Consider the following 57,671-nt stretch of genomic DNA (forward strand, 5'->3'; position numbering starts at 1 on the left):
AGATCCGCGACCTCGTCGATGGTGAGACCGATCCCGTCGTCCCGCAGCACGAACTCGCCGGAGGCGTCGGTGAGCGGGGTGATCCGGATGTGACCGCCCGCACCGTCGACCTCTCGGCGCGCCGTGACGGCATCCCGCGCGTTCTGCAGGAGCTCGCGCAGATAGACGCGTGGGCTCGAGTAGATGTGCCGGCTCAGAAGGTCGACGACCCCGCGCAGGTCCACCTGGAACTGCTGCACGTCAGCACTCACCGCATCGCCTCCTGTCGCGTCCGCTCGCCGAGCCTAACAACAACGGCACGTCGGGGTCCGGTTCGGTCGCGGCCGAAGGATGCCGTATGCTTGACGAGCAGTTGTTGTCTGCATTCTTTCGCCGTGCCCGGTCCTCCGGTCAGGTCAAGGATGGCAGGATGAAGATGACACCCCGAGACCATCCGGTCTCTAGGGCGGTAGCTCAATTGGCAGAGCAGCGGTCTCCAAAACCGCAGGTTGCAGGTTCGATTCCTGTCCGCCCTGCGCGTCAGCACACGCTGACACACGAAAGGTACATTCAGGATGGATCAGGACGAACCGCGCGGCGAGGTCGTCGCGTCCGGCGCCACCCGCGAGAAGAAGCGTGGACTCGTGGGCTTCTTCGCGGGCATCGCCCTGTTCTTCCGTCAGGTCATCGCCGAACTGCGCAAGGTCGTCACCCCGACCCGCAAGGAACTGGTCAAGTTCACCGCAGTGGTGCTCGTCTTCGTCTTGATCGTCATGGGCATCGTCTACGGACTCGACACCCTGTTCGCCTGGGTGACGCACGTGGTGTTCGGGGTTCCGGGCGCCTGACGCCCTCGCGGCCCTGGCCGCAGTGATTGGAAAGAAACAACGTGGCTGAACGATATTCCGACGACGCCGACTGGGCGACCGCTGCCGAGCAGTCCAGCGAGGAGGACGAGGCCCAGGAGGGCAACGTCCTCGCCGCTGAGGAGAACTCGGTCACCCCGGCCGAGCACGTCGCACTGCACGTCGAGGACGTCGACGCCGAGCCCGAGACGCAGGACGACACCGATATCGAAATCGACGACCCGGAGGCTGACGCCATCGTGAACGACGCTCTCAATCTCGACGAGGCGGCAGAGGCTGAGGCCGCCGCCGAGGTCCTGAACGAATCCGTGGCGGACGAGACCGCCGAGCACGAGGCCGCCGAGGCCGACGAGGTCACCCCCTACGACGGTCCCGACGTGAACGGCGAGGACGACCGTCCCCAGGCCGACACGGACGAGGATGACGACGACGCCGAGGGCGAGGGTGACGACGCCGAGGAGGACCCGTACGAGGCGTTCCGTCTCGACCTGCGGATGCTGCCGGGCAAGTGGTACGTCATCCACTCGTACGCCGGATTCGAGCGCAAGGTCAAGGCGAACATCGAGCAGCGCAAGTCGACGCTCGAGGTCGAGGACGAGATCTACCAGATCGAGGTCCCGATGGAGGACGTCGTCGAGATCAAGAACGGCCAGCGCAAGATGGTCACCCGCGTGCGCATCCCGGGCTACGTGCTCGTGCGCATGGAGCTCACGGAAGACACCTGGTCCGTCGTCCGTCACACGCCTGGCGTCACCGGCTTCGTGGGCAACGCCCACAACCCGACTCCGCTGCGCTTCGAAGAGGCCTTCAACATGCTGAAGTCTCTCGTCGAGGTCAAGGACGTCCCGACCGCCAAGAACATCGCGTCGAAGGGCGGCGTCGCCGTCGCTCGTCCGCTGCCCGCCGAGGTCGATTTCGAGGTCGGCGAGACCATCACGATCAAGGAGGGCTCGTTCGCGGGTCTGCCCGGTTCGATCAGCGAGATCAAGCCCGAGAGCGGAAAGCTCACCGTGCTCGTGTCGCTCTTCGAGCGTGAGACCCCGGTCGAGCTGTCGTTCGACCAGGTCACGAAGATGATCTGACACACGTCGCACGAGAACGGCCGTCCCGCTTCGGGGCGGCCGTTCTCGCATCCGGGGTCAGTTCTGCATCCGTGATTCCGGGGCGGGGTCAGTTCCGCATCCGGGATTCTGTGCGGGGTCAGTTCTGCATCCGGAACGGGCTGTTCCGCTGCGTTATCGACCCCGCTCGGCATCCGGCACGTCGGCGAGGCGGCGTCCCGCGGACAGAGTCCATCCGGGGTCACTTCTGCATCCGTGATTCGGGCGGGGTCACCTAAGCATCCGTGATTCGGTGCGGGGTCACTTCCGCATCCCGAACCGGCCGTTCCGCTGCGTTATCGACCCCGCTAGGCATCCGGCACATCGATGAGGCGGCGTCCCGCGGGCAGAATCCGTGCGGGGTCAGTTCTGCATCCGTGATTCGGACGGGGTCAGTTCTGCATCCGGAACGGGCTGTTCCGCTGCGTTATCGACCCCGCTAGGCATCCGGCACGTCGATGAGGCGGCGTCCCGCGGGCAGAATCTGTGCGGGGCCAGTTCTGCATCCGTGATTCCGTGCGGGGTCACTTCCGCATCCCGAACCGGCCGTTCCGCTGCGTTATCGACCCCGCTAGGCATCCGGCACATCGATGAGGCGGCATCCCGCGGGCAGAACCCGCGCGGGGGCACTTCCGCATCCGTGATTCTGTGCGGGGTCACTTCCGCATCCCGAACCGGCTGTTCCGCTGCGGTATCGACCCCGCCCGGCGTCCCGTGCCTCCGGACGGCGTGCGTCGTCGGCATGCCCCGGGATCGGGTAGACTTACGTGGTTTGTGTGCCGCTTCGGCGTGCGCGCGAACCCCACCGCTGTCCGGAACCGCCGGATCGCGGGAGAAACGGATGCCGAGGCATCCGATTCGATGAAAGGAAAGAGAATGGCACCGAAGAAGAAGGTGACCGGCCTGATCAAGCTTCAGATCAAGGCCGGCGCTGCCAACCCGGCGCCGCCGATCGGCCCCGCGCTCGGTCAGCATGGCGTCAACATCATGGAGTTCTGCAAGGCGTACAACGCCGCGACCGAGTCGCAGCGCGGCAACGTCATCCCCGTCGAGATCACCGTCTACGAGGACCGCAGCTTCACGTTCATCCTGAAGACCCCGCCGGCGGCGGAGCTCATCAAGAAGGCCGCGGGCGTCCCCAAGGGCTCCGCGACCCCGCACACCGTCAAGGTCGCGAAGATCACCAAGGAGCAGGTCCGCGAGATCGCCGAGACCAAGCAGGCCGATCTGAACGCGAACGACATCGAGGCTGCCTCGAAGATCATCGCCGGCACCGCCCGTTCCATGGGCATCACGGTCGAGGGCTGAGGAGAATAATCATGGCTACCAAGTCCAAGGCTTACAAGGCTGCCGCCGAGAAGATCGAGGCAGACCGTTTCTACACCCCCTCCGAGGCCGTCGCTCTGGCCAAGGAGACCGGCTCGTCGAAGTTCGACTCGACCGTCGAGGTCGCGCTGAAGCTCTCGGTCGACCCCCGCAAGGCGGACCAGATGGTGCGTGGCACCGTCATCCTGCCGCACGGAACCGGTAAGACCGCCCGCGTCATCGTCTTCGCCACCGGCCCCGCGGCCGAGGCAGCGATCGCCGCAGGTGCCGATGAGGTCGGCGGCGCCGAGCTCATCGAGAAGGTCGCCGGCGGATGGACCGCGTTCGACGCGGCCGTCTCCACCCCTGAGCTCATGGGCCAGGTCGGTCGTCTCGGAAAGGTGCTGGGCCCGCGCGGTCTGATGCCGAACCCGAAGACCGGCACCGTGACCCCCAACGCTGCCAAGGCAGTCGAGGAGATCAAGGGCGGAAAGATCGAGTTCCGCGTCGACAAGCATGCCAACGTGCACTTCGTCGTCGGCAAGTCCTCGTTCACCGCCGAGCAGCTCGACGAGAACATCGGCGCAGCGCTCGAGGAGATCGTGCGTCTGAAGCCGTCGAGCTCGAAGGGCCGCTACATCCAGAAGGGCGCCGTGTCGACCACGTTCGGCCCCGGCATCCCGCTGGACGTCAACGCCATCTGAGTGTGACATCGGAAAGGCCCCCGCCGCGTGCGGGGGCCTTTTCGCATTCTCCCGGCGCGACATCCGACGACATCCGATGCGCGATGCGACCCGGATGCCGCGTACTGTGGGGGAGTTCCGCGCCACAGCACCGCGCCTCATCGCACCCCAGGAGGGTACCCATGTCCCGTCGCCTCATCGCCGTCACTGCACTGGTCGTCGCCGCCACCGCACTCACCGCATGCAGCGGCACAGCCTCCCCCGAGAGCACCTCGACATCAGGGGGAGCGGGGTCCGACCTCGGCCTCATCACCGACGGCACCCTCACGGTCGCGACCGAGGGCACGTACCGCCCCTTCAGCTTCCACGACGACGGCGGCACCGGAGACCTCACCGGCTTCGACGTCGAGATCATCCAGGCCGTGGCCGACAAGCTGGGACTCGAAGTCGAGTTCCAGGAGACCCAGTGGGACGCGATCTTCGCGGGCCTCGATGCGGGGCGCTTCGACGTCATCGCGAACCAGGTCACCATCAACGACGACCGCACGGCGAAGTATCTCTTCAGCACTCCCTACACCGTGTCGCCCGGAGTCATCGTCGTCGCGGAGGACGATGACTCGATCTCCTCGTTCGACGACCTCGAGGGCAAGACCACCGCGCAGTCGCTCACCAGCAACTGGAAAGACCTGGCCACCGAGTCCGGTGCCACGGTCGAGGGTGTCGAAGGCTGGGCGCAGGCCGTCGAGCTGCTGCGCCAGGGTCGCGTCGACGCGACCATCAACGACAAGCTCACCTTCCTCGACTACGAGAAGACCACCAGCGACTCGGGTCTGAAGATCGCCGCCGAGACCGACGAGGCCGGCGAGCAGGCGTTCGTGTTCACCAAGGACAAGACCGCGCTCGTCGACGCGATCGACACCGCTCTCGACGAGCTGCGTGCCGACGGAACCCTGGCCGAGATCAGCGACAAGTACTTCGGCGAAGACGTCACCCAGTAACCCATGGACAACCCCTGGCAGCTGTTCCTCGACTCGCTCGGGCCCATCGCCCTCGCGGGTGTGACGGTCACGGTTCCGCTCGCGCTGGTCTCCTTCGCGCTCGGCCTCGTGATCGCGGTCGGCATCGCGCTGATGAGGATCTCGGTGAACCCGGTGCTCTCGGGCATCGCGAGGTTCTACATCTCGGTCATCCGCGGGACGCCGATGATCGTTCAGCTGTTCGTGATCTTCTACGGCCTCGGGTCCATCGGTCTGAAGATCGACCCGTGGCCGAGCGCGATCATCGCTCTGTCGCTCAACGTGGGCGGCTACGGGGCGGAGGTCGTCCGCGCGGCGATCCTCTCGGTCCCCAAGGGGCAGTGGGAAGCCGCGTACACGGTGGGCATGAACCGCACGCGCACGCTGACCCGCGTCATCCTGCCGCAGGCCGCTCGGGTATCGGTGCCGCCGCTGTCGAACACGTTCATCTCGCTGGTCAAGGACACCTCGCTGGCATCTCTGATCCTGGTGACCGAGCTGTTCAAGGTGGCCCAGCAGATCGCCTCGGCGACCCTGGAGTTCATGGTGCTGTACCTCGCCGCGGCGCTGGTGTACTGGGTGCTCTGCCTGATCCTCTCGTTCGGGCAGAGCGCACTGGAGAGGAGACTCGACCGCAATGTCGCTCACTGACCCTCCGCACTCCCCGGATCCGACGCCCGACGATGTGTCCTCCCCGGCGCCGGGGCCGACGGCCGACGCGCTGCTGACGGCTCGAGAGCTGCGCAAGAGCTTCGGCGACAACGAGGTGCTCCGCGGCATCGACCTGACCCTGCACCGCGGCGAGGTCGTGGTGCTGATCGGCCCCAGCGGGTCGGGCAAGACGACCGTGCTGCGTGCGCTGAACGGGCTCGAGACTCCGGACTCCGGCACCATCGTGGTCGCGGGCGGCCCCGACATCGACTTCGCCCCGGCAGCCGCCGTCGCACCGCGAGTGCGGGCACGCAGGCGACTCGCGCTGCGCGACCGGTCGGCGATGGTCTTCCAGCACCACAACCTGTTCCCGCATCTGACGGTGCTCGAGAACGTCATCGAGGGTCCGTGGCGGGTGCAGCGTCGGCCGAAGGCCGAGGCGGTCGCCGACGCGCGTGCACTGCTCGCGAGGGTGGGGCTCGCCGACAAGGAGGATGCGCACCCGCATCAGCTCTCGGGCGGGCAGCAGCAACGTGTCGGTATCGTGCGGGCGCTCGCCCTGCGGCCCGACCTGCTCCTCTTCGATGAGCCCACCAGCGCCCTCGACCCGGAGCTCGTCGGTGAGGTGCTGCTGGTGATCAAGGAGCTCGCCGACGAGGGGTGGAGCATGGTGGTCGTGACCCATGAGCTGAGCTTCGCGCGTGAGGCCGCCGACCGCGTCCTCTTCATGGATGCCGGGGCCGTGGTCGAGTCGGGAACTCCGGCCGAGATCTTCGGCGCACCGCAGCACGAGCGCACCCAGCGCTTCCTCGCGCGCATCCTGCGTCCCCTCGACGGCGCGTGAGGGCGAGGCCGTCGATCAGGCGGCGATGACGGGCAGCACGAGGCTGATCGCGAGTGCGATCATGACGACGGCGATCAGCGCGTCGAGCACCCGCCACGACCGCTCGGTGCGCAGCCATCGGCCGAGATAGCGCGCACCGAAGCCGAGGGCGGTGAACCACAGCACGCTCGCTGCGATCGCCCCTGCGGCGAACAGCCACCGCTGCTCGCCGTGCGTCGCCGCGATGGATCCGAGCATCAGCACCGTGTCGAGATAGACGTGCGGGTTGAGCCAGGTGAGTGCGAGCACGGTGAGGACGACGGATGCGAGTCCTGCGCGCCCGCCGGTGCCGGCATCCGCGGTCCGAGGGCGTGCGCCACCCTCGACCGTGTCGACGCGCAGCTGCCCGCCGCCCCGCCATGCACGGCGCGCGGCGAGCAGGCCGTAGGCCAGCAGGAACAGCGCACCGGCCCATCGGGCGGCGACGATGAGCCAGGGCGCCGACGAGATGAGGAAGCCGAGCCCGGCGACCCCGGCGGCGATCAGCAGGGCGTCGGAGAGCGCGCAGATGACGACCACGGCCGCGACGTGCTCGCCTCGCATGCCCTGTCGCAGCACGAAGACGTTCTGGGCGCCGATGGCGATGATCAGGGACAGGCCGAGGCCGAGACCCGAGAGGACGGAGAGCATGCCTCAAAGGTAAGGACCGCTGCACATGAGCACCAGCGAGGATTCCTACCGAACCATTAGCATCGCTGATGTGAAGATCGATCCCGAACTCGCCGCCACCGTGGCCGCCGTCGCCGACGAGGGCACGCTCGATGCGGCATCCCGCGTGCTGCGGATCACCCCGTCTGCGGTGAGTCAGCGCCTCAAGGCCCTCGAAGAGCAGCTGGGCAGAGTGCTGCTGGTGCGCACCAAGCCCGCCCGCCTCACCGAGGCGGGCGAGGCGGTGGTCCGGCTCGCCCGTCAGATGGCACTTCTCGAGCACGATGCGCTCGCCGGTCTCGGGCTGCAGAGCGAGGATGCGCCCCGCGCGCGCATCCCACTCGCCGTGAACGCCGATTCGCTGGCGACCTGGTTCCTGCCGCCGCTCGCTCGGCTCTCGGCCGTGCACGATCTCGACTTCGACCTGCACCGCGACGATCAGAACTTCACGGCGCGTCTGCTCGAGTCGGGCGCGGTGATGGCCGCTGTCACGAGCGAGGCGACCCCGGTCGCCGGCTGCTCGGTCTCGCCCCTGGGGGTGCTCGAGTATCACGCGATGGCGGAGCCCGCGTTCGTGCGGCGCTGGTTCCCCGACGGGGTGGCCGCGCAGGCTCTCGCGGCGGCCCCGTTCGTCGACTTCGATCGCCGCGACGCGCTGCAGCACGAGTGGCTCGCGGCGCAGGGGGTCGAGCAGCAGGGGGTGCCGCGGCACTATGTGCCCGCATCGCACGACTACGCGCTCGCCGTGCGGCTGGGGCTCGGCTGGGGAATGGTCCCGGTGCTGCAGCAGGGTGACGGCCTCGTTCCCCTCGGCGGCCCCCCGCTGCGGGTCGCGCTGTTCTGGCAGCAGTGGAATCTGCGCTCCTCCCTGCTCGACACGATCGCCGCCGACATCGCCGCGGAGGCGCGGCGCGTGCTGTCGCGCTGAGATCCGATCCGAAGACGACGACGCGCAACCATCCGACCGGTTACTAAGACGTGTAGACGTTTTAATCTCAAAATGGGCACAAGTCGTACAGCTATGCGACTTCAGGGGTTGCTTTCCTGCATTCTGTGGACAAAACTGTCCAGTACCGAACCGCGGATGCGCCCACAGTGGGCATCCCCAGAGCATCCGCGGTTCTCGGTTCCTGAGGGGGAGATACATGGTTCAGAAGGACACGACACGGAAAGTGCGGGCCGTTCTGGCCGGCGGGTTGGTGCTCGGCGTGGGAATCGGGGTGACACTCGCCGCGTGGAACGATTCGGAGTTCGCGTCGGGGACGTTCACCGCCGGATCCTTCAATCTCGAGGGCTCGACGACGAGCGCCACGACTGCGTATGCCAGTCACAACGTGGACAACGGCGACACCGCGGCCTCGCTGGTGTTCCAGCTCCCAGCCGTCGCCTCGTCGATGGCGCCGGGTGACGTGGTCTACGCTCCGTTCTGGGTGCGTCTCGACAGCACGACGACGAACAGCGCGACACTCCTGCCCACGGGGGTCACCGCCGGGGCGGGCGGCAACACCGCGAACCTCGCCTACACCGTGACGGCCATCGCGCCGGGTGCGACCTGCGGGGCGGCGGCGACGGGAACGCTCGTCGCGTCGGGTGCCACTCTCGCCGCACAGACCGGCGCCACCTCGGTGCCGCTGACCAAGGGGTCGGCGGCAGGCACCGCGGGCACTCCGGTGCAGCTGTGCTTCGCCGTCACGGCCGGATCCGGCCTCACCCAGGGCGCCGCGGCGACCGCGACATGGAAGTTCACGGCGACCTCGACCGCCAACTGATCATGGCCGTCACCCGCAGATCCATGCGGGAGGGAAGGCTATCGCGGTCCCGTCGGATCCGGGCCGTCCTCGCGGGCGGGCTGGTGTTCGGCGTCGGCGCGACGATGACCCTCGCGGCATGGAACGACTCCGAATACAGCAGTGCCACCTTCACTGCAGGACGCTTCGACATCGTCGGCGCCGTGGACGGCGCGGCGTTCAGCAGTCATCCGACGAGTACTCCGATCGGTTCAACGGCCGCACTGACCTTCAGCGCCCCCTTCGGCGCGATGGTCCCGGGCACCACGGTCTACGCGCTGTTCAGCGTGAAGACCGCCAATCCGTCGGTGACGGGCTCGCTGCAGCTGAGTGTGGCATCGACGGCGGGCACGGGGCTCGGTCCCTACCTGCGCTATGGGGTGCGCACCATCACGGGAACCACGTGCAATGCCACGACGTATCCGGCCGGCACCGCGGTGGTCGCCGACAACTCGACGATGTCCACCGCGGGCACCGGAACCCAGACGGTCGCCGCCAACGGCGGATCGACGGTCAACTACTGCATCGCGGTGACCCTCCCCTCCGGCGCCGACAACGGAGCGCAGGGGCTCACGGCGATCCAGACCTGGCAGATCCTCGGGACGGCGTCCTGACCGGGCGCCGCAGAAGCGGAGGGATGGCATGAGCGCACCGGCGACGAGACGAGGCCTCCGCGAGCAGGGAGCGGAGCGTTTCGCTGTGCCCGATGCGGCCGGGAGCGAGGCACGGGGTCGGGGTGCGATGTCCCGGGCCGGGCGTCTCGTCGTCGACGTGCTGCTGTGGGCGGCCGCGATCGCCGGGACGATCTGCATGGTGCTCGTGGTCCTCGCACTCACCGCGCAGATCACGCTGATCATGTTCCGCACCGGGTCGATGTCGCCGACCATCCCCGCAGGTTCTGTGGCCGTCGTGCAGCAGGTCCCGGCAGCCGAGATCGCCGTAGGTGACATCGTGACGGTCGATCGCCCCGGTGACCTGCCCGTCACCCACCGGGTCACATCCGTCGCCCCGGGCGGGAGCGGTGAGCAGCGTGTCCTCACGATGCGCGGTGACGCGAACGCGGCCGACGACCCCTACCCCTACACCGTGGAGTCGGTGCGCGTGGTGCTGTTCTCCGTTCCGGGAATCGCCACCGTGATCGTGGCACTCGGCGATCCGGTGGTGCTCGGAGGGCTCACGATCGCGGCGACCGCGCTCGTGGTGTGGGCGTTCTGGCCGCGCCGTGCACGAGGCGCCCCGGGGGCCGACTCATGATCAGCAGGGCGGGAGTCAAGGCTGCCGTCATCGCGAGCGCGGTCGCCGCCGGCGTGGTGCTCGGAGCGCCGACCTCCGCGTGGGCCGTGCCCTCGACCCAGATCGTGCAGGGGGAGGTGCTCACGCTCGTGTCGGTCGCCGACTGGGACGCCGCATCGAGTCTGCGCCCCGGACAGCCCCTCCGGTGGGATGTCACCGTCAGCGCGGACGCCCCGGAGCCCGGAACCGTGCGCGTGGGCATCAGCGCCACCGGCGATGCCGACCTCGTCCTCGACGCCGCCCTGTGCGCGCAGGCCTGGACCGCGGGGGGATGCCCCGACGGAGAGACGGTCGTGCGGGCGGCATGGCCGATCCCCCGAGACGGCTCCGAGATCTCGCTCGTCGAGATGTCCGACGACGATGCGGCGCATCTGCGTCTGTCGATCGCTCTCGCCGATGCGCAGCCCGGCAGCACCGAGGTGCGCGTGCATGCGCAGGGCGCGGGGGAGTCGGCGACCGTGGGGCCCGGCGGCGGGCTGGCGGCCACGGGCCCGTCGCCGGTGGCTCCCTGGGCGGTGGGCGGCGCGCTCGCGCTGCTGACCGCCGGGTGGGCGCTCGCCGCGGCCGCGCATGCGCGTGCGGCCGCCCAGGACGGCGGATCGTGAGCGCGCGCGGGCGGCGACGGATGCTCGGCGGAGTCGCCGGCACCCTGCTGCTGATCGGGGTCGGCCTCACGCCACCCGCACAGGTGACGGACGCGGCCTTCACCGATCGCGAGTACTCCAGCGCGACGTTCGGCGCCTTCACCGTCCCCGTGCCGACCATCACCTCGTGCACCGCGGTCAACAACGGTCTCGGGATCTTCCAGAGCGTGACCCTCGTGTGGACATCCACGTATCCGGCCACCGGTGTGAGTCTGACGCTGACTCAGGGGGCGACGACCGCGACGGTCCCCGCCGCGAACATCACGACCAGCGGCCCGGCGGCCGGCGGCGTCTACACCCACACGGCGGTGCTCACTCAGGGTCTGCTGGCGAGCCTGCTGACGAATCTGCTGGGCAGCACCACGACCATGACGGCGCGCAACCTCCTCGTCGGCACGACCTGGGTATCGGCCGGGGCGACTCGACAGCTCGCGGTCGGTGCGCTGGGCGTCGGCTCCAGCTGCACTTGAGGCGCGGGAGGATGCTCGCGCGCCAGGATGCTCGCGCGGGAGGATGCTCGTGCGCCAGGATGCTCGTGCGCCAGGGGGGTCAGTCGGCGAGCGCCAGTGCGCGGAAGGCGTCGCGCTCGCGCAGGTGCTCACGACGGCTGGCGGCGGCGGCCGCCGCGGCTTCGGCGATCCGGGGCGGCACCTGCATGCCGGTGGTCCGTCGGTAGAGCTCGTCGATGAGGTCGGTGGCGAGACCGACGAGCTTCGCGATCTCGCGGTCGTCGCGGTCGATCCAGACGCACCGCGGCTCGTCGTGGATCGGAGCGAAGTCGACGTGCTCCTCCCAGACGAAGAGCGTGCGCTCGGCGCCGAGCACGTGCTGCTGCCACCAGATCTGGCGCAGGTACGTGCGGGGGATGCCGCGGAAGGCCTTGTTGGTGGTCTTGATCTCGGCGAGCTCGATGCGGCCGTCGGCATCGACGGCGATGCCGTCGGGGGTCGCCAGGTGGCGGTGCTCGACCTCGGCGCGGAACAGGGCCGACGAGGGAAGGATGCCGTGCGTCGCCGCCACCCACGCGGCGATCTCGGGCTCTCGGCGTCGGCCGTGATCGGTGTAGGCGTTGCCGCCGAAGCGGGGACCGCCGCCGAGCTTGGAGTCGGCAGCGCGGGTGATCGAACGCTCGCTGGTGAGTCCTGCGACATCCGTCGCGGTGATGCCGCGCGAGCGGGCCCGCATCCAGGCCACACGGTCACGGGAATCCGCGACGATGCGTGCGCGGAGTTCGGGAGTCACCTCTCGACCCTAACCCCGCCCGGGGACTCTGCGTCCCTTCACACGCCGCTCCGCCGCAGGTGCGGCGGTCAGGCGAGGGTGGGCCAGTCGGCGGGGCCGGACGACCCCGCCGGGTACTCGTCGAGCGGCACCTCGTCGCGCCGCCACGCGTCGAGGATGGGAGCGACGATCCGCCAGCACTCCTCGGCGGCGTCGCCGCGGACGGCGAGCAGCGGGTCGCCGTCGAGCACCCCCGACAGCACCTCGGCATAGGCCTTGAGAGCGCCCTCGCCGAGTTCGGCCGACAGGGCGGCGCGCTCCAGCTCGAACGGGTCGTCCGCGGCGTTGAGATTCAGCTCGAGGGAGATCCGATCGGGGCCGAGCGAGAACCGCAGCACCGCTCCGTCGGACGAACCGGTGAGCCCGGTCGGCAGATGCCGCACGGGCCGGAAGCGCACGACGATCTCGGTCGCCGGCGTGCCGAGCGCCTTGCCGGATCGCAGCCGGAACGGCGTCCCCGCCCAGCGGGCGTTGCGCACCTCGAAGGTCGCCTCCGCCAGAGTCTCCGTGCGGCGGTCGGCATCCACCCCCGGTTCGTCGACGTAGGAGGGCTTCTGCGCACCGCCGACCGATCCCGCGGTGTACCGGGCCCGACGCGAGGAGGCCACCGGGTCGTCGTCCCACACGGTGGTGGCGCGGAGGACGGCGCTCGTCGCGGCGCGGAAGTCGACCTCGTCGAGCGTGGCGGGCTCCTCCATAGCGAGCACCGCGAGCACCTGCAGGAGGTGACTCTGGATCATGTCGACCAGCGCGCCGGCCGCGTCGTAGTAGCCGGCGCGCCCCTCGAGCGCGAGCGCCTCGTCGTACACGATGTCGACGGATACGATGCTGTCGGCCGACCACAGCGGCTCCAGGATGCGGTTCGCGAAGCGCGCACCGAGCAGGTTGAGCGTGGTCGAGCGTCCGAGGAAGTGGTCGACCCGATAGATCTGTCCCTCGGGGACCAGGGCGGTGAGGGTGCGGTTGAGGGCGCGGGCACTCGCCTCATCGGTGCCGAAGGGCTTCTCCATGACGAGCATCGCCCCCTCCGGCAGCATCTCGGAGGTGAGGGCGCCGATGGAGGCCTCGGCCACCGACGGCGGCACGGCGAAGTAGAGGGCGACCTGTCCGGTGCAGCCCTCGAGCAGCGCGCGCAGGTCATCCGCCTCGGTGATGTCGGTGCGTACGTAGGTCACGTCGACGCGGGAAGCGGCGTCTGCGGCATCCATCGAGGCGAAGGCCTTCTTCACCACCGTCTCGAGGTCGGCGTCGGTCCAGTCCGCGCGGTCGGCCCCCACGATGCGCACCGCACGGGACGGCTCCCGCGTCAGCAGTTGCCCCAGTGCGGGAAGGAGGAGCCGGGAGGTGAGGTCGCCCCCGGCACCGAAGATCACGAGCGTCGTCGCAGCGGCCATGGTCCCACCGTAACGGTCCGACCCACAGACTGTCGTGCCAGAATCGGGCGATGCCCGCTCCCATCGAGGACTATGCCCTGCTCAGCGACTGCCGCACCGGCGCGCTCGTCTCGCGCGAGGGCAGCATCGACTGGCTCTGTCTGCCCCGGTTCGACGCCCCCTCGCTGTTCGGGGCGCTGCTGGGCGAGCCGCGCAACGGATGCTGGGGCCTGCGCCCCACCGAGGCGACAGCCATCTCGCAGCGTCACTACGTGTCGGACACATTCCTCCTCGTGACCCGGTGGGAGACGGCCGACGGCGTCGCCGAGGTGCAGGAGTTCATGCCCCTGCATCCGACGCGCAGCGACGTGGTGCGACGGATCGTCGGTATCTCGGGGCGGGTCGAGTTCGCCACCGAGCTCCGGCTGCACTTCGACTACTCACGCCGCCTGCCGTGGGTGCGACAGGTGGGCACCCACGATCAGCCCGCGCTCCACGCGACCGCGGGACCGGAGGCGGTGATCGTCCGCGGGGTGCGTCTCGTCGCCGAGGATCATGTGCACAGGGCGACGTTCACGGTCGCGGCCGACGAGGTCGTCGACCTCACGCTCAGCTGGTTCCCCTCGCACGAGCATCCGCCGAAGCCGCTCGACGTCGACGAGGCGATCGCCGCCACGCGGTCCTGGTGGCAGGGGTGGGCGAGCGGCATCGAGCACGAGGGTCCGTATCGCGCCGAGGTCGTCCGCTCGCTGCTCGTGCTGCGGGCGCTGACGAACAAGGACACCGGCGGCATCGTCGCCGCGGCCACCACCTCGCTTCCCGAGCAGTTCGGCGGCGCGCGCAACTGGGACTACCGCTTCGTCTGGCTGCGGGATGCCGCGCTGACGCTCGAGGCCCTCATCGCGCACGGGTTCCTCACCGAGGCGCACCACTGGCGGCGATGGCTGTTGCGCGCTGTCGCGGGGGAGCCGAGCGAGGTGCAGATCATGTACGGGATCGCCGGGGAGAGGGACCTCGTCGAGCGCGAGCTGTCGAGCCTGCCCGGATACGACGGCGCGGCGCCGGTGCGCATCGGCAACGGCGCGGTCGACCAGTACCAGGGCGATGTGATCGGCGAAGTGCTGGTCGCGCTCGAGTGCGCGCGGATCGCGGGTCTCGAGGAGGGCGACTTCTCGTGGCCGCTGCAGCGCGCCCTCATCGAGCAGGTGATCGCCTCGATCTCGCGCCGCGACAACGGCATCTGGGAGATCCGCGGCGAACCGCAGTGGTTCACCCATTCCCGGGTCATGATGTGGGCGGCTCTCGACCGCGGCGTCCGCGCCGTGCAGGAGCAGGGCCTCGCCGGTGATGCCGGTCGGTGGGCCGAGGTGCGCGACGGCCTGCGTCGCGAGATCGACGAGCGCGGAGTGGATGCCGAGCACGGGTACTTCACGCAGCACTACGGGTCCACCGAGGTCGACGCGTCCCTGCTCGTGCTCCCGCAGGTCGGGTACTGCGCGCCGGACGACCCGCGGATGCTGCGCACCGTGGAGCAGATCGAGCGCACGCTGCTCACCGACGGGTTCGTCCGCCGCTACCGCACCGAATCGGGTGTCGACGGGCTGGAGGGGGGAGAGCATCCCTTCATCGCCTGCAGCTTCTGGCTGGTCGAGCAGTACGCGAGCAGCGATCGTCTCGACGATGCCCGTGACCTCATGGAGCGGCTGATCGCGATGACCAACGATCTCGGTCTGCTGTCGGAGGAGTACGACGTCGCGACCGCGCGGCAGGCGGGCAACACCCCACAGGCGCTGTCCCACCTCAGTCTCATCCGAGCGGCGGACGCCCTCGCCGGGCACGCAGGGCGTTCCGCCCATCGACGCTGATCCTCCTGATTTGGGGAGGCGGCGGGGGTGGGGTACAGTGGGATCAACCGAAGACCGCTGGTCATCGTCGAGCGTGTGAACGCGAGTCGATCGAAGCTCTGCTCAGCAGGGGCCCGCGCAGGACACGAACTTCTCAAAGCTCCGTGCGCTTGCGCCGGAGCTTTTCTGTTGCATGCGGTCGGAGTCGGCGCCCCACCACCGTGCGGCGCCTCGTACACACCAAGGAGTGACCATGGCGCAGAAGGATGCATCGGTCGCCGAGCTCACGAAGTCATTCGAGAACTCGTCCGCCGTTCTGCTGACCGAGTACCGCGGTCTGACGGTTGCCCAGCTCAAGGAGCTGCGCAACAGCATCCGTCAGGACGCTGAGTACGCCGTGGTGAAGAACACGCTGACCAAGATCGCCGCCAACAAGGCTGGCATCACCGCGCTGGACGACGACCTCAAGGGTCCGTCGGCCGTCGCGTTCGTGCACGGTGACTTCGTCGCCACTGCCAAGGCTCTTCGTGACTTCGCCAAGGCCAACCCGCTTCTCGTGATCAAGGCCGGCATCTTCGAGGGCAACGCCCTCTCTGCCGACGAGGTCAACAAGTACGCCGCGCTCGAGAGCCGTGAGGCTCTGCTGGCGAAGGCTGCGGGCATGATGAAGGCGACGATGGGCAAGGCTGCCGCGACCATCGACGCGCTTCGCGAAAAGCTGGAGACCGCAGAGGCCGCGTAAGCGTCCGGCGATCTCGTCTACAAACCCCATCTATCTAGGAGATACATCATGGCTAAGCTCACCACTGAGGAGCTGCTCGAGCAGTTCGCCGGCCTGACCCTCGTCGAGCTCAACGACTTCGTGAAGGCGTTCGAGGAGAAGTTCGAGGTCACCGCTGCTGCACCCGTCGCCGTTGCCGGCGCTGGTGGAGGGGCCGCAGAAGAGGTCGAGGAGAAGGATTCCTTCGACGTCATCCTCGAGTCTGCCGGCGACAAGAAGATCCAGGTCATCAAGACCGTCCGCGAGCTCACCTCGCTCGGTCTCGGCGAGGCCAAGGCCGTCGTCGACGGTGCTCCCAAGGCCGTGCTCGAGGGCGCGAACAAGGAAGCAGCCGAGAAGGCCAAGGAGGCCCTCGAGGCCGCCGGCGCCACCGTCACCCTCAAGTAATCCGCTCCGGGTCGCGGCTTCTGCGCCGCGACCCGGATGGACGCTTCACGAAAGCCCCGGGTCGCCCCGGGGCTTTCGTGCGTCCGGGGCGTGCGCCTCAGCGTCGGCTGGCGGTGGAGCTGCGCACGACCAGGGCGGATGCCGTCACGGTGCGTTCCCGGGGCGCATCCGGATGATCGATCTGCCTCTGCAGCAGCCGCACCGCCTCGTGCCCCTGCTCGCGGGGGGACTGCTTGATGGTGGTGAGCGCGAACATCTCGGCGTGCTGGTGGTCGTCGACGCCGACGATGCTGAGCTCTGTGGGTACCGCGATCCCCAGGCGCCGCGCGGCGATCATGGCGCCGATCGCGGTCTCGTCGCACACCCCCACGATCGCGGTCGGGCGTCCGCGGCGATCGCCGAGCAGCTCGACGGCGGCCGCGTACCCGCCGGGCATGGTCGGCGGTGAATCCGTGATCCGCGCGATCGACTCGAGGCCGGCGGCGGCCAGGGCCTCGAGATACCCCTCGACGCGCTGGGCGTCGCCGAAGCTCAGGTCGTCGGATTCGCTCGCGCCGCCGACGAAGGCGATGTCGGAGTGTCCCAGCTCGATCAGGTGCTCGGTGGCGATGCGTGCCGCGCCCACATCGTCGATCGACACGGCACTGGACCCCTCGCTGTAGGGGCCGACGCTGACGAGCGGGCGGTCCGATCGGCGCAGGCGGTCGAGTTCATGGGCGCTCGGCTGGATGCCGACAGCGATGATGCCGTCGAAGCGGCGCCCCGGCAGCACGGAGTCGAAGAGCCGCTCCCTGGTCGCGGTGCCCTCCGGCATCCCGTACAGGGCGAGCTCGTAGTCGAGCGCGAACAGCGACTCCTGGATGCCGGCGAGCAGCTCGGAGAAGAACCAGCGATCGACCGGCGGGGTGATCACGCCCACGGTCTGCGTGCGCCCGGTGGCGAGGCTGGTCGCCGAGGGGTGCGCGACGTAGGCGAGTGCGGCGGCGGCCTCGGCGACCCGGCGGCGCGTGTCGTCCGACACGTAGCCGCGGCCGCTGAGCGCGCGACTGGCCGTCGCCTTCGATACGCCCGCACGCGCCGCGACGTCCGCGATCGTGCTCATGTGGTCCTCCTCGACCATGCGGCGGCCATCGGCCCCTCCGCCGCCGTTGTCAGCGTAACGGCTGACCTCATAAAAGGGAACCGGTTCCAGCTCGCTGTGGAGGGAGCGCTCCCACGCAAGGCCCCGCGCGCGGGTGAAAGGTTGCGAGCTTGTGATGTTCTCGTGTTGTGTCCGGTTGTCGCGCCCCGGTAGGTTGGCCTGGAATCGGTTCCCGATTCCGCGCCAGGGGCGGCGCGGAATCAGCTCGGGACCGTGAAACTCGAAGAGGAGAATTCACATGGGTCTGTCACAGCGTTCTCGGCGTTACGCGCCAATCGCTCTGCTCGGAGTCGCAGGCATCGCGCTCGCCGGTTGTGGTGCTCCCGGCGGTGCGGCCGGCGGTGGCGGAGGGGGCGGCGGCGACAACACCGTCACCATCTACGGAACGATCGTCGAGGGTGAGGCGGAACTCCTCGCGCAGTCGTGGGCGGACTTCGAGAAGGAGAACGACATCACGATCAAGTACGAGGGAAGCCAGGACTTCGAGACGCAGCTCGGCACCCGCGCACAGGGCGGGAACCCGCCGGACATCGCGATCTTCCCGCAGCCGGGTCTGTTCGCGGACTACGCGTCGCGCGACCTGCTGAAGCCGGCTCCGGATGCCGTCAAGAAGAACGCCGAAGAGGGGTGGACCCAGGGCTGGATCGACTTCGGCACCTACGACGGTACCTTCTACGGCGCTCCGCTGATGGCGAGCGTCAAGGGATGGATCTGGTACTCGCCCACCAAGTTCGCCGAGTGGGGCGTCGAAGAGCCCACGACCTGGGACGAGCTGATGACGCTCACCCAGACGATCAAGGAGAAGAGCGGCGGGGCACCGTGGTGCGCCGGCTTCGAGTCGGGCGTCGCGACCGGCTGGCCTGGCACCGACTGGATCGAAGACCTCGTGCTCCGCAACGCGGGCCCCGACGTCTACGACCAGTGGGTCAAGAACGAGATCCCGTTCACCGACCCGCAGATCAAGGACGCCTTCGACACGGCCGGCGAGATCCTGCTCAACCCGGAGTACGTCAACGCCAGCTTCGGTGACGTGCGTTCGATCAACTCGACCGCCTTCGGCGACGTGGCGGGCAAGGTCGCCAGCGGCGAGTGTGCGCTGACCCACCAGGCGTCGTTCCTCTCGGGCTTCTTCCCCGAGGGCACCAACTTCGCCGAGGACGGCGACGTCTGGGCGTTCCTGACGCCGAGCTCGAGCCCGGACGAGACGCTCATCACCGGTGGTGGCGAGATCGTCGGCGCGTTCAGCGACGACGAGGCGACGCAGAAGGTGCTGGAGTACCTGTCCAGCCCCGAGTGGGCGGACAGCCGCCTCGCCCTCGGCGGCGTGACCTCGGCAAACAAGGGTGTCAACCTCGACGTGGTCGAGGACCCGATCCTGCAGGAGTCGATCAAGCTCCTCCAGGACGACTCGGTGACGTTCCGCTTCGACGGATCCGACCAGATGCCGGGTGCGGTCGGTTCGGGAACGTTCTGGAAGGGGATCGTGGCCTGGGTCAACGGCACCTCCACGGATGATGTCCTGACGCAGATCCAGACCGGCTGGCCCTCCAGCTGATCGGATGAGGAGGGCCGCCCCGAGGGGCGGCCCTCCTTCTCACACCCGGCCTGAGCGGTGTCGCTCGGGCCGCTCGATCTGCTCCGTCTCTGCAAAGGGGAATCCGTGAACGCGACTGTGTTCTTCCAATGGATCGGCACGTTGCCGCCGATCCTCCAGGCCGTCGCCGTGGTCATCGCCTTCGCGGTGGTCGTGGTGGTCATCCTGCTTCTCGTCGACATCGCCCCCCGCAAGGGAGCGCTCTACACCGGCATCCGCCTCGCGATGTGCCTGCTCATCCCGCTCGCGGTGATGTTCTTCTTCAACTCCTACTACTGGGCGATGGGAGTCGCCGTCGCCGTCGGCGCACTGTTCTTCTTCCTCGACTACCGCTCCCGCGACGGCGCGGGATACCTGATCCAGCTGGTCGCGTTCATGGCACCGGCGATGCTGCTGCTGCTGGCGGGCCTGATCCTGCCGTCGATCCAGACGGTCTACGCGTCGTTCTGGAACTCGACGGGCAGTGACTTCGTCGGCTTCTCGAACTACCTCTGGATCTTCACCCAGTCCGACGGCGTCTCGTCGGTCGTCAACACGATCGTCTGGGTGCTGCTCGTCCCGACGCTCTCCACCCTCATCGGCCTCGCATACGCCGTCTTCATCGACAAGACCCGCGGCGAGAAGGTCTACAAGCTGCTGGTGTTCATGCCGATGGCGATCTCGTTCGTCGGCGCCAGCATCATCTGGCGCTTCGTCTACGCCTACCGCGGCGGCGAGTTCGAGCAGATCGGTCTCCTCAACCAGATCCTGGTCTGGTTCGGCGGCGAGCCCCAGCAGTTCCTGCTGAACGGACCCTGGAACAACCTCGCTCTCATCGTGGTGCTGATCTGGGTGCAGACCGGTTTCGCGATGGTCGTGCTGTCGGCGTCCATCAAGGGCGTGCCGCAGGAGCTGCTCGAAGCGGCCGAGCTCGACGGCGCGAACGCCTGGGAGCGCTTCTGGTCGGTCACGATCCCGTCGATCCGACCGGCACTCATCGTCGTGCTGACCACGATCTCGATCGCCTCGCTGAAGGTCTTCGACATCGTGCGCACCATGACCGGTGGAAACTACGGCACGTCGGTGCTCGCGAACGAGATGTACACCCAGTTCTCGAAGTTCGAGGCGGGACGCAGCGCTGCGCTCTCCGTCATCCTGTTCATCCTGGTGCTGCCGATCGTCATCTACAACGCGCGCCAGATCAAGAAGCAGCGGGAGATCCGATGACCGACACAGTGAAGTCAGAGACCCCCGCCAGCACGAGGGCGATCACCACCGGGGGCAGGTTCGAAGCCTCGGCCGGACGAGCGCGCAAGCGTCTCAGCCGACCCTGGGCGACCGTCGCATCGATCGTCATCGCCGTCCTCTGGACGATCCCGACGGTCGGCCTGTTCATATCGTCGTTCCGCGAACGCGAGGCGATCGAGACGACCGGCTGGTGGACCTTCTTCACCAACCCGCAGCTGACCCTGGACAACTACGCGGCCGTGCTGCAGTCCGGCACCACACAGCTGACGATCCTGGAGTCCTTCTTCAACTCGATCGTGATCACCATCCCGGCCACGATCATCCCGCTGATGATCGCGGCCATGGCGGCGTACGCCTTCTCGTGGATCGAGTTCAAGGGACGCAACGCGCTGTTCATCTTCGTGTTCGCCCTCCAGATCGTGCCGATCCAGATGGCGCTGGTCCCGCTGCTGTCGTCGTTCTCGCGGGGCATCAACCTCTTCGGGGTGCAGGTGACGCTGGGGCTCGATGTCGCGGGCGGGTATGCGCAGGTCTGGTTCGCCCACACCATGTTCGCGCTGCCCCTGGCGATCTACCTGCTGCACAACTTCATGTCGGAGATCCCGGGCGAGATCATCGAGGCCGCGCGCGTCGACGGTGCATCGCGCGGACAGATCTTCTTCCGCGTGGTGCTGCCGCTCACGATGCCGGCGATCGCGTCGGTCGCGATCTTCCAGTTCCTCTGGGTCTGGAACGACCTGATCGTCGCCCTGGTGTTCGCCGACGGCGCCGCCTCGCCGATCACGAAGGTGCTCGCCGAGATCACCGGTCGCGGCGAGGGCTGGTACCTGCTCACCGCCGGGGCGTTCGTGTCGATCATCGTTCCGCTGATCGTGTTCTTCTCGCTGCAGCGGTTCTTCGTCCGCGGACTCCTGGCCGGGTCCACGAAGGGCTGATTCCGGCAGGCTGCGGAAGCGGATGACACGATGCCGCGATCGGGTGACATACAGTCCCGGTCGCGGCATCGTCGCACGTACGCTGTGAACATGAAGTACGCAGACTCCATCGTCGATCTCGTCGGCGACACGCCCCTCGTGAAGCTCCGGCATGTCACCGAGGGCGTGGAGTGCACCGTGCTCGTGAAGCTCGAGTACCTGAACCCGGGAGGGTCGGCGAAGGACCGCATCGCCTCGCGCATCATCGACGCGGCCGAGGCCTCGGGAGAGCTGAAGCCCGGCGGCACGATCGTCGAGCCGACGAGCGGCAACACCGGCGTGGGCCTCGCCCTCGTGGCGCAGCAGCGCGGCTACACCTGCGTCTTCGTGCTGCCCGACAAGGTCGGCGAGGACAAGATCGACGTGCTGCGCGCCTACGGCGCGCAGGTCGTCGTCACCCCCACGTCGGTCGCCGCCGACAGCCCGGAGTCGTATTACAGCGTGAGCGATCGACTCGCCCGCGAGATCCCCGGCGCCTTCAAGCCCAATCAGTACGAGAACCCGAACGGCCCCCGCAGCCACTACGAGACCACCGGTCCCGAGATCTGGCGCGACACCGACGGGCGGATCACGCACTTCGTCGCCGGCGTCGGCACCGGGGGCACCATCACCGGCACCGGCCGCTACCTGCGCGAGGTGTCGGAAGACCGCGTGCGCATCGTGGGCATCGACCCCGAGGGCAGCGTGTACAGCGGCGGGACGGGACGCCCGTACCTGGTCGAGGGCGTGGGCGAGGACATCTGGCCCGGCGCCTACGATCCGAGCGTGCCCCATGAGATCGTCGCGGTCGGCGACGCCGAATCGTTCGCGATGACCCGGCGGCTCGCCCGCGAGGAGGGGATCCTCGTCGGAGGATCCAGCGGGATGGCCGTCGTCGGAGCGCTGCGGATCGCACGCGAGCTGCCGGCCGACGCGATCATGGTGGTGCTGCTGCCCGACGGCGGGCGCGGCTACCTCGGCAAGATCTTCAACGACGGCTGGATGCGGTCGTACGGCTTCAGTGAGGTGGAGGAGGGGGAGACCGTCGCCGACGTGCTGGCGACCCGTTCCTCCCGGCGCGGCGAGGGGATCCCCGACCTCGTGCACGCGCATCCCACCGACACGGTGCTCGAGGCCATCGGCATGATGACCGAGTACGACGTGTCGCAGCTCGTGGTGCTGAGCGCCGAGCCGCCCGTCATGATGGGCGAGGTCGTCGGCACGGTCGACGAGAAGGGGCTGCTCGACCTGCTGTTCCGCGGAGACGCGAAGCCGGCCGACGCGGTCGGCCAGCACGTGGGGGAGAGGCTGCCGCTCATCGGCATCCACGCGCCCCTCGCGCAGGCGCGTGCCGCACTCGCCGATGTCGACGCGCTGCTGGTGACCGCCGACGGCAAGCCCCACACCGTGCTCACCCGCCAGGATCTGCTCTCGTACATCTCGCGGTGAGTCGCGGGCGACCCCGGGCGTAACAGGAGCGGATGCCGTCACCCGGCCGGACGTAGGGTGGAGGGCATGTCAGAGCATGCCTTCGCCACCCGAGCCATCCACGCAGGTCAGGCGCCCGACCCCACCACCGGGTCGATCATCCCGCCCATCTACCAGGCCTCCACCCATGTGCAGGACGGCATCGGCGGGTTCCGCGGCGGCTATGAGTACAACCGTGCGGGCAACCCCACCCGCTCGTCGCTCGAGACGCAGCTCGCCGCCCTCGAGGGCGGAACGACCGCGCTGTCGTTCGCGTCGGGGCTCGCGGCCGAGGACGCGCTGCTGCGCGGCATCCTCAGGCCCGGGGACCACGTCCTTCTCGGCAACGACGTCTACGGCGGCACATATCGCCTGTTCACGCGGGTGTTCGCGAACTGGGGCGTCGAGACGACGACGGTGGAGATGTCCGACGCCGATGAGCTGCGTGCGGCGATCCGCCCGGAGACGAAGATCGTCTGGGTCGAGACGCCCAGCAACCCGCTGCTCAAGATCGTCGACATCGCGGCCGTCTCCGAGATCGCGCACGCGGCCGGTGCGATCGCCGTCGTCGACAACACCTTCGCCTCGCCGGCGCTGCAGCAGCCGCTCTCCCTCGGTGCGGATCTGGTCGTGCACTCCACCACGAAGTATCTCGGCGGGCATTCCGACGTCCTCGGCGGAGCGGTGGTGTTCGGCGACGACCGCTTCGTCGAGCAGGTCACGTTCCAGCAGTTCGCCGTCGGCGCGGTGTCGGCGCCCTTCGACGCCTGGCTCACGACGCGCGGCATCAAGACGCTCGCGGTGCGCGTGCGACAGCACTCCGAGAACGCGCAGGCGATCGCCGAGTGGGCGACCGGACGCTCGGAGTTCTCGACCGTCTACTACCCGGGACTCGACTCGCATCCCGGCCATGACATCGCGGCGGCCCAGATGAGCCGGTTCGGCGGGATGCTGTCGCTCGGCCTCTCGGCCGGAGCCGGCGCGGCGAAGGCGTTTGCCGAGTCGACCGAGCTCTTCCAGCTCGCGGAATCGCTCGGCGGCGTCGAGTCGCTGATCGGGTATCCGCCGGACATGACGCACGCCTCGGTGCGCGGCACCGCTCTCGCCGTGCCGGAGAACGTCGTCAGGCTGTCGGTGGGGATCGAGGGCGTCGACGACCTCATCGCCGATCTCGAGCAGGGCCTCGCCCGACTCTGAGGTCGACCGATCGGCGGCACGCGCCGCCCCATATCTGCAGGTCCCGAAGACGGATGCAGGCGGGAACCCCCGGGGTTTTCGCCCTGCATCCGTCTTCTCGGCATGCGGATGCGCGCGAGCGGGGAGGTAGCATGGAGGCTCGCCCGGATCGAATCGTTTCGAGATTCCTCGACGATCCGACCGCCCTGCGACTCGATCCCCTCCCCTCGACATCCCGGAAGGACCGTCGTGCCCGACGCTCCACGCACAGACTCCATTCCCACGACGCCCGACGTCGAGCGGACTGCCACCGGTAGCATCCGCGTCCCGTCCGCCACCGGCGCGATCCGCACGCTGGGCTCGAATCCCGCCACCGCACCGATCATGCTGCACCCCGGCGACTCGCTCTCGAACGGTCGTCGCGCGCTGTACATCGTGCTGCTCGGCGCACTCACCGCTCTCGGTCCTTTCACAATCGACCTGTACCTGCCGGCGTTCCCCGTGCTCGAGCAGGACTTCGAGACCACCGCGGCGGCGATCCAGCTCACCCTCACCGGGACGATGATCGGCTTCGCGCTCGGTCAGCTCGTGGTCGGACCGCTGAGCGACAAGGTCGGTCGGCGGGTGCCGCTGATCGCCGTGACGGCGCTGCACGTGCTCGCGAGCGCCGCAGCCGCCTACGCCCCCACTCTTCCGCTGCTCAGCGGCGCCCGCGTGCTGATGGGCGTGGGTGCCGCGGCCGGCGGCGTCGTCGCCATGGCCATCGTGCGCGACCTGTTCGGCGGGCGTCGTCTGGTCGTGATGCTCTCGCGGCTCGCCCTCGTCTCGGGGGTCGCCCCGGTCGCCGCGCCGCTGATCGGCTCGTGGCTGCTCACGCTCATGCCCTGGCGCGGGATCTTCGTCGTGCTCGCGCTCTACGGCGTGGTCATGCTCGTCTCGACCGCGCTGTTCGTGCCCGAGACGCTGCCGGCCGCCCGGCGTCAGGAGAAGGGCGGCGCCACGGTGCTGCAGCGCTACCGCTCGGTGTTCTCCGACCGCGTCTTCATCGGCGTGCTCATCATCGGCGGCATGACCTTCTCGGGGCTGTTCTCGTACCTGTCCGCGTCGCCGTTCCTGTTCCAGCAGACGCACGGTCTCGACGCGCAGCAGTACGGGCTCCTCTTCGCGGTGAACTCGCTGGGCGTCGTCGCCGGTGTGCAGACCGCCTCGCGGCTCGCCGCGCGGTTCGGTCCGCAGTGGGTGATGGCCTACTCGACCGCCGTGCTGCTGATCGCAGGCGCGGCGATCATCGTCACCGACCAGCTCGGCCTCGGGCTGTGGGGCACCGTCGTCCCGCTCTTCGTCTTCATGACCGCCTGCGGATTCACCTTCCCGAACGTGCAGGTGCTGGCCCTCGACCGGCACGGCAAGGCGGCGGGCACCGCGGCCTCGGTGATCGGGGCCACCAACTTCGGTGTCGCGGGGCTCATCTCCCCGATCGTGGGGTGGATCTCGCAGGGTGCGGGGATCACCGCCACCACGATGGCCTCGGTCATGGTCGGCTGCGCGGCGATCGGCGTGCTGTCGCTGTGGCTCATCGTGCGTCCGCGCACCGTGGGGATGCTCGCCCCCTGACCGCTCGGCGCCAGACGACTCGGCCCAGCGTCCCGAACGCCCAGGCTCCGACCGGCAGAATGGTCGGATGAGAACACGTGCGCTGCTGTGGTGGGGAATCGGGATGCTCGCTGCGGCGACGCTCCTCGGGGCGGCCATCGTCTTCGGGTACACCGAGCCGCCCGGGTTCGACGTCTGGTGGAACCGGGAGGTCGGCGAGAACCGCGCCGACTGGATGCTGTCGTTCGCCCTGACCCTCGATCACATCGGCGGCGGCTGGGTGGCGATCCTCGTCGTGCCGCTGCTCGTGATCCTCGCGCTGCTCATCGCGCGGCGATGGCAGGCGGCCGTCTTCGCCGCCATCGCCTTCCTCGCGAGCGCGGGAGCCGTGCAGCTGCTCAAGCAGCTCTTCGGTCGCGCCCGCCCGGAGGACATGATCGTCGCGAGCGACTTCGGGTCCTTCCCGTCGGGGCACACCGCGAACGCGGCGACGATCGCCGTGGTGCTCTGGCTGGTGTTCCCGCGTCTGTGGACGGCGATCCTCGGGATCGCCTGGATCGTCCTGATGGCGATCTCGCGCACGCTGCTGTCGGTGCACTGGGCGACCGACACGCTGGGCGGAGCGCTGCTCGGGGCCGGTGTCGTCCTGGTGCTCGGCGCGCTGCTCCTGCCGTGGGTGCGACGGGACTCGCGGCGGGAGCCGGCACCCGCGCCGATAGGCTGAGCGCACACCCCATCTCATCGAGGAGCCGTCGTGTCCCGCATCCGTCCGTACCGTCCGTCCGACCGCGCCGCACTGTACGAGATCTGCACGAGGACCGCGGATGCCGGCGCCGACGCCACGGGAATCCTCTCGGACGACGCGCTCTGGGGTGACCTCTTCGCCGTGCCCTACGTGGAGCGGCATCCGGATCTCGCATGGGTGGTCGAGGCCGACGACGGCCGGGCGATCGGGTACATCGTCGCGACCGACGACACCGAGGCGTTCGCGACCTGGTTCCGTGACGAGTGGTGGCCGGCCCTGCAGGGGCGCTACCCCCGCGCCGAGACCCCGACGACCCGCGAGGAGCGGATGATCGAGCACGGCTACACCCAGGCGCCCGGACGCGACGCCCACTCCGCGCAGTACCCCGCGCACCTGCACATCGACCTGCTTCCGGAGACGCAGGGGCAGGGACTCGGTCGGCAGCTGGTCCGGACCCTGTTCGCCGAGCTCACCCGGCGCGGGGTGCGCGGACTGCACCTGGGCATGGACCCGAACAACACCGGCGCCGCGGCGTTCTACGAGCGCCTCGGCATGACGCCGTTGCCCGCGGAGGCCGGCGGCCAGAGCTACGGCGTGCGCTTCTGACCTGACCGCGGCGTGGCGGGGCGGCGGGACTCCGGTGCTCGCTGCGCTCGCTCCTCCCCGAATCCCCAACGCTCGATAAAAAGCACGAAGGGCCCCCGCTGGCGCGGAGACCCTTCGTGCTTTTTGGCGGTGACGGCGGGACTCCGATCCTCGCTGGCGCTCGGTTCTCCCCGAATCCCACGGTGCTCGATAAAATGCACGAAGGGCCCCCGCTGGCGCGGAGACCCTTCGTGCTTTTTGGCGGTGACGGCGGGATTCGAACCCGCGGTTGCTTGCACAACACACGCTTTCCAAGCGTGCTCCTTCGGCCGCTCGGACACGTCACCAGGAACAACCTGAACAGTCTAGCCGATCGGATGGAGGGGCCATGACCAGGCGGGGGCGGAGGGGACGCCCACGCCTGGTCGCGGTTCGGATGTACCGGAATGCGATCGTGAGAGACGTTGCATCAGGGGTACGCGGTTTCTATCCTCGTATGAGGACGTTATGCTGTCAAGCGTACGTGTCAGTTCATGGAAGGACCTCGATGACGACCGTCGGTTCGACACCCCTGATCAGCACCTCTGTGCGCTCCGCGATGCGGGCGGCGCATGCGCGAGCCCTCGCAGAGATGGGGGCGCGCGGGCTCGGTCGCGTCAGATTCGGGTGGCGGGATCGCTCCATCGGCTCGGTCGTCGAGCACGCCGGGGCGCAGGTGTGGCTGCGGGTGGTCCGCTCCCGTCGTGCGCAGGCGGGCGGCGACTGGTGGACCGGCAATGTCGACGCGTCGACGCTCGTCGGCATCCCCAAGCCCAGGGTGCTCGACGTACGGGCCTGGGAGGATGCCTCCCTCGTCTACCGGGCAGAGCTCATGAGCCTGCTGCCGGGCCGGGCCTGCGCATCGACGGCGGTGCTCGAGCGGGTGCCGCGGCTGGGTGACTCGTGGTGGGAGGCGCTCGTCCAGAGCCTCGGCACGGTGTCACGGGCGACGACGGAGCGCAGAGTGCTCGACCCCGAGACCGTGCAGCGCCGCGTCTCGGTGTTCTTCGGCATCGATCTCGACGTCGGCCCGAGCGCCTGGGTGCCCGGGCACGGAGACCTGCACTGGAACAACCTGCACTGCGATCCGTTCGCCATCGCCGACTGGGAGGCGTGGGGGCTCGCACCTCGGGGATACGACGCGGCGTTCCTGCTGGGGCATTCGCTCGGTGTGCCGCGCATCGCCGAACGGATCTCCCGCCTCTTCCGCGCCGACCTCGAGTCCGAGGGCGGTGTCGTCTCGCAGCTGTACGTGATGACGAGGCTGCTCGCCCGCGCCGACGCCGGAGAGAACGTCGCACTGGTCCCGGCCGTGCACCGCCATGTCGGCCGGCTGCTGGGTGCCAGGGCCCCGCTGCGCACGACGTAGGATCTCTGGGTGGCAACCCCCAAGATCGTCCTCTTCTACGTCTTCACCCCGATCGCCGACCCCGAGGCGATCCGGGTGTGGCAGCGAGACCTCGGAGAGGCGCTGGGTCTGCGCGGTCGACTGCTGATATCGAAGGACGGGGTCAACGGCACCCTCGGCGGCGACGTACGCGTGCTCAAGCGCTGGGCGCGGTCGTTCCGCTCGTACGCGCCGTTCGCCGACACCGACATCAAGTGGAGCGACGGCACCGGTGTCGATGCCGACGGGCGCAGCATCGACTTCCCGAAACTGAGCGTCAAGGTGCGCGAGGAGATCGTCTCGTTCGGGGCACCGGGCGAGCTGCGGGTCGACGAGCACGGCGTCGTGGGCGGCGGTCAGCGCCTCACTCCCGACGAGCTGCACGAGCTGGTCGAGCGCCGCGGCGACGACGTCGTCTTCTTCGACGGGCGCAACGCGCTGGAAGCCCAGATCGGACGATTCCGTGGGGCTGTGGTGCCCGACACCGAGACCACCCGCGACTTCGTCCAGCTGCTCGACTCGGGCGCGTACGACGACCTCAAAGGCAAGCCGGTCGTCACCTACTGCACGGGCGGGATCCGCTGCGAGGTGCTCTCGAGTCTGATGACCGCACGGGGCTTCGGAGAGGTGTACCAGCTCGAGGGCGGCATCGTCCGCTACGGGGAGCAGTACGGCGACGACGGACTGTGGGACGGATCCCTCTACGTCTTCGACAAGCGCGGGTCGGTGGACTTCTCGCCCCACGCCGCCGTCATCGGCGAGTGCGTCGGATGCGGTGCCGCCACCCGGCGCACGGCCAACTGCCCCGATGCGTCATGCCGCACCCAGTTCGTCGTCTGCGAGGACTGCGACTCCGTGCGCTGCGAGCGCCACGCCGCCTGACCGCGTCAGGGCGTCAGCAGCGCCGGGTCGACGCGACCGCCGATGAACAGCGAACGCGGCACCAGGAATGCGCGCATGCGCGCGCCCCGGTCGACACTGTGCCGCAGACCTGCCAGCACCGTGCCCAGGGCGGCGTCGAGATCGTGCGCGGTCCGCGACGACGCACGGGCATAGTTCGCCCGCTCGACCGCGGCGACGATCGTGCGCATCGCCTCGGCGTCCACCCGGTCATCCCGGATGAGGTCATCGCCGCGCACCCGCGGAGTCTCCGCATCCGACAGCGGCAGATGCAGATCCTCCAGGGTGGCGCGCAGTTCCGCCCACGCGGCCGCCGCGTCGCCGCGTCGAGCACGCCCGCGACGTGAGGCGCGGACCGCGAGGCGGATCAGAGCCGGAAGCAGCAGCGCCACCAGCACGGCGAGCGTCGTGAGCAGCACCGGGGTGGGGTCCAGGGTGCGCAGCTGCGAGGTCGCGCCGGAGTTGTCCCCGGCATCCTGGCGCTCGATGTCGGGTCCCGAGCTGGTCTGCGCTGTCGGAGCGGTCGTCGGTGCGGGGGTCGCCGCCTCCGGAGAGCCGCCGCCCGTCGTGGCCGCCGCCGTGAACGCCGTGGGCACGCCCAGCGAGGCGGTCGGCTCGAAAGGCACCCATCCGATGCCGGGGAAACGCACCTCGGGCCAGGAGTGCAGCTGATCGCTGGACACCGAATACACGGGCTCGTCGCCGCGCTTCGTCTCGGTGAGCACGCCGGGCAGGTATCCCACGACGATGCGCACGTCCATGTCGAGGCTCTCGGCCATCAGCGCGAACGCTCCGGCGAAGTGGATGCAGTACCCGGAGCGCACGTCGAGGAACTCCTCGACCGCGTCGGCGCCCGTGCCGTCGAAACCCTCGTCGACCGGCGTCTCGAGGGAGTAGGTGAACTCGCTGCGGAACCAGGACTGCAGATCGATCAGGCGGTCGTAGTCGTTGGTCGCACCTGCGGTGACCTCGGCGGCGGTCTCGCTGACCGCCTCGGGGATCTCGAACGGCTCGTTCTCCGGGTCCGTCGCCGCCTCGGCGGCGGGGATCGCGCGGATCTGCTCGAGCGAGGGAGAGACCTCGACCGAGCGCACCGTGTAGTCGCTGCCGACCGCATCCGCGGTGCGCGAGGCGAGGGTGCGATTGTCCGGACTCACCCTCCAGGACGCGGGGAGGCCCTGCACGTCGGTGGCGGGGTAGGGGACCGGCAGCCAGGCGCTCGACATGCGGATGACCCGGATCGACGTGTTCTCGTCGGTGGTCTCGATGTCGTCGGTCCACTCCGCGGGCCCGAATCCCTCGTCCTGGGACTGCAGGCCGCCGCGGTCCGGCTCCCACACGCGTCCGTCGAACTCGGAGAGGGTCGTGAGCCGGAGATAGGGCGCGGTGTCGGCCGTGGTCGCGACCGTCAGCACCTCGACCGGATTCGGCTGGCGCAGGTCGTCGCCGAGGCGCAGCGAGGCGTCGACGGTGACGCCGGCACCGGTACCCGCGAGACTCGCGGACACCGGGAGCAGGGGGGCCACCACGACGGTCACCGCGAGCGCGGCGACGCCCACGACCATCCCGACCGCCACGGAGGAGCGTCGCGGGGACTCCGGGTCCTGGGTTCCCGAATACCGGAGCAGAGCGAGGATCAGGATGGCCAGGGCGATGAACCACACGATGTCCACGCCGCCGAGGGTGACGATCATCGGAACCGCTCCGACGACGGCGGTCAGGAGCCCGGCGAGCACGGCTCCACGCTGCGCGACGAGCTGGTCGAGCAGCACGGCGACGAGGGCGAAGCCGACACCCATCATGGCCTCGAGGCCGGGCGACGCCGCGATCGGGGCGGCCCCGTAGACGATCTCCTCCCAGGCGGCGGAGGCGAGCGTCTGGAACACGAAGACCGTCGAATCCGTCGGGATGACCCCGAGGACGGCGGTGTCGCCGGCGACCACCAGCACGATGAGCCCGGCGGCGACCACCACCTGCACGCCGATCGTGGTGAGATCGCGGACCCAGGACGGACGCCTGCGCATCGAGGTGCGCACGACCATCCCCGTGAGGGCGATCGCGACGATGAGCAAGAGAACAGTGGATGCCCAGGCGCCCGGCTGGATGACAGAGGTGAACGGCCACATCGCGACGAGCCCGGCCGCCGCCGCGAGGACGGACGGCAGCACGGTGCCCGCGGGGAGCTCGTGCTCGCGACGCCACGGCAGCCGGGTCGAGCGCCGCGACCTGCGTTCAGTCCGCGACATCTGCGGCCTTCCGTGGACCGTCGTGGCTCGGTGCGGTGCGCTCGGGGAGGGCATCCGCCCATGCCTCGGCGATGTCGTCCGAGAGCTCAGCGAACCGCCAGCCGTGCTGTCCGGCGGCCTCCGCCGCGCCGGGGAGGGCGCCCGTGGCGAACAGCAGGGGCGCGGCGGCGCCGGAGGGGCGCAGGAGCGCCGCATCCTCCTCGTCCAGCTCGCCGGTGATGTACACGAGAGGGCCGGGAGGCGTGCCTCCGACGAGGGCCGCGATGTCCCGCGCGTCCCCGCGCGGAGCGACCAGCGCGAGGGAGACGAGCAGGCCGTCGCGGTCGTCCTCATGTCCGCGCAGGGTGCCGAGGAGCGTGCCGCCGCTGTCGATCACGTCGACGCCGTACCCCTCCTGCTCCAGATGCACGGCGACGGAGGCGCACATCGACACCGCCGCCTCGAAGGCGGGGTCCGCCGCATCTCCCGGCCGTGCCCAGCGCCCCGCGCTGCGGTCGAGGACGACGAGCGCGTCCGGGCTCGATTCCTCCTCCTCCTGCCGCACCATCAGCTGCCCCCGATGCGCGGTCGCGCGCCAGTGGATGCGACGCATCGAGTCGCCGGGGATGTACCGACGCGGCGAGAGGTTGTCGCTGCCCTGGCCGAGCCTGCTCGACGAGGTCTGCGCCGTGCCGCCGGCGGCGCCCACCTTGACCGCGAGCGGGGGGAGAGCGAACACCTCGGGGACGACCGTCACGCTGCGGGTCTCGCCGAAGGCCTGCTCGCGTTGGGCGAGTCCGAAGGGATCCACCGTGCGCAGCACGAAGGGGCCGACCGGCCACACGCCTCGGCGCACGCCGGTGATCGCATAGCCGAGCTGACCGGCCTCGGGCGGGTACTCGCCCGCGGCGTCGCCCGTCACCGCATCGGGCAGGACGTCTCGCCACAGTCCTCGCGGCACGCGCATCGCACGCAGCGAGACGCGCACGGTGACGCGCGAGGTCTCGGAGACGGTCAGCAGGTCGGTGGAGACCTGCCGTGCCACCGAACCGGAGCGACGGGGCAGTCGTACCGCGAGCACCGAGAACGCGGTCACGGCGAGGAAGAGCACGCCGACGTACAGGAGGATCTGTGCGCCGACCAGGTTGGCGGCGATCAGGCATCCGAGGCCGGCGAGGAGCGCGGCCGTGCCCCGCAGCGTGAGCGTTCGACGACGAGGCATGGCGGCGGGGATCAGGAGCGGGCGGCCACGGGCACGCGCACCCGCTCTACGATCTGACGCAGCGCCGCCTCGACCGGCTGGGCACCGGCACGCTGCGCTCCGCGGGCCGGGAGCAGACGGTGTGCGAACACCGGGAGCAGGAGCGCGGTGACGTCATCGGGGATCACGAAGTCACGGCCGTCGAGGGCCGCCCACACCTTGGCAGCCCTGATCAGCTGCAGTGTCGCTCGCGGGCTCGCCCCCAGATGCAGGTTCGGGTCGGATCGTGTCGCCTGAGCGAGGGCCACCGTGTACTCCTCGAGCGCCGGCGCGACATGCACCGACCGCGCCCACGCGATCAGACCCGAGATCGACGCGGCGTCGGCGACGGGGGTGATCGACGCGAGGGGGTTCACGACGTCGCGCTGACGCAGCATCAGGGCCTCGGCCGCGGCATCCGGATACCCCATCGAGATGCGCATCATGAAACGGTCCCGCTGAGCCTCGGGGAGGGCGTACGTGCCCTCCATCTCGAGGGGGTTCTGGGTCGCCACCACGAGGAACGGGTCGGGCAGCATGTGGGTCGACCCGTCGACCGTCACCTGTCCCTCCTCCATCGCCTCGAGCAGTGCGGACTGGGTCTTGGGGGAGGAGCGGTTGATCTCGTCGGCGATCACGATGTGCGCGAACACCGCGCCGCGCTTGAACTCGAACTCCCGATCGACGGGGTTGTAGACGCTGACCCCGGTCACATCTCCCGGCAGCAGGTCGGGGGTGAACTGGATGCGGCGGACGGTCGCATCGACGCTCGCGGCCAGAGCACGCGCCAGCATTGTCTTGCCGACGCCGGGGACGTCTTCGATCAGCAGATGACCCTGGGCGAGCAGGCAGACGAGGGCGCTCCGCACGGCATCGGGCTTCCCGTCGATCACCCGTCCGACCGAACCGAGGATGGCAGTCGTCTGCGCGGCGAACTGCTCGGCGTCGGCGACGGCCGGGGTCAGGGGCGGATTCTCTGGCATGCGTTCCCTCTCGCGTGGGCGCTGCGGTGCGCGTGAACCGATCGTAACCCGGCTCCCTTCGGATGGGGTGACAACGGTCGCCGCATCCGAAGGGCGCGACGTCGATGATCGGCCGGTCTGTCGTAGAGGGGGTCCGCGCATCGGCTAGACTCGTCCACGGCTCTCCGCGTGGCGGCATCCAGGCCAATTCCCCCAGGGCGGAAACGCAGCAAGGGTAACCGGGCTCTGCTGGGTGCGCGGAGGGCCGCTTTCTTTTTTGTCAGCGTCCTCCGGGGCAGTCCTGCCAGGATCGTGACGTGACAGGGCCAGACGTGATCAGAACCGCCGACTCTCCGCGCTCCCGCGCACTCGGTCGTTTCGCATCGCCCGTTCTGCTGGTCGCAGCCATGTGGCTCATCCAATCCGCCGATGCCGTGCTCCCCGGATCCTTCACCGGCTTCGGCCTCCGTTCGTGGGATCTCACCGGCCTCGGCGGCATCGTCGTCGGTCCTCTCCTGCACGCGGACTGGGCACACCTGATCGGCAACACCGTGCCGCTGCTGGTGCTCGGCTGTCTCGTCGCCGTCGAGGGCGCACGGCGATTCTGGGCGGTGACCGCGTTCGCCGCGGTGATCGGCGGCCTCGGCACCTGGATCCTGAACGCGCCGGGGGCGCTCACCGTCGGCGCCTCCGGTCTCGTCTTCGGGTATTTCGGCTACACGATCATGCGGGTGTTCGCGCCCGGTCGGGTCTCGCACCGGGTGCTGTACGCGGTGATCGCGATCATCGTGATCGGACTGTACGGAGGATCGATGCTCGCCGGCGTCGTCGGCGTGCGCGAGGGCATCTCCTGGCAGGCGCACCTGTTCGGTGCCGTCGGCGGCGGGCTCGCCGCTCTCGTCGGTCGGCGGCCGGTGCCGAGGGCGCGCGCGGGCGGAGTCCGGGGCGGATGAGCGGCACCGGGGGAGGGCGCCGTTCGACGGCGCGTCGGCGCACAGGATCTCGGGTCGGGACAGGATCACGGGCCGGCGGAGGATCTCGGGCCGGCGCGGCGAAGCGCCGTGGGTCGTCTGCGCGGCCCCGCTCGCGCCGCAGGCGGATGTCGCCGCGCCGTCGTGCGCAGCGCAGGATCAGGCGGATGCGGCTGCTGCGGCGCATCGCGTGGTCGTCGGCCGCCGTCCTCGCAGTGGCGCTCGCCGCGGTGCTGATCCCTCTGGGCCTCGCCCACGAGAAGCCGACCGCGATCTGCGTGGACGATCCGCGCACGTTCCCCGCCGCGGGGATCGAAGGGTGGCAGGGCGAGCAGCTCGAGAACGCCGCGACGATCATGCAGACGGCCACCACGCTCGGTTTCGGCCGCGACGGGCAGATCCTCGGTGTGATGACGGCCATGGGCGAGAGCAGCCTGCACAACATCGACTACGGCGATTGGGAGACGCGGGGATTCACGAACCCCGACGGCAGCCGCACGACCAGCATCGGACTGTTCCAGCAGCAGGAGTGGTGGGGACCCCCCGAAGCGCGGATGGACCCGGCGACCGCCGCGACGCTGTTCTACGAGCGGCTGGCGCGGGTCGCGGACTGGCCAGCGATGCCCCGCTCGCACGCCATCCACCGGGTCCAGATCAACACCGACCGCGACTACTACTCCCGGTACGAGTCCGACGCGGTGTCCGTGGTCGACGCCCTCTCCGGCCACTGCTGAGAGGCGCCGCAGACCCAGCCCCGCCATAGCAGCGTGCGCCTAAGGTGGGACTGTGGCGCAGAGCATCTACATCACCTCGGCCGAAGGTCATACCGGCAAGTCCACCATCGCCCTCGGCGTGCTCGATGCGCTCATGCGCGTCACGCCGCGGGTCGGGGTCTTCCGCCCGATCGCACGTTCCGTGACCGAACGCGACGACGTGCTCGAGCTCCTGCTCGCCCACGACGGCGTGCAGCTCGACTACGAGGACTGCATCGGCGTCACCTACGACGACGTCCGCGACGACCCGGATCGTGCGCTCTCGAGCATCGTCGCCCGGTTCAAGGCGGTCGAGGCCCAGTGCGATGCCGTCGTGATCATCGGCAGCGACTACACCGACGTGGCCAGCCCCGCCGAGCTCGGGTACAACGCCAGGATCGCCGCGAACCTCGCAGCCCCCGTCCTGCTCGTGTTGAGCGGCCGTGACCAGCGGCGTCAGGCCGAGCAGCTCGGGACAACCACCGCCCGCACGCCGGCCGCGGTGGGCCAGATCGCCGCGCTCGCGCTCTCCGAGCTCGACGTCGAGCGTGCCGAGCTCTTCGCCGTCGCCGTGAACCGGGCCGATCCCGACGCCCTCGAGGCGATCGAAGACGCCGTCGCCGCGGTGCGGCCGGAGAAGACCACCCCCGTGTGGGCGATCCCCGAGGACCGCGCCCTCGTGGCGCCGTCGATCGACGGCATCCTGACGGCTGTCGACGGCCGTCTCATCAAGGGAGACCCCGACAGGCTCGCTCGCGAGGCGCTGACGATCGTCGTCGCCGGGATGTCGATGGTCAACGTGCTCCCGCGGCTGACCGAGGAGTCGGTCGTCGTGATCCCGGCCGACCGCACCGAGGTGCTGCTGGCGACGTTGCTCGCCGACGCCTCGGGGACGTTCCCGCGGGTCGCCGGCATCATCCTGAACGGACCGTTCCCCCTGCCGGAGCCGATCGTGCAGCTGCTCGACGGCTTCACCTCGACCGTGCCGATCATCGCGACCGATCTGGGCACCTACGACACCGCGGTGCGGGTGATGGGAGCACGGGGGCGCATCTCACCGGAGTCGCGCGGCCGCTACGACCGTGCGCTCGGGCTCTTCCAGACCCACGTCGACATCACCGAGCTCACCACGCAGCTCGGTCTCGCAGAGTCGCGGGTCGTGACGCCGTTGATGTTCGAATACGGCCTCATCGAACGGGCGAGGGCCGACAGGCGGCGAATCGTGCTGCCCGAGGGCGACGACGACCGGATCCTCCGCGCCGCGGCGACCCTGCTGGCACGCGAGGTGGCCGATCTCACCATCCTCGGCGAGGAGTCGGCCGTGCGCGCGCGTGCGACCGAGCTCGGAGTCGACATCTCCGGTGCGCAGGTGATCAGCCCCACGGATCCTGAGATGGTGGAGAGGTTCGCGACCGAGTACGCCAGGCTCCGTGCGCACAAGGGGATCACCCTCGCGCAGGCCGCCGACACCGTCACGGACGTGTCGTACTTCGGCACGATGATGGTGCACCTCGGCCTCGCCGACGGCATGGTCTCGGGTGCGGCCCACACCACCGCGCACACGATCCGCCCGTCGTTCGAGATCATCAAGACGAAGCCGGGCGTCACCGTCGTCTCCAGCGTCTTCCTCATGGCGCTCGCCGACCGGGTGCTCGTCTACGGCGACTGCGCCGTCATCCCCGATCCGACCAGCGAGCAGCTCGCCGACATCGCGATCTCGTCGGCGGCCACCGCGCAGCAGTTCGGGATCGAGCCGCGCATCGCGATGCTGTCGTACTCGACGGGCGAGTCGGGGTCGGGCGCCGACGTCGACAAGGTGCGCGCCGCGACGGCACTCGTGCACGAGAGGGCGCCCGAACTGCTCGTCGAGGGTCCCATCCAGTACGACGCCGCGGCCGATGCCGCGGTCGCGAAGGCGAAGCTGCCCGACTCCGCCGTCGCCGGCCGCGCCACCGTCTTCGTGTTCCCCGACCTCAACACGGGCAACAACACCTACAAGGCCGTGCAGCGCTCCGCCGGCGCCGTGGCCATCGGGCCGGTGCTGCAGGGACTCAACAAGCCCATCAACGACCTCTCCCGTGGGGCTCTGGTCGACGACATCGTCAACACCGTGGCGATCACGGCGATCCAGGCGCAGGCCGAAGGAGCGACGGCATGAGCGCCATCCTCGTGATCAACAGCGGCTCCTCGTCGTTGAAGTACAGCCTCATCGACATCGAGGACGAGACCGAGCTCGCCGCCGGTCTGATCGAGCGGATCGGTCAGGATGCCAGTGCGATCCGGCACACCGTGCGGCCCGCCGCCGGTGCGGGGGCCGCGACCACGATGCTCGACGCGACGTACGACTCCGAGCAGCAGCTCGCCGATCACGATGCCGCCTTCGCGGTGATGCTGGAGCAGTTCGCCGCGCACGGTCCGCTCCTCGACGAGCATCCGCCGGTCGCCGTCGGGCACCGCGTCGTGCACGGCGGCGCGCGGTTCTACGCGCCGACGCTCGTCACCCCGAACGTCGAGGAGCAGATCGAGGAGCTCGCGGTCCTCGCTCCGCTGCACAACCCGGCGAACCTGGCCGGGATCGTCGCGGCGAAGGCGGTCTTCTCCGACGTGCCGCACGTCGCGGTCTTCGACACCGCGTTCCACCAGACGCTCCCGCCCGCCGCGTACACCTACGCGATCGACGCCGAGCTCGCCGCCGCGCATCGGGTGCGACGCTACGGATTCCACGGGACCAGCCACCAGTTCGTGAGCGAATCGGCCGCCGCGTTCCTCGGCCGCGATCTCGGCACGCTCCGCCAGCTCGTCTTCCACCTCGGGAACGGCGCCTCGGTCACGGCCGTCGACGGCGGGCGGTCGGTCGAGACCTCGATGGGCCTGACCCCGCTGGAGGGACTCGTCATGGGCACGCGCTCGGGCGACCTCGACCCCGCCGCCCTCGTGCACCTCTCGCGGCGCGCCGGGTATTCGATCGACGATCTCGACGCGCTGCTCAACAAGCGCAGCGGTCTGCAGGGGCTCGCCGGACGCAGCGACATGCGCGACATCCTCGCCGGTCGCGAGAGCGGCGACCAGGCGGCGACGCTCGCGTTCGACGTCTACACCCACCGCCTGCGCGCCTACGCCGGGGCCTACATCGCCCAGCTCGGCGGCGTCGATGTCATCTCGTTCACCGCGGGCGTCGGCGAGAACGCTGCGGCGGTCCGCGCCGAGGCGATGGCGACCCTCGGATTCGCGGGCGTCGTCATCGACGCCGGACGCAATGCCGCGCGTGAACGCGGCATCCGTCGGATCTCCGCCGACACCTCCTCGGTGGCGGTGCTGGTCGTCCCGACGAACGAGGAGCTGGAGATCGCCAGACAGACCTCGCGCCTGCTCTGACCCATCCGATCCCGGGGGTGTGCGGCGGTGCCGTGCCGCACTACGCTTGCACAGTGGCACGGAGAGGTGCCGGTACCCCTCACCCGTTCCCCACGGAGGCTCCTGTGCCCGAAGCCCTGCCCGATCTGCTCCGCGCCGACGGCGTCCTGTTCGACCTCGACGGCGTGCTGACCCCCACCGCCGAGGTGCACATGCGCGCCTGGAAGGCGGTGTTCGACGAGGTGTTCGAGCGCCTGTCGCTGACCCCCGAGTACTCGGATGCCGACTACTTCGATTACGTCGACGGCAAGAAGCGCTACGACGGGGTGGCGAGCCTGATGCGCAGCCGCAACGTCGAGATCCCCTGGGGCGCCGTCGACGATCCGCCCGAGGCCGAGACCATCTGCGGCATCGGCAATCGCAAGAACGCGGCCTTCGCCGCCTCCTTGCGCGCCGAGGGCATCGCTCCGTTCCCCGGCTCGCTCGCGGTCGTCGAGAAGCTCGCCGCCGCCGGCGTGCCGCTGGGCGTCGTCTCGAGTTCGAAGAACGCCGAGGAGGTGTTGGCCGCCGCCGGCATCCGCTCGTTCTTCCGCGTCGTCGTCGACGGGGTCGTGGCCGAACGCGATGACCTCGCCTCCAAGCCCGCCGCCGACATGTTCCGCGCCGGCGCGATCGCCCTGGGCGTCGACCCGGCGCGCAGCATCGCCGTCGAGGATGCGACCTCGGGTGCGGCGTCCGCCGCCGCCGCCGGATTCGCCGATGTCGTGGGCGTGGATCGCGGCGCGGGGGCCGAGGCCCTGCGTGCCGCAGGAGCCACCGTCGTGGTCGAGGACCTCGACGCGTTCCTCGCCGACGCCACGCACGAACCCGCACAGACCACCGCACACCAGGCCGCCCCTTCCGGCACCGAGGAGACCGCATGATCGCCCGCGACCGCTTCCCCGTCGACCCCTGGCGGCTCATCGAGACGCGCTACTCCGAGGACGGCGTGGGGGAGACCCTCTTCGGCGTCGGGAACGGCTACCTCGGTCTGCGCGGCAACCACATCGAGGGACGCGGAGCACACGAGCACGGCACCTTCATCAACGGGCTCCACGAGACCTGGCCGATCCGCCACGCCGAGCAGGCCTACGGGTTCGCGGAGGTCGGGCAGACGATCGTCAACGCACCGGATGCCAAGGTCATGCGCGTCTACGTCGACGATGAGCCGATCTCGTTCGACGAGGCGGACGTGCGCGAGTACCGGCGCACGCTCGACATGCGCACCGGCGTGCTCGAGCGCGTCGTGGTCTGGGAGACGCCCTCGGGGAAGCGCGTGCGGATGCGCGACGAGCGCATCGTCAGCTTCGAAGAGCGTCACCTGGCGGTGCTGCGCCTCGAGGTCGTCGTCGAGAACGCCGATGCCCCGGTCACCGTCAGCTGCCAGATGATCAACCGTCAGGACGGGGCCGGCGTCTACGCGGGCACCCCGAACGAGGCGAAGAGCGGGTTCGACCCGCGCAAGTCCGAGAAGATCGCCGAGCGCGTGCTCGAGCCTGCGGAGTACTGGCAGGACGGCCTGCGCTCGGCGCTGTCGTACTCGGTCTCGGCGTCGGGGATGACCGTCGCGGTCGTCGCCGACCACATCATCGAGACCGAGAACGACTACACCTCGCGCACCCTCATCGAGGCGGACATCTCGAAGAACGTGTTCCGCGTGCAGGCCAAGGCGGGCGTGCCCATCACGGTCACCAAGCTCGTGAGCTACCACACGTCCCGCGGTGTCCCCCCGCGCGAGCTCGTCGACCGCTGCCGTCGCTCGCTCGACCGGGTCGCGTTCGAGGGCGTGCAGGCGCAGTTCGACCGCCAGGCCGAATGGCTGGCGGCCTTCTGGGAGCGGAGCGACGTGCAGATCGGCGGGCACGACGACATCCAGCAGGCGACCCGGTGGTGCCTGCTGCAGCTCGCCCAGGCCTCCGCGCGCGCCGACGGCACCGGCGTGCCGGCCAAGGGCGTCTCGGGATCGGGCTACAGCGGCCACTACTTCTGGGACACCGAGATCTACGTCCTGCCGTTCCTCACCTACACGTCGCCGCAGTGGGCCAGGAACGCCCTGCGCGCCAGGGCGCTCATGCTCCCCGCGGCACGCCGCAGGGCCTCGCAGCTGAACGAGGCCGGCGCACTGTTCCCCTGGCGCACCATCAACGGCGAGGAGGCATCGGCCTACTACGCCGCGGGCACCGCGCAGTACCACATCAACGCCGACGTCAGCTTCGCGCTGGGCAAGTACGTCCGCGCGACCGGCGACGAGGACTTCCTGCGCCGTGAGGGCATCGACATCGCGATCGAGACGGCGCGACTGTGGGCGACGCTCGGCTTCTGGCGCACGTCGCGCCTCGTCGCCGACCCGAGCGACGACGGCGTCGAGACCTTCCACATCCACGGGGTCACGGGCCCCGACGAGTACACGACCGTCGTGAACGACAACCTGTACACGAACGTCATGGCCCGCTACAACCTGCGCTATGCAGCGCGTGTCGTGCGGGAAGCGCGCGAGGCGAACGGCGAGGAGTTCGCCAGGGTCGTCGAGCGCACGGGCCTCGCCGAGGGCGAGGCGGAGGGATGGGAGCGCGCCGCCGACGCGATGTTCATCCCGTTCAGCGAGACGCTCGGCATCCACCCGCAGGACTCCCTGTTCCTCGAGCGCGAGGTCTGGGATCTCGCGCACACGCCGCCGGAGCAGCGGCCCCTGCTGCTGCACTTCCACCCGCTGGTCATCTACCGGTTCCAGGTGCTCAAGCAGGCGGATGTCGTGCTGGCGCTCTTCCTGCAGGGCAACCACTTCACGCCCGAGGAGAAGAAGGCGGACTTCGACTACTACGACCCGCTGACCACGGGCGACTCGACGCTGTCGGCGGTCGTGCAGTCGATCCTCGCCGCGGAGGTCGGCTACCAGGACCTCGCCCTGCAGTACTTCCGGCAGTCGCTCTTCGTCGATCTTCACGACCTGCACCACAACGCGGCGGACGGCGTGCATGTGGCCTCCGCCGGAGGCGTGTGGACGGCGCTCGTGTGCGGCTTCGGCGGTATGCGCGATTACGCGGGCGAACTCAGCTTCGATCCGCGCCTTCCCGCCGACTGGCCGTCGCTGTCGTATCCGCTGCAGTGGCAGGGGTCGACGCTCCAGATCACTCTGACCACCGACGAGCTGCGCGTGCACGTGGGCTCCGGGGGTCCGGTCTCGTTCACCGTGCGTGAGGTCGCCTACACCGCCACCTCCGACGAGGACGTCGTCGTGCCGCTGGCCGACCAGGGTCCGCGCATCGAGGGACGCCCGTCGCTGCGTCAGTTCGCGGATGCGCTTCGCGACGACGGCACCCTGATCTCGGCATCCGTGCCGGTGATCACGACCGTCATCCCGGTGATCGAGCCGATCGACTGACCTCGCCGATCGGGGGGTCGCGGTGACGTCTGTCGTGCCGCGGCCCCGATCGGCGGGCGGGCCTGCCTGAACGTCCGTGGCACGCCGTAGGCTGGTGTGGTGACCACAGCCCTCTACCGCCGATACCGCCCCGAGTCGTTCGGCGAGATGATCGGGCAGTCCCAGGTGACCGAACCGCTGATGACCGCCCTGCGAGGCGACAGGGTCGGCCACGCCTATCTGTTCTCCGGACCGCGCGGATGCGGCAAGACGACCTCCGCCCGCATCCTCGCCCGGTGCCTGAACTGCGCCGAGGGCCCCACCGATGTCCCCTGCGGCACGTGCCCGAGCTGCGTCGAGCTGTCGCGTGCGGGTGGCGGATCGCTCGACGTGGTCGAGATCGACGCGGCCAGCCACAACGGTGTCGACGACGCCCGTGATCTGCGCGAGCGGGCGACCTTCGCCCCCAGCCGCGACCGCTACAAGATCTTCATCCTCGACGAGGCGCACATGGTGACGCCGCAGGGATTCAACGCGCTGCTGAAGCTCGTCGAAGAGCCGCCGGAGCACGTCAAGTTCATCTTCGCGACCACGGAGCCAGAGAAGGTGCTCGGCACGATCCGCTCGCGCACGCACCACTACCCCTTCCGGCTGGTGCCGCCGGCGGCGATGCTCGAGTACGTCGAGAAGCTCTGCACCGAAGAGGGCGTCGTCGCCGAGCGCGGCGTGCTGCCGCTGGTGGTCCGCGCCGGCGGCGGGTCCCCGCGAGACACCCTCTCGCTGCTCGACCAGCTGATCGCCGGCTCCGATTCCCCGGCCGGTTCAGAGACCGTCACCGTGGCGTACGAGCGGGCCGTGGCGCTGCTCGGATACACCCATGCGGCATTGCTCGACGAGATCGTCGACGCTCTGGCCGCCGCCGACGCCGCTGCCGCCTTCCCGGCGATCGACCGCGTCGTGCAGACGGGTCAGGACCCGCGTCGGTTCGTCGATGATCTGCTCGAACGACTCCGCGACCTCATCGTGATCGCGGCGGTCGGGGCCGGCGCCTCTTCGGTGCTGCGCGGACTCGCCGAAGACGAACTCACACGCATGCGTGCGCAGGCCGAGTCCTTCGGCTCCGCGCGACTGTCGCGCACGGCAGACGTCGTCAGCGCTGCCCTCGACGACATGTCCGGCGCGACATCGCCCCGACTCCACCTCGAGCTGATGGTCGCGCGCGTTCTCGCCGCGGCGACAGCTGTCGCCGCACCGGCGACGCCGGCGACCGCAGGAGCTGCGAGCGCGCCCGCACGGCAGACGCCGTCGGCGACGGAGCAGGCGAAGCCGTCTGTGTCCGAGCAGGCGAAGTCGTCTGTGTCCGAGCAGGCGAAGTCGTCTGTGACTGATCGGGGAGGGTCGGCCGTGGCCGAGGCCACTCCTCCGTCGGATGCCGGCGATGGCACGGCAGGCGCCGCCACGCCCGAGTCCGAGTCGCCCGAGTCCGTGTCGCCCGCGGCCGACACGACCGCGGCTCCGGCGCCGGCCTCTGCCGCATCAGCGCCCGCCGAGCCCGCCGCCGCACCGGCCGGTCCGGTGAGCTTCGAGGACCTCACCGCGGCCTGGCCCGCGATCCTCAAGCGGCTCGAAGACGTCAGCCGCACCTCGTGGCTCCTGGCCACCGCCGTGCAGCCCCTGGCCTTCGTGGCCGAGACCGAGGTGCTCACGCTCGGCTTCGCCAGTCAGCACGACGTCGCCAAGTTCAAGGGGACGACACCGGGATCCGGGCCCTCCGACCACCTGCGGAGCGCGATCGAACAGCAGCTCGGGGTGCGCGTCAAGTACCTGCCCGCGCCGATGCCGGCCGGTGGCGCACCCCGTCAGCCCGCGACTCCCGCCGCCGGCCGCCCGAGCGCCGACGCCCCCGCATCGGAGCCTGCGTCAGCGCGCCCACCGCGCGCTCAGACACCGGCCGCCTCGACGGGCCCCGTGACGGAGTGGGCGGTGGCCGCTATTCCGGCATCCGTCGATGCTGCTCCGGCCGCGCCCGCAGCGCGGACGTCGACCGCAGTGGCCGCTCCGGTCGCGCCCGCAGAGCAGATCGAGCCCGTCGCCCCGGTCGACCCCGCCATCCCGGCCTCCCCGGCCACCCCGGTGGCAGGCAGCGCGGCGCCGTCGCTCGACGGACCGGCCCCGAGCGACGAACCGCCCTATCCGGTCGACGAGGAGCCGCCGTACTTCGATGACGAGCCGCCGTACGATCCGTCGTACGAGCCCGCACCGAGCGGCCCCACCCCGGCGCGGGCGCAGAACTCCGCGCCGACGTCTCCGCGGTCGGCGACCGCATCCGACGCTCCCGTGCAGGTCACGGGATCGCCGGTGCGCACGGTCGCGGCGGCCGCACCAGCCCCGGTCATCACCGAGCGTGCCCCCGGCGGGGGAGTCCAGCGCTACGGTGAGGCCGTGATCCGCCAGGTGCTCGGCGCGACATTCGTGCGCGAAGAGCCCTACGAGCCCCCGACGAGGTTCTCCTGATGTATGACGGAATCGTTCAGGAACTGATCGACGAGTTCGGCCGGCTCCCCGGAATCGGACCCAAGTCGGCGCAGCGCATCGCCTTCCACATCCTGCAGACGCCGACCTTCGACGTCGCTCGGCTCTCCGAGCTGCTGGTCGAGATCCGCGTGCGCGTCCGGTTCTGCGAGATCTGCGGCAACGTCGCGGAGCAGGAGCGCTGCACGATCTGCCGCGATCCTCGTCGCAACCCAGCGCTGATCTGCGTCGTCGAAGACGCGAAGGACGTCGCCGCCATCGAGCGCACACGCGAATTCCGAGGTCTGTACCACGTGCTCGGCGGCGCGATCAGTCCGATCGCCGGCATCGGGCCCGATGATCTGCGCATCGCGCAGCTCATGACGCGTCTCGCCGACGGCACGGTGCAGGAGGTCATCCTCGCCACGAACCCCAACCTCGAAGGCGAGGCGACGGCCAGCTACCTGAGCCGCCTGCTCACCACGATGGAGATCACCGTGTCGCGCCTCGCCTCCGGACTCCCGGTCGGCGGCGACCTCGAGTACGCCGACGAGGTCACCCTCGGCCGTGCGTTCGAGGGACGGCGCGTGCTGTGACCCCGCAGGGCGGGTTCACCCGCCGCGGGTGGCTGCTCTTCGCAGCGATGGCCCTGCTGTGGGGTGTGCCCTACCTCTTCATCAGCATCGCGGTCGAGTCGCTCTCGCCGCCGGCGATCGTCGCGGGGCGCACACTCATCGCCGCGCTGATCCTGCTCCCGTTCGCCCTGCGCGGGGGCGCATTGCGCACGGCGCTCAGGCACTGGCCCTGGGTCCTCCTGTTCGGCGCCGTCGAGATGGCCGGGCCGTTCGTGCTGCTCGGCCACGCCGAGATGACCCTGCCCTCGGGGATGACCGGCCTGCTCGTGGCGACCGTGCCGCTGTTCGCCGCGCTCATCGCCCTCGGCGGGGGAGATCGCGGTGTGCTGCGCCCCACCCGCGCGATCGGCCTCCTCGTGGGTTTCGTCGGGGTGGCGATCGTCGTCGCAGGACCAGGGCTCTTCGGCGGCCAGGTCAGCCTGCTCGCCGCCGGCGAGGTGCTCCTCGTGGCGGTCCTCTACGCCATCGCTCCGTTCATCATCGCGCGCAAGCTCAGCGACGTCCCCTCGCTCGGCACCATCACGCTCTCCCTGCTCATGATCGGCGTGATCTACCTGCCGATCGGAATCCTCACCCAGCATCGGATGCCGACGCTGCCCTCGCTCGCGGCGCTCCTCGCGCTGGCCGTCATCTGCACGGCGGTCGCCTTCCTGGCCTTCTTCGCGCTCATCCGCGAGGTGGGACCCGTGCGGGCGCCGCTGTTCACCTACGTCAATCCGGTGGTGGCGATCCTTCTGGGAGCGCTCGTGCTGGCCGAGCCGCTGACGCCGGGTCTGCTGATGGGCTTCCCCCTGATCGTCGCCGGATGCTGGCTCGCGGCCACCGGCGGTCGCCTGCGTGCATCGAAAGCGGTGCCGCCGGCATCCGTCGCTCCCGATCTCACCCCCGCTCCGCTCCCGCCCGCTCCCTGATCCATCCGGCTCCCGGTTCGGCCGCGCCCGTCACATGCGCGGCGGGGCATGTGCGCCGATCGTAGAATGGGCGTGGGCGGATCCGCCCGACATCCCCGGGAGTGAACGTGGCCCTCATCGTGCAGAAGTACGGCGGCTCATCCGTCGCCGACGCAGAGAGCATCAAGCGCGTCGCCAAGCGCATCGTCGACACGCGTCGCGCAGGGCATGACGTCGTCGTCGCGGTGAGCGCGATGGGCGACACCACGGACGAGCTTCTCGACCTCGCGAACGAGGTGGCCCCGATCCCCGCGCCTCGCGAACTCGACATGCTGCTCTCCAGCGGCGAGCGGATCTCGATGGCGCTGCTGGCCATGGCGATCCATTCGATGGGCTTCGAGGCGCGCTCCTTCACGGGCAGCCAGGCCGGCATGATCACCGACTCGCAGCACGGAGCGGCCCGCATCGTCGATGTCACTCCGGTGCGACTGCGCGAGGCGCTCGACGAGGGCGCGATCGTCATCGTCGCGGGCTTCCAGGGATTCAACCGCGACACGCGAGACATCACCACGCTCGGCCGCGGCGGCTCCGACACGACTGCGGTCGCGCTCGCCGCGGCGCTCTCCGCCGACGTCTGCGAGATCTACAGCGATGTCGACGGCATCTTCACGGCCGACCCGCGGGTCATCCCGAAGGCGCAGAAGCTCGACCACATCGGCAGCGAGGAGATGCTCGAGCTCGCGGCCAACGGCGCGAAGGTGCTCTACATCCGCGCCGTCGAGTACGCACGCCGTCACGGCGTCCTGATCCACGCCCGGTCGACGTTCTCGTCGTCCGAGGGCACATACGTTCTGGGCGAGGGCATGAAGAACCCTCGCGAAGCCGAGGGAGCAGCACCCATGGAAGAACCGATCGTCGCCGGCGTCGCCACCGATTTCGGCCAGGCCAAGATCACCGTCTCGGGTGTTCCCGACGTGCCGGGCAAGGCGGCGGAGATCTTCAAGATCGTGGCCAAGTCGGGCGCCAACGTCGACATGATCGTGCAGAACGTGTCTGCCACCGGACGCACTGACATCTCCTTCACGGTGCCGAAGGCGGATTCCGCGGGGGCGCTCAAGGCACTCGCCGGAGAGCAGACCGAGGTCGGATTCCAGAACCTCGTGCACGACGACCAGATCGGCAAGCTGTCGGTCGTCGGTGCGGGCATGCGCACGCACTCCGGTGTCTCGGCGACCCTGTTCGAGGCGCTGTCTGCGGGCGGCATCAACATCGAGATGATCTCGACCTCCGAGATCCGCATCTCGGTCGTGCTGCGCGACACCGACCTCGCCGAGGCGGCGCGCACCGTGCACACCGCGTACGGTCTCGACGGCGACGCCGAGGCGACCGTCCACGCCGGCACCGGCCGCTGACCCACCGGCCGCTGACCCACGCCGGCCCCGCCGGCCGGCCGGTCCTCGGCTCGCGGGCGGCACGGTAGACTCACCGAAACCCTGACATCGGCGCCAGGCGCGGCATCCGCATCCCGACGTCGCGCCCGAAGCCTCGACTGCTGCACTGCACGACGCCAAGGAACATCATGACCCGCATCTCCGACTCAGGACTCTCCGTCGCCATCGTGGGCGCCACCGGCCAGGTGGGCACCGTGATGCGCGAGATTCTCGCCGAGCGATCCTTCCCGATCCGTGAGCTGCGTCTGTTCTCCTCGTCGCGCTCCGCGGGCACCGCCATCGAGTTCGGCGGCGCGACGGTCATCGTCGAAGACGTCGAGACGGCCGATGCCGCGGGCATCGACATCGCCCTCTTCTCGGCGGGTGCGACCGCCAGCCGCGCGTACGCCCCGCGGTTCGCCGAGGCCGGAGCCGTCGTCGTCGACAACTCCAGCGCCTGGCGCAACGACCCCGAGGTGCCGCTGGTGGTCAGCGAGGTCAACCCGCACGCGATCGACGAGCGCCCGCGCGGCATCATCGCCAACCCGAACTGCACGACCATGGCGGCGATGCCCGTGCTCAAGGCGCTGCACGCCGAGGCCGGTCTCGAGCGGCTCATCGTCTCGACGTACCAGGCTGTCTCCGGTTCCGGTCTCGCCGGCGCCCAGGAGCTGCTCGGTCAGGTCGAGGGAGTCCTCGCCCAGGGCGACACGCTGCGCCTCGTGCACGACGGGTCGTCGATCGACTTCCCGGAGCCCGAGAAGTACGTCGCCCCGATCGCCTTCGACGTGATCCCCTTCGCGGGCAACCTCGTCGACGACGGGCAGAACGAGACGGATGAGGAGAAGAAGCTCCGCAACGAGAGCCGCAAGATCCTCGAGCTCCCGGACCTCCGCGTCGCGGGAACCTGCGTGCGCGTCCCCGTCTTCACCGGCCACTCGCTGTCGATCAACGTCGAGTTCGCCCGCGACATCACGCCGCAGCGCGCCGCCGAGGTGCTCTCCGCCGCTCCCGGTGTCGTCCTCGACGAGGTGCCGACGCCGCTGCAGGCCGCGGGCAAGGACCCGAGCTTCGTCGGACGCATCCGTGCCGACCAGTCCGCTCCCGAGAACAAGGGGCTCGTGCTGTTCATCAGCAACGACAACCTGCGCAAGGGCGCGGCGCTCAACGCCGTGCAGATCGCCGAGATCCTCGCCGAGCGCCTGGCGGTCATAGCCTGACGGCATCTCCGCCATACGGATCCGGTCTCACCGGACCGGTCCGTATGGTCTGCCGTGCCCCGACCGCGAACTAGACTGTCGTGGTGACCGAAACCGTCGATGTCGTCTTGATCGGTGGTGGCATCATGAGCGCCACCCTGGGTACCCTCCTGCATGAGCTGCAGCCGGATTGGAAGATCGTCGCGTTCGAGCGACTCTCCGACGTGGCGCAGGAGTCGTCGAACCCGTGGAACAACGCGGGAACGGGCCACGCGGCCCTGTGCGAGCTGAACTACATGCCGCAGCAGAAGGGCGCGCCGCTCGACCCGGCGAAGGCCGTCTCGATCAACGAGCAGTTCCAGCAGAGCCGCCAGTTCTGGTCGTCGCTCGTCGACCGGGGAGTCCTCGACGCCCCGTCGACGTTCATCAACGCCACGCCGCACATGACGTTCGTGCGCGGCGAGAAGGACGTCAAGTATCTCAAGGACCGCTACGAGGTCCTCAAGAAGCAGCCGCTGTTCGACGGCATCGAATACAGCGAGGACTCCCGCGTCATCAACAAGTGGGCGCCGCTGCTCATGCAGAAGCGTCGCAAGGGCGAGCCCTTCGCCGCGACGCGCGTGCCCGCCGGCACCGATGTCGACTTCGGTGCGCTGACGCATCAGCTCTTCGACCACCTCACGGACTCCGGCGTCGCGCTGCGGACCAATCACGAGGTCAAGGGCCTGAAGAAGCAGAAGGACGGCACCTGGCTCATCAACTACCGCACGACCATCGGACGCACGCCGAATCAGATCAAGGCGCGGTTCGTGTTCGTGGGTGCCGGTGGCTGGGCGCTCAAGCTCCTGCAGCGTTCGGGCATCCCCGAGATCAAGGGGTACGGCGTCTTCCCGATCGGCGGTCAGTTCCTCAAGACCTCGAACCCGAAGATCGTCGCCCAGCACAAGGCGAAGGTGTACTCGCAGGCATCCGTCGGCGCGCCGCCCATGTCGGTGCCGCACCTGGACACCCGCGTGGTCGACGGCGAAGCGTCGCTGATGTTCGGACCGTTCGCCACCTTCAGCCCCAAGTTCCTGAAGAACGGCTCGATGCTCGACATCGTGTCGCAGGTGCGCCCGCACAACCTCATCCCGATGCTGCAGGTCGCGGTCAAGAATCCGGATCTGATCACCTACCTCGTCGGCGAGCTGCTGAAGAACCACTCCAAGAAGGTCGACAGCCTCCGCACGTTCATGCCGACGGCCGAAGACGAGGACTGGACGCTCATCGACGCCGGGCAGCGTGCGCAGGTCATGAAGAAGGATCCCAAGAAGGGCGGGATCCTGCAGTTCGGCACCGAGGTCGTCGCGGCGGCCGACGGGTCGATCGCGGGGCTTCTCGGTGCCTCTCCCGGTGCATCCACCGCTGTGCCGATCATGCTCGATCTGCTCAAGAGGTGCTTCCCCGAGGAGTACCCCGGATGGGAATCCGAGCTGCGCGCACTCATCCCCACCTTCGGCGAGCAGCTGAACAAGAATGCCGCGCTGGCCGAGAAGTCCCTCGCCACCACGGCGTCGACGCTCGGCATCAACGAGTAGCGCGCCGGTGGCGAAGCTCTACTTCCGCTACGGGGCGATGAATTCGGGCAAGTCCACCTCGCTGCTCCAGGCCGCCTACAACTACGAGGAGCGCGGACAGCACGTGCTGCTCGCGAAGCCCGCGGTCGACACCAAGGGTGCGTCCGAGATCGCGAGCCGTCTCGGCGTGACTCGCGAGGTCGACTATCTGATCGCCCCGGACGCTGACGTCCGCGCGCTCTTCGACGCCCACCGCGAGCGGGTGCGGGGGGAGTCGGGCGCCGACGTCGCGTGTCTGCTCATCGATGAGGCGCAGTTCCTCACGGGCGAGCAGGTCGACGATCTGTTCCGCATCGCGATCGAGGACCGCATCCCGGTCATCGCCTACGGCATCCGCAACGACTTCCTCACCCACGCGTTCCCCGGGTCCGCGCGGCTGCTCGCCGTCGCGCACTCCCTGGAGGAGCTGAAGACGATCTGCCGCTGCGGCCGCAAGGCCGTGTTCAACGGGCGCGTCATCGGCGGACGCTTCGTCTTCGACGGCGACCAGGTCGCGATCGACGAGGGGGCAGACGGATCCACCGCTCCCGAAGTGACCACCTACGAGTCGCTCTGCGGGGCCTGCTACCTCCAGGAGTCCGGCGGGCGTCTGGGCTGAGCCCGCCCGCGTCCCTCGTTCACGATTCCGCATGAACGGTGGCTGAGCCGTGCCCATCGGCCGGTTTCGGCCGCGAGTGCGACGACCGTGCTGAGTCGTGAACCGTGATTGCGTGGTCTGACCACACGCGCTACTGTGGTCAGACCACACTGAGCGCGCCGACGAACGGCGCCACGGACGCGAACGATGAGGAGAGCGGATGCCGGAGCAGCCCGCCCGCGCCTGGCGCCTCGTGCTCGAACACGTGGAGCGCGACCTGCTCGACGGCCGTCTCGGACCCGGCGACCGGCTCGCGTCCGAGCGCGATCTCTCCGCCGATCTCGGTGTCGGCCGCTCCAGCGTGCGCGAAGCCCTGCGCGTGCTCGAGGTCATGGGCCTCATCCGCACCTCGACCGGCTCCGGCCCGCAGGCGGGAGCCATCGTCATCGCGACCCCGACGGGTGGCATGTCCACGCTGCTGCGCCTCCAGGTCGCCGCTCAAGGGTTCCCTCTCGCCGACGTCGTGCAGACCCGTCTGGTGCTCGAGGGCGCCGTCGCCGCCGCACTCGCCGCGCAGGACGCTCCCGACCTCGACACCGCGCATCGCATGCTCGACGCGATGGATGCCGAAGACCTGACCCCCGCCGAGTTCCTGGCGCTGGATGCGCAGCTGCATCTCGCCCTCGCGGAGTCGAGCGGCAACACCGTCGTCGCCGCGATGATGGCGGGGCTGCGCACCGCGATCGAGTCGTACGTCCAGCAGGGGGCGGCAGCCATCGTCGACTGGGAGGCGATGGCGACCGTGCTCCGTGCCGAGCATCGCGCGATCATCGCGGCCATCACCGAGGGCGACGCGGCCGCCGCACAGTCGACGGTGCGCGCGCATATCACCGGCTACTACACCGCAGCGGGCCTCACCCGCACCACCCGCACCACCGACTGAGAGAAGACGACATGGTCCAGCGCCAGGTTCCCAATCCCGCGGAGCTCCTCGAGCTGATGAAGTTCAAGAAGCCCGAGTTCAACGGCAAGAAGCGCCGACTGGACTCCGCTCTGACGATCGACGACCTGCGGACCATCGCGAAGCGGCGCACCCCGAAGGCCGCGTTCGACTACACCGACGGTGCGGCCGAGGGCGAGCTCTCGCTCACGCGCGCGCGTCAGGCCTTCCAGGATGTCGAGTTCCACCCGGGCATCCTCCGCCCGGCGCCGACCGTCGACACGAGCGTCGAGATCCTCGGCGGCCCGTCGGCGCTGCCGTTCGGCATCGCCCCCACCGGTTTCACGCGCCTCATGCAGACCGAGGGTGAGATCGCCGGGGCCGGTGCGGCCGCGGCGGCCGGCATCCCGTTCACGCTGTCGACGCTGGGCACGACGTCGATCGAGGGGGTCAGAGAGACCAACCCCCACGGACGCAACTGGTTCCAGCTGTACGTCATGCGCGACAGGGAGATCTCGTACGAACTCGCCCGTCGGGCGGCGGCCGCGGGGTTCGACACGCTGCAGTTCACGGTCGACACCCCCGTCGCCGGTGCGCGGCTGCGCGACAAGCGCAACGGCTTCAGCATCCCGCCGCAGCTGACTCTCGGGACGATCGTGAACGCGATCCCGCGGCCGTGGTGGTGGTACGACTTCCTCACGACGCCCAAGCTCGAGTTCGCGTCGCTGAGCACCACAGGCGGCACCGTCGGCGAGCTGCTCGATGCCGCCATGGATCCGACGATCAGCTACGACGACCTCGCCGTGATCCGGGACATCTGGCCCGGCAAGATCGTCATCAAGGGCGTGCAGAACGTCGAGGACTCGGTACGGCTGCGCGACGAGGGCGTCGACGGGATCGTGCTCTCCAACCATGGAGGGCGCCAGCTCGACCGTGCGCCCATCCCGTTCCATCTGCTGCCCGAGGTCCGCAGGGCCGTCGGCGACGAGTTCACGGTCATGGTCGACACCGGCATCATGAACGGCGCCGACATCGTCGCCGCCGTCGCGCTCGGCGCGGACTTCACCCTCATCGGCCGGGCGTACCTCTACGGGCTGATGGCAGGGGGTCGCGCCGGCGTCGACCGGACGATCCAGATCCTGCGTACCGAGATCGAGCGCACCATGCGCCTGCTCGGCGTCGCCTCCCTCGCCGAGCTCGAGCCCGCGCACGTCACCCAGCTCACGCGCCTCGTGCCGGTCAGCCGCGCCGCGGCCGCCGTCGAGGTGCGCTGACGCCCGAAGGCCGCGCACCGGATGCCGTGCTCACGACGACACGTCGGAGCACGGCATCCGCGTCTCAGAGGGTCGTGAGCAGCTCGTCGAGCCTGTCGGCCGTGTCTTCCCAGCCGTGCACGGCGACCGAGGGCACGCCGATCGCGAGCACCGGGTAGTCGTTGCCGCCCTCATCGAGGCGGTCCCCGTAGAACAGCATCGAGGCGAGGGGGATGCTGGTGCGTGCCGCGAGCTGCCGCATTCCGAAGGCCTTGTCGATGCCGGCCAGGGTGACGTCGATCGACGTCGAGCCTCCCGAGCGCACCTCGAGATCGGGCAGGCGCACCGCGACGGCATCGCGCAGCGCGGCACGCTTGGCTCCCGACGGATCCCAGTCGCGCTTCGCCTCGTGCGGGGCCTTCTGGCCGAGTGCGGAGAACGTGATCTGCGAGCCTCTGTCTTCGAGGATCTCGCCCCACGGCTCGGCTTCCCAGAGCCCGAGCCGCTCGGCCTCCTCGCGCAGCGCGGCGAGGGCGGCGGACTTCTGCTCCGCGCTCAGATCGTGCGCGTAGACGGGGGAGAACTCCGTACCGTCGAAGCGCAGATAGCGGGTGCCGCAGGTCGGCAGCAGGTGCAGCCGATCTGCGGCCACCGGGTCCAGAGCGCCGAGCCGGGCGATGATCTGAGAGCGGAACTGCGCCTCGTTGCCGCCCGAGATGACGGCGACCTCGACCTTCTCGAGCAGGGCACGAAGCAGGGCGGCGATGCGCGGATCGATCGGTCCCTTGGACGGGGCGAGGGTGTCGTCGAGATCGAAGGCCACGAGAGCAGGCGAAGTCATGATGCTTCCAGACTAAAGGGCGAGACGGGGGTTCTGTCGCCGGGGCGGGACGCGGCGGGTTCCGCGCTCCGGATACACGGAAGGCCGCCCCTGAGGGCGGCCTTCCGGTGTTGATGGTCGGGGTGACAGGATTTGAACCTGCGACCTCTTCGTCCCGAACGAAGCGCGCTACCAAGCTGCGCCACACCCCGTTTTGCAACCCTCCGAGTCTACAGCGAAATGCCCGCTGCGCCGAATCGAGGGCTCAACCGCGCGCCGTCAGCGTCAGCAGGGTCGCCTCGGGGCGGCACGCGAAGCGCACGGGCGCGTAGATCGAATGGCCGCAGCCGGCGCTGACGTTCAGGGGCACCGTGCGCCCGCCCTGCGTCCAGGTGCTCAGCCCCTTGGCCTGCTTGAGCGGGATGTCGCAGTTCGCGACGAGGGCACCGAAGCCGGGGAGGCACACCTGCCCGCCGTGCGTGTGCCCGCCGAAGATCGCGTCCGCGCCGAGCTCGATGTACCGGTTCATCACGCGCTGATAGGGCGCATGGGTCACGCCGAGCACCGACGTGCCGTCGTCTCGCGGCCCCAGGTCGGCGATCGCGGCAGGGAGATCCTCGAGCCGGTCCCACTGGCGGTGCGCGTCGCTCACCCCGAAGAAGTCGATCCTGTCGCCGGCGACGGTGAGCCGCGCCGCCGTGTTGTTGAGATCCGTCCAGCCGAGGTCATCCGTGAAGTATGCGTCCATGGCGTCCGTGTCGAGGAACGTCGGTTCGTGATGGCGCTGGGAGGGGCCCGCGAAGTAGCGGATCGGGTTGCGCGGCGACGGGCCGTTGACGTCGTTCGAGCCGTGCACGAACACGCCGGGGATGCCGACGAAGGGATCGAACGCGCGGCGGATGCCGTCGAGGCCGTCCCGGTGGCCGAGGTTGTCGCCGGTGTTGATGACGAGATCGGGCTCCAGCTGCGCGAGCGATGCCAGCCAGTCCTGTTTGCGATGCTGCCACGGCGCCATGTGCGCATCCGAGATGTGCAGCACGCGCAGCGGGGCCGAGCCGGGCGCCAGAGCGGATGCCGTCGCCTCCCGCACGGTGAAGAGGTAGCGCTCGATCCCGATGCCCCATACGGCGGCCGCAGCACCAGCGGCCCCCACCGCGCCGAGCGCGATGAGGGCCGGGTGTGCCGTGCGACGAGGGGTCACCGGCAGGTGACCGAGATCGCCGTGGACCTGTTGGCCGAGGTGTTCGCCGCGGGATCGGTGCTCGAGACCACGGAGTTCGGGGGATTGCAGGAACTGTCGAACGAGATCGACGAGAACCCTGCGCCGAAGAGCGCGCTCTGCGCGGCGGACTTCGACTGCCCGGTGATGTCGGGCACAGTGACGCCCTGTCCGTTGCTCGGAGAGATCGTGATCGTCGCACCGCTCGGCGCCTGACCGGACGGGTCCTGGGCGACGACGACATCACCGGCGGGACCGTCGACGGGCTCACCGACGGCGACCGAGAATCCGGCGGCCTCGATGATCGACGTCGCCTCGCCCACGGACTTGCCGACGACGTTGGGCACGTCGGTCAGCACCTGGCGGACCAGCTTGTCGTCGGGGCGCGGGAAGGGGTCGGCGGGGTAGACGGCGTCGGCCGCACCCTGGATCGCTCTGGCGAGGCCGTAACGGATGTCGCCGAGCCGTGTGCCCTCGCCGTTGCGGAAGCTGTTCAGCGGCTCGCGACCGTCGATGTTTCCCACCCAGACGGCGGTCGTCACCTTCGTGCTCGACTCGACGAGCATGGTGTGCTCCTTCTCGGCCGTACCGGTCTTGCCGATCAGCTGGGTTCCGTCGCCGGGGTTCGCCCTGATGCCGGTGCCGTTGCCCTCCATCACGCCGCGCAGCGCGTACGCCGCGGTGGCCGCGACCTCGGGGGTGAGCTGCTGCGAGCACTTCTCCTGCGGAGGCGTGATCTCCGCGCCGTCCGGGCCGATGACGCGATCGATCACCCGCGGCTCGCAGAAGATGCCGTTGTTCGCGACCGTCGCATAGGCGCCGGCGATCTGCAGCGGTGCCACGCTCTTCGAACCGAGCACAGTGGGGAACGGGTCGTTCGGTGCGACGTTCACGTTGGTGCCGCCGACGGTGATGTCGTCGCCGTTGCCGTAGTGCACGCCGAGACGCTTGGCGACCTCGTTGATCTTGCAGAGGTCGAGCTGCTGGGCCATGGCCAGGAAGCCGGTGTTCAGCGACTGCGCGGTGAACTGGCGCACACTTCCGACGCTTCCGCCGGAGTTGCCGAAGTTGTTGATCTTGGCCGAGTTCGTGACCCGATCGCCGCACCTGGTGAAGGGGCTGAATGTCTTGAGACGCCCGTCGAGAACCTGATTGACCGAGTGTCCGGACTCGAGCCACGCCAGAAGCGTGAAGAGCTTGTACGTCGATCCGGTCTCGAAGCCGTAGGTCGAGCCGCCGTGCTGCTTGTCGGCGGCGAACACCTGCGAGGTCTCGCCGGCCGCGAGATTCGCCTCGGACGTCTCGTTGAACACCGTGTTCTGCGCCATGGCGAGGACGCGACCGGTGGTCGCCTCGATCGAGACGCCGGTGCCGCCGACCAGGATGCCGGGCATGGCCTGGGGGACCTGGGCCTTCACGGCGTCGATCGCGGTCTGCTGCACGCGGAGGTCGAGCGACGTGTAGATCTGCATGCCGCCGCGGCGCAGGTTCGCCTTGCGCTCCGCCTCGGTGTCGCCGAAGGCCGGATCGTTCTCGATGACCTCCTTGACGTACTGGCAGAAGTAGGCGTTGTCGCCGGCCGCCCCGCATCCCTGCTGCGGCTCGCTCAGCGCCGGAGTCACGGGGGTGGCCACGGCCTCGTCGTGAGCGGCCTGAGTGATCTTCTTGTCCGCGAGCAGGCGGTTCAGGACGTAGTCCCGGCGCTCCTTGGTCTCCTGGTACCCGTCGGCTTCGCCGTTGTGGGCGACGCCTGCGTCATCCGTCCAGATGCCCTCGGGGCGATCGATGCGGAACCGGTTCGGCTCCTGCACCATACCGGCGATGGTGGCGGCCTGCACGAGCGTGAGGTTGGCCGCGCTCGTCGAGAAGTAGCGGTTCGCGGCGGCCTCGATGCCGTAGATGGTGCCGCCGAAGTTCGCGATGTTGAGGTAGCCGAGAAGGATCGCGTTCTTCGAGTACTCCTTCTCGATCTGCAGGGCGAAGCGCATCTCCTGCAGCTTGCGCTCGACACCCTCGCCGCCCTTGGCGACCGCGGCGTCGAGGAAGCACTGCTCGACCTGCGCGGCGTAGTCCTCCGCCGCGGTGTCGACGTTCTGCTCGCACTCCTGCACCTGGACGTTCTTCACGTACTGCTGCGTGATCGTCGACGCGCCTCGATCGGTGGTTCCGGCGACGTTCCCGACGGCGGCCTTCACGGTCGCGCCGAGGTTGATGCCGCCGTGGGTATAGAAGTTCTTGTCCTCGCTGGAGAGGATCGCGTCGTACATCACGGGCGCGATCTGGTCGTATGCGACGGGCACGCGCTTCTGCTCGTAGAACGACGCGAGGGCGACGGGGTTGCCGTCGAGG

Annotated in this window: 52 protein-coding genes, 3 tRNA genes and 1 other RNA gene (2 of these 56 only partly in view); 43 read left to right on the forward strand and 13 right to left on the reverse strand. The window is 69.5% G+C overall.

Going from position 1 to position 57,671, the window contains the following annotated elements; all coding sequences use genetic code 11:
- Positions 1-251: the 5' end (the start) of an HSP90 family protein gene (locus ASD43_RS14865; protein ID WP_056420096.1), read on the reverse strand. It extends 1,573 nt beyond the left edge of the window; 251 of the gene's 1,824 nt are visible here — the first part of the coding sequence; its start codon is at positions 249-251; its stop codon lies beyond the left edge, outside the window.
- Between the two features lie 191 nt (positions 252-442).
- Here ASD43_RS14865 and ASD43_RS14870 point away from each other — a divergent pair.
- The 8 genes from ASD43_RS14870 (at position 443) to ASD43_RS14905 (ending at position 6,444) form a co-directional block, all read left to right on the forward strand.
- Positions 443-515 (forward strand) — tRNA-Trp (locus ASD43_RS14870).
- A gap of 39 nt (positions 516-554) precedes the next feature.
- Complete coding sequence (secE, locus tag ASD43_RS14875) at positions 555-827, forward strand: preprotein translocase subunit SecE (protein ID WP_056420099.1); 273 nt, start codon at positions 555-557, stop codon at positions 825-827.
- 41 nt (positions 828-868) lie between these two features.
- A complete protein-coding gene (gene nusG / locus ASD43_RS14880) occupies positions 869-1,927 on the forward strand; it encodes a transcription termination/antitermination protein NusG (protein WP_056420102.1) in 1,059 nt (352 codons plus the stop codon).
- Positions 1,928-2,821: 894 nt separating this feature from the next.
- Complete coding sequence (rplK, locus tag ASD43_RS14885; protein ID WP_056420105.1) at positions 2,822-3,253, forward strand: 50S ribosomal protein L11; 432 nt, start codon at positions 2,822-2,824, stop codon at positions 3,251-3,253.
- 11 nt (positions 3,254-3,264) lie between these two features.
- Complete coding sequence (gene rplA / locus ASD43_RS14890; protein ID WP_045254236.1) at positions 3,265-3,954, forward strand: 50S ribosomal protein L1; 690 nt, start codon at positions 3,265-3,267, stop codon at positions 3,952-3,954.
- Between the two features lie 161 nt (positions 3,955-4,115).
- Positions 4,116-4,931 (forward strand): amino acid ABC transporter substrate-binding protein, encoded by an 816-nt coding sequence (locus tag ASD43_RS14895; protein ID WP_056420107.1) that lies wholly within the window; start codon positions 4,116-4,118, stop codon positions 4,929-4,931.
- Between the two features lie 3 nt (positions 4,932-4,934).
- Positions 4,935-5,600: an amino acid ABC transporter permease gene (locus ASD43_RS14900; RefSeq protein ID WP_056420111.1), complete on the forward strand. Its 666-nt coding sequence runs from the start codon at positions 4,935-4,937 to the stop codon at positions 5,598-5,600.
- Positions 5,587-6,444 (forward strand): amino acid ABC transporter ATP-binding protein, encoded by an 858-nt coding sequence (locus ASD43_RS14905; protein ID WP_056420114.1) that lies wholly within the window; start codon positions 5,587-5,589, stop codon positions 6,442-6,444. The genes ASD43_RS14900 and ASD43_RS14905 overlap by 14 nt, the downstream gene beginning before the upstream one ends.
- A gap of 15 nt (positions 6,445-6,459) precedes the next feature.
- On the opposite strand, the gene ASD43_RS14910 is transcribed toward ASD43_RS14905, so the two are convergent.
- Positions 6,460-7,113 carry a LysE/ArgO family amino acid transporter gene (locus tag ASD43_RS14910; protein ID WP_056420117.1) on the reverse strand — a complete coding sequence of 218 codons (654 nt, stop codon included), beginning with the start codon at positions 7,111-7,113 and terminating at the stop codon, positions 6,460-6,462.
- Positions 7,114-7,183: 70 nt separating this feature from the next.
- Between ASD43_RS14910 and ASD43_RS14915 the strand changes: the two genes are divergently transcribed.
- The 6 genes from ASD43_RS14915 to ASD43_RS14940 all read left to right on the forward strand — a co-directional run bounded on the left by ASD43_RS14915 (position 7,184) and on the right by ASD43_RS14940 (position 11,325).
- On the forward strand, positions 7,184-8,059 hold the full coding sequence (locus tag ASD43_RS14915) for a LysR family transcriptional regulator ArgP (RefSeq protein ID WP_200946621.1): 876 nt from the start codon (positions 7,184-7,186) through the stop codon (positions 8,057-8,059).
- Positions 8,060-8,276: 217 nt separating this feature from the next.
- Positions 8,277-8,900 carry a SipW-dependent-type signal peptide-containing protein gene (locus ASD43_RS14920; protein ID WP_056420122.1) on the forward strand — a complete coding sequence of 208 codons (624 nt, stop codon included), beginning with the start codon at positions 8,277-8,279 and terminating at the stop codon, positions 8,898-8,900.
- Positions 8,867-9,532, forward strand: coding sequence for a SipW-dependent-type signal peptide-containing protein (locus ASD43_RS14925; RefSeq protein WP_235564190.1), 666 nt, complete (start codon positions 8,867-8,869; stop codon positions 9,530-9,532). The genes ASD43_RS14920 and ASD43_RS14925 overlap by 34 nt, the downstream gene beginning before the upstream one ends.
- Positions 9,533-9,560: 28 nt before the next feature.
- Complete coding sequence (locus tag ASD43_RS14930) at positions 9,561-10,172, forward strand: signal peptidase I (RefSeq protein ID WP_056420129.1); 612 nt, start codon at positions 9,561-9,563, stop codon at positions 10,170-10,172.
- Positions 10,169-10,816, forward strand: coding sequence for a hypothetical protein (locus ASD43_RS14935; RefSeq protein WP_056420132.1), 648 nt, complete (start codon positions 10,169-10,171; stop codon positions 10,814-10,816). The genes ASD43_RS14930 and ASD43_RS14935 overlap by 4 nt, the downstream gene beginning before the upstream one ends.
- A complete protein-coding gene (locus ASD43_RS14940) occupies positions 10,813-11,325 on the forward strand; it encodes a hypothetical protein (protein WP_157551058.1) in 513 nt (170 codons plus the stop codon). Before ASD43_RS14935 ends, ASD43_RS14940 begins: the two co-directional genes overlap by 4 nt.
- 79 nt (positions 11,326-11,404) lie before the next feature.
- Here the strand turns inward: ASD43_RS14940 and ASD43_RS14945 are convergent, their stop codons facing one another.
- Together ASD43_RS14945 and ASD43_RS14950 are read right to left on the reverse strand one after the other, a co-directional pair.
- Positions 11,405-12,097 carry a YqaJ viral recombinase family protein gene (locus ASD43_RS14945; protein WP_056420138.1) on the reverse strand — a complete coding sequence of 231 codons (693 nt, stop codon included), beginning with the start codon at positions 12,095-12,097 and terminating at the stop codon, positions 11,405-11,407.
- Between the two features lie 68 nt (positions 12,098-12,165).
- Positions 12,166-13,530 (reverse strand): glucose-6-phosphate dehydrogenase, encoded by a 1,365-nt coding sequence (locus tag ASD43_RS14950; RefSeq protein WP_056420141.1) that lies wholly within the window; start codon positions 13,528-13,530, stop codon positions 12,166-12,168.
- 50 nt (positions 13,531-13,580) lie between these two features.
- Between ASD43_RS14950 and ASD43_RS14955 the strand changes: the two genes are divergently transcribed.
- From ASD43_RS14955 to rplL, 3 genes are all read left to right on the forward strand, one after another.
- Positions 13,581-15,374: a glycoside hydrolase family 15 protein gene (locus tag ASD43_RS14955; protein ID WP_056420146.1), complete on the forward strand. Its 1,794-nt coding sequence runs from the start codon at positions 13,581-13,583 to the stop codon at positions 15,372-15,374.
- Positions 15,375-15,606: 232 nt separating this feature from the next.
- Positions 15,607-16,095 carry a 50S ribosomal protein L10 gene (gene rplJ, locus ASD43_RS14960; RefSeq protein WP_045254248.1) on the forward strand — a complete coding sequence of 163 codons (489 nt, stop codon included), beginning with the start codon at positions 15,607-15,609 and terminating at the stop codon, positions 16,093-16,095.
- A gap of 48 nt (positions 16,096-16,143) precedes the next feature.
- The gene (gene rplL / locus ASD43_RS14965; RefSeq protein ID WP_056420148.1) at positions 16,144-16,521 is read left to right on the forward strand and encodes a 50S ribosomal protein L7/L12; all 378 of its coding nucleotides are present in this window, start codon (positions 16,144-16,146) and stop codon (positions 16,519-16,521) included.
- Positions 16,522-16,618: 97 nt separating this feature from the next.
- Here rplL and ASD43_RS14970 read toward each other — a convergent pair whose 3' ends face one another.
- Positions 16,619-17,623 carry a LacI family DNA-binding transcriptional regulator gene (locus tag ASD43_RS14970; RefSeq protein ID WP_056420508.1) on the reverse strand — a complete coding sequence of 335 codons (1,005 nt, stop codon included), beginning with the start codon at positions 17,621-17,623 and terminating at the stop codon, positions 16,619-16,621.
- Positions 17,624-17,900: 277 nt separating this feature from the next.
- Between ASD43_RS14970 and ASD43_RS14975 the strand changes: the two genes are divergently transcribed.
- The 8 genes from ASD43_RS14975 (at position 17,901) to ASD43_RS15010 (ending at position 27,023) form a co-directional block, all read left to right on the forward strand.
- Complete coding sequence (locus ASD43_RS14975; RefSeq protein WP_056420151.1) at positions 17,901-19,217, forward strand: ABC transporter substrate-binding protein; 1,317 nt, start codon at positions 17,901-17,903, stop codon at positions 19,215-19,217.
- Between the two features lie 105 nt (positions 19,218-19,322).
- A complete protein-coding gene (locus ASD43_RS14980) occupies positions 19,323-20,462 on the forward strand; it encodes a carbohydrate ABC transporter permease (protein ID WP_056420510.1) in 1,140 nt (379 codons plus the stop codon).
- Entirely contained in the window at positions 20,459-21,418 is a 960-nt protein-coding gene (locus tag ASD43_RS14985; RefSeq protein WP_056420153.1) for a carbohydrate ABC transporter permease, read from the forward strand. The genes ASD43_RS14980 and ASD43_RS14985 overlap by 4 nt, the downstream gene beginning before the upstream one ends.
- Before the next feature lie 90 nt (positions 21,419-21,508).
- Positions 21,509-22,885, forward strand: a complete 1,377-nt coding sequence (locus tag ASD43_RS14990; protein ID WP_056420514.1) for a cystathionine beta-synthase — start codon at positions 21,509-21,511, stop codon at positions 22,883-22,885.
- Between the two features lie 66 nt (positions 22,886-22,951).
- Positions 22,952-24,100 carry a cystathionine gamma-synthase gene (locus ASD43_RS14995; RefSeq protein WP_056420157.1) on the forward strand — a complete coding sequence of 383 codons (1,149 nt, stop codon included), beginning with the start codon at positions 22,952-22,954 and terminating at the stop codon, positions 24,098-24,100.
- A gap of 228 nt (positions 24,101-24,328) precedes the next feature.
- Complete coding sequence (locus ASD43_RS15000) at positions 24,329-25,693, forward strand: multidrug effflux MFS transporter (protein ID WP_410477426.1); 1,365 nt, start codon at positions 24,329-24,331, stop codon at positions 25,691-25,693.
- 67 nt (positions 25,694-25,760) lie between these two features.
- Complete coding sequence (locus ASD43_RS15005) at positions 25,761-26,396, forward strand: phosphatase PAP2 family protein (protein WP_157551060.1); 636 nt, start codon at positions 25,761-25,763, stop codon at positions 26,394-26,396.
- A 30-nt stretch (positions 26,397-26,426) separates the two neighbouring features.
- A complete protein-coding gene (locus ASD43_RS15010) occupies positions 26,427-27,023 on the forward strand; it encodes a GNAT family N-acetyltransferase (RefSeq protein ID WP_056420159.1) in 597 nt (198 codons plus the stop codon).
- Positions 27,024-27,261: 238 nt separating this feature from the next.
- Here ASD43_RS15010 and ASD43_RS15015 read toward each other — a convergent pair.
- Positions 27,262-27,349, reverse strand: a tRNA-Ser gene (locus ASD43_RS15015).
- 200 nt (positions 27,350-27,549) lie between these two features.
- On the opposite strand from ASD43_RS15015, the gene ASD43_RS15020 reads away from it, so the two are divergent.
- Together ASD43_RS15020 and trhO are read left to right on the forward strand one after the other, a co-directional pair.
- Positions 27,550-28,410 (forward strand): hypothetical protein, encoded by an 861-nt coding sequence (locus ASD43_RS15020; RefSeq protein ID WP_056420161.1) that lies wholly within the window; start codon positions 27,550-27,552, stop codon positions 28,408-28,410.
- A 9-nt stretch (positions 28,411-28,419) separates the two neighbouring features.
- A complete protein-coding gene (gene trhO / locus ASD43_RS15025; RefSeq protein WP_056420165.1) occupies positions 28,420-29,310 on the forward strand; it encodes an oxygen-dependent tRNA uridine(34) hydroxylase TrhO in 891 nt (296 codons plus the stop codon).
- 5 nt (positions 29,311-29,315) lie between these two features.
- Here the strand turns inward: trhO and ASD43_RS15030 are convergent, their stop codons facing one another.
- Genes ASD43_RS15030 through ASD43_RS15040 form a run of 3 tightly spaced genes read right to left on the reverse strand, consistent with a single transcriptional unit; the run spans position 29,316 to position 33,776 of the window.
- Entirely contained in the window at positions 29,316-31,574 is a 2,259-nt protein-coding gene (locus tag ASD43_RS15030; RefSeq protein WP_056420168.1) for a transglutaminase family protein, read from the reverse strand.
- Positions 31,561-32,775, reverse strand: a complete 1,215-nt coding sequence (locus ASD43_RS15035) for a DUF58 domain-containing protein (protein ID WP_056420174.1) — start codon at positions 32,773-32,775, stop codon at positions 31,561-31,563. The genes ASD43_RS15030 and ASD43_RS15035 overlap by 14 nt, the downstream gene beginning before the upstream one ends.
- A gap of 11 nt (positions 32,776-32,786) precedes the next feature.
- The gene (locus tag ASD43_RS15040) at positions 32,787-33,776 is read right to left on the reverse strand and encodes an AAA family ATPase (RefSeq protein WP_045254260.1); all 990 of its coding nucleotides are present in this window, start codon (positions 33,774-33,776) and stop codon (positions 32,787-32,789) included.
- 155 nt (positions 33,777-33,931) lie between these two features.
- On the opposite strand from ASD43_RS15040, the gene ffs reads away from it, so the two are divergent.
- From ffs to ASD43_RS15115, 16 genes are all read left to right on the forward strand, one after another.
- An RNA gene (ffs, locus tag ASD43_RS17065) (signal recognition particle sRNA small type) lies at positions 33,932-34,028 on the forward strand.
- Between the two features lie 44 nt (positions 34,029-34,072).
- Entirely contained in the window at positions 34,073-34,708 is a 636-nt protein-coding gene (locus tag ASD43_RS15045; RefSeq protein WP_235564191.1) for a rhomboid family intramembrane serine protease, read from the forward strand.
- Positions 34,709-34,893: 185 nt separating this feature from the next.
- Positions 34,894-35,460 (forward strand): hypothetical protein, encoded by a 567-nt coding sequence (locus ASD43_RS15050; RefSeq protein WP_235564192.1) that lies wholly within the window; start codon positions 34,894-34,896, stop codon positions 35,458-35,460.
- Positions 35,461-35,512: 52 nt separating this feature from the next.
- Positions 35,513-37,636: a phosphate acetyltransferase gene (gene pta / locus ASD43_RS15055; protein WP_056420184.1), complete on the forward strand. Its 2,124-nt coding sequence runs from the start codon at positions 35,513-35,515 to the stop codon at positions 37,634-37,636.
- Positions 37,633-38,853, forward strand: coding sequence for an acetate/propionate family kinase (locus ASD43_RS15060; RefSeq protein ID WP_056420188.1), 1,221 nt, complete (start codon positions 37,633-37,635; stop codon positions 38,851-38,853). The genes pta and ASD43_RS15060 overlap by 4 nt, the downstream gene beginning before the upstream one ends.
- 104 nt (positions 38,854-38,957) lie before the next feature.
- A complete protein-coding gene (locus tag ASD43_RS15065; RefSeq protein WP_056420190.1) occupies positions 38,958-39,755 on the forward strand; it encodes an HAD family hydrolase in 798 nt (265 codons plus the stop codon).
- Positions 39,752-42,253 (forward strand): glycoside hydrolase family 65 protein, encoded by a 2,502-nt coding sequence (locus ASD43_RS15070; protein ID WP_056420194.1) that lies wholly within the window; start codon positions 39,752-39,754, stop codon positions 42,251-42,253. The genes ASD43_RS15065 and ASD43_RS15070 overlap by 4 nt, the downstream gene beginning before the upstream one ends.
- Before the next feature lie 99 nt (positions 42,254-42,352).
- Positions 42,353-44,746 carry a DNA polymerase III subunit gamma and tau gene (locus ASD43_RS15075; protein WP_200946622.1) on the forward strand — a complete coding sequence of 798 codons (2,394 nt, stop codon included), beginning with the start codon at positions 42,353-42,355 and terminating at the stop codon, positions 44,744-44,746.
- Positions 44,746-45,339, forward strand: a complete 594-nt coding sequence (recR, locus tag ASD43_RS15080; RefSeq protein ID WP_056420201.1) for a recombination mediator RecR — start codon at positions 44,746-44,748, stop codon at positions 45,337-45,339. The genes ASD43_RS15075 and recR overlap by 1 nt, the downstream gene beginning before the upstream one ends.
- A complete protein-coding gene (locus ASD43_RS15085) occupies positions 45,336-46,289 on the forward strand; it encodes a DMT family transporter (protein WP_056420210.1) in 954 nt (317 codons plus the stop codon). The genes recR and ASD43_RS15085 overlap by 4 nt, the downstream gene beginning before the upstream one ends.
- Positions 46,290-46,396: 107 nt before the next feature.
- Complete coding sequence (locus tag ASD43_RS15090; protein ID WP_056420524.1) at positions 46,397-47,680, forward strand: aspartate kinase; 1,284 nt, start codon at positions 46,397-46,399, stop codon at positions 47,678-47,680.
- A gap of 167 nt (positions 47,681-47,847) precedes the next feature.
- Positions 47,848-48,918: an aspartate-semialdehyde dehydrogenase gene (locus ASD43_RS15095; protein WP_056420214.1), complete on the forward strand. Its 1,071-nt coding sequence runs from the start codon at positions 47,848-47,850 to the stop codon at positions 48,916-48,918.
- A gap of 83 nt (positions 48,919-49,001) precedes the next feature.
- Positions 49,002-50,474 (forward strand): malate:quinone oxidoreductase, encoded by a 1,473-nt coding sequence (locus tag ASD43_RS15100; protein ID WP_056420528.1) that lies wholly within the window; start codon positions 49,002-49,004, stop codon positions 50,472-50,474.
- A 7-nt stretch (positions 50,475-50,481) separates the two neighbouring features.
- Complete coding sequence (locus ASD43_RS15105) at positions 50,482-51,111, forward strand: thymidine kinase (RefSeq protein ID WP_056420215.1); 630 nt, start codon at positions 50,482-50,484, stop codon at positions 51,109-51,111.
- 199 nt (positions 51,112-51,310) lie between these two features.
- On the forward strand, positions 51,311-52,033 hold the full coding sequence (locus tag ASD43_RS15110) for a FadR/GntR family transcriptional regulator (RefSeq protein WP_056420218.1): 723 nt from the start codon (positions 51,311-51,313) through the stop codon (positions 52,031-52,033).
- 11 nt (positions 52,034-52,044) lie between these two features.
- The gene (locus ASD43_RS15115; protein ID WP_056420221.1) at positions 52,045-53,304 is read left to right on the forward strand and encodes an alpha-hydroxy acid oxidase; all 1,260 of its coding nucleotides are present in this window, start codon (positions 52,045-52,047) and stop codon (positions 53,302-53,304) included.
- A gap of 64 nt (positions 53,305-53,368) precedes the next feature.
- Here the strand turns inward: ASD43_RS15115 and ASD43_RS15120 are convergent, their stop codons facing one another.
- From ASD43_RS15120 to ASD43_RS15135, 4 genes are all read right to left on the reverse strand, one after another.
- Positions 53,369-54,124, reverse strand: coding sequence for an HAD-IIB family hydrolase (locus tag ASD43_RS15120; protein ID WP_056420224.1), 756 nt, complete (start codon positions 54,122-54,124; stop codon positions 53,369-53,371).
- Between the two features lie 114 nt (positions 54,125-54,238).
- Positions 54,239-54,315, reverse strand: a tRNA-Pro gene (locus ASD43_RS15125).
- Positions 54,316-54,368: 53 nt separating this feature from the next.
- Positions 54,369-55,304 (reverse strand): metallophosphoesterase, encoded by a 936-nt coding sequence (locus ASD43_RS15130; protein WP_056420227.1) that lies wholly within the window; start codon positions 55,302-55,304, stop codon positions 54,369-54,371.
- On the reverse strand, positions 55,301-57,671 hold the 3' portion of the coding sequence (locus ASD43_RS15135; RefSeq protein ID WP_056420231.1) for a transglycosylase domain-containing protein. The gene runs 218 nt beyond the window's last position; only the last 2,371 of its 2,589 coding nucleotides appear in the window; its start codon lies off the right edge, out of view; its stop codon occupies positions 55,301-55,303. The genes ASD43_RS15130 and ASD43_RS15135 overlap by 4 nt, the downstream gene beginning before the upstream one ends.

It is taken from the genome of Microbacterium sp. Root553, from assembly GCF_001426995.1.
Lineage (GTDB): Bacteria > Actinomycetota > Actinomycetes > Actinomycetales > Microbacteriaceae > Microbacterium.

Coding starts and splice junctions, on each gene's coding strand:
- secE (WP_056420099.1), top strand. CDS start 555: ATGGATCAGGACGAACCGCGCGGCGAGGTCGTCGCGTCCGGCGCCACC.
- rplK (WP_056420105.1), top strand. CDS start 2,822: ATGGCACCGAAGAAGAAGGTGACCGGCCTGATCAAGCTTCAGATCAAG.
- rplA (WP_045254236.1), top strand. CDS start 3,265: ATGGCTACCAAGTCCAAGGCTTACAAGGCTGCCGCCGAGAAGATCGAG.
- ASD43_RS14895 (WP_056420107.1), top strand. CDS start 4,116: ATGTCCCGTCGCCTCATCGCCGTCACTGCACTGGTCGTCGCCGCCACC.
- ASD43_RS14900 (WP_056420111.1), top strand. CDS start 4,935: ATGGACAACCCCTGGCAGCTGTTCCTCGACTCGCTCGGGCCCATCGCC.
- ASD43_RS14905 (WP_056420114.1), top strand. CDS start 5,587: ATGTCGCTCACTGACCCTCCGCACTCCCCGGATCCGACGCCCGACGAT.
- ASD43_RS14910 (WP_056420117.1), bottom strand. CDS start 7,113: ATGCTCTCCGTCCTCTCGGGTCTCGGCCTCGGCCTGTCCCTGATCATC.
- ASD43_RS14920 (WP_056420122.1), top strand. CDS start 8,277: ATGGTTCAGAAGGACACGACACGGAAAGTGCGGGCCGTTCTGGCCGGC.
- ASD43_RS14925 (WP_235564190.1), top strand. CDS start 8,867: ATGGAAGTTCACGGCGACCTCGACCGCCAACTGATCATGGCCGTCACC.
- ASD43_RS14930 (WP_056420129.1), top strand. CDS start 9,561: ATGAGCGCACCGGCGACGAGACGAGGCCTCCGCGAGCAGGGAGCGGAG.
- ASD43_RS14935 (WP_056420132.1), top strand. CDS start 10,169: ATGATCAGCAGGGCGGGAGTCAAGGCTGCCGTCATCGCGAGCGCGGTC.
- ASD43_RS14950 (WP_056420141.1), bottom strand. CDS start 13,530: ATGGCCGCTGCGACGACGCTCGTGATCTTCGGTGCCGGGGGCGACCTC.
- ASD43_RS14955 (WP_056420146.1), top strand. CDS start 13,581: ATGCCCGCTCCCATCGAGGACTATGCCCTGCTCAGCGACTGCCGCACC.
- rplJ (WP_045254248.1), top strand. CDS start 15,607: ATGGCGCAGAAGGATGCATCGGTCGCCGAGCTCACGAAGTCATTCGAG.
- rplL (WP_056420148.1), top strand. CDS start 16,144: ATGGCTAAGCTCACCACTGAGGAGCTGCTCGAGCAGTTCGCCGGCCTG.
- ASD43_RS14970 (WP_056420508.1), bottom strand. CDS start 17,623: ATGAGCACGATCGCGGACGTCGCGGCGCGTGCGGGCGTATCGAAGGCG.
- ASD43_RS14975 (WP_056420151.1), top strand. CDS start 17,901: ATGGGTCTGTCACAGCGTTCTCGGCGTTACGCGCCAATCGCTCTGCTC.
- ASD43_RS14985 (WP_056420153.1), top strand. CDS start 20,459: ATGACCGACACAGTGAAGTCAGAGACCCCCGCCAGCACGAGGGCGATC.
- ASD43_RS14990 (WP_056420514.1), top strand. CDS start 21,509: ATGAAGTACGCAGACTCCATCGTCGATCTCGTCGGCGACACGCCCCTC.
- ASD43_RS14995 (WP_056420157.1), top strand. CDS start 22,952: ATGTCAGAGCATGCCTTCGCCACCCGAGCCATCCACGCAGGTCAGGCG.
- ASD43_RS15005 (WP_157551060.1), top strand. CDS start 25,761: ATGAGAACACGTGCGCTGCTGTGGTGGGGAATCGGGATGCTCGCTGCG.
- ASD43_RS15020 (WP_056420161.1), top strand. CDS start 27,550: ATGACGACCGTCGGTTCGACACCCCTGATCAGCACCTCTGTGCGCTCC.
- ASD43_RS15030 (WP_056420168.1), bottom strand. CDS start 31,574: ATGTCGCGGACTGAACGCAGGTCGCGGCGCTCGACCCGGCTGCCGTGG.
- ASD43_RS15035 (WP_056420174.1), bottom strand. CDS start 32,775: ATGCCTCGTCGTCGAACGCTCACGCTGCGGGGCACGGCCGCGCTCCTC.
- ASD43_RS15040 (WP_045254260.1), bottom strand. CDS start 33,776: ATGCCAGAGAATCCGCCCCTGACCCCGGCCGTCGCCGACGCCGAGCAG.
- ASD43_RS15050 (WP_235564192.1), top strand. CDS start 34,894: ATGCGGCTGCTGCGGCGCATCGCGTGGTCGTCGGCCGCCGTCCTCGCA.
- ASD43_RS15060 (WP_056420188.1), top strand. CDS start 37,633: ATGAGCGCCATCCTCGTGATCAACAGCGGCTCCTCGTCGTTGAAGTAC.
- ASD43_RS15070 (WP_056420194.1), top strand. CDS start 39,752: ATGATCGCCCGCGACCGCTTCCCCGTCGACCCCTGGCGGCTCATCGAG.
- recR (WP_056420201.1), top strand. CDS start 44,746: ATGTATGACGGAATCGTTCAGGAACTGATCGACGAGTTCGGCCGGCTC.
- ASD43_RS15095 (WP_056420214.1), top strand. CDS start 47,848: ATGACCCGCATCTCCGACTCAGGACTCTCCGTCGCCATCGTGGGCGCC.
- ASD43_RS15110 (WP_056420218.1), top strand. CDS start 51,311: ATGCCGGAGCAGCCCGCCCGCGCCTGGCGCCTCGTGCTCGAACACGTG.
- ASD43_RS15115 (WP_056420221.1), top strand. CDS start 52,045: ATGGTCCAGCGCCAGGTTCCCAATCCCGCGGAGCTCCTCGAGCTGATG.
- ASD43_RS15120 (WP_056420224.1), bottom strand. CDS start 54,124: ATGACTTCGCCTGCTCTCGTGGCCTTCGATCTCGACGACACCCTCGCC.